We start from the raw sequence: 56,819 nt of genomic DNA, 5'->3' as shown, positions 1-56,819 counted from the left end.
AAATAGTCAGCCACTGCGGGAAGTGGAGGGTAAATCCAATCCACTGCATGCCCTGAATGAAAATCGCCGCCGAGCCGATATCGAAAATCGGTTGCAGTGCACCGCCGATGTTTATCGCCAGCACAAACATCAGGTACATCACCAGCAGGAAAATCGGCACGCCGAGGAAACGGTTGAGGATCACGCGATCCAGCACCTGTGTAAGTTTATTCGGTGCGGTGAGATGCGAGTTACTGATCTCAGCGCACAGTGCGGCGATGCTCTGATAACGTGCATCGGCAATCAGCAGCGCAGGGTCATCCAGCTGTTGCGCGGCCATGCGGGCTTTCACTTCCGGTAATAACTGTTGCGCTTTACCCGCGTGGCTCTGGCTGTAGATATCACCCTCAAGAATTTGCAGTGCCAGCCAGCGGCGCTGTTGCAGCGCCATGTCCTGCGGCATTGCTGCGGCGAGCACGTCTACCTCTTGTTGCAGAACAGGATGATAAGTCACGCGTTCCAGCAACGTGGCCTGCGGCCGCTGATCGATAGCTGTTTTCAGTTCCTGAATACCTGAAGCACGCGTAGATACCAGCGCCACTACCGGACAACCCAGACGGGCGGACAGTGCTGGAATATCGATATTGATGTTCTGGATTTTGGCGATGTCGAGCATGTTCAGCGCGACGATGCACGGAATGCCGAGTTCCAGCAGTTGCAGCGTCAGATACAGATTTCGCTCAAGGTTTGAGGCGTCGATGACGTTGATCATCAGATCGGCATCGCCGCCCAGGATGTAATGACAGGCAATCTGTTCATCGAGTGAGGTTTGTTCTGACATGGTGGTCAGCGAATAGGTACCCGGCAGATCTACCAGCGTAACTTTGTGTTCTCCGGTAGAAAAATGACCTTCTTTACGTTCGACGGTTACGCCAGCCCAGTTGCCCACACGTTGGCGTGAACCGGTCAACTGATTGAAAAGCGTGGTTTTACCTGAATTTGGATTACCAATTAAACCAATGGTCAATGCTTTCATGTGTTTTGTCTGCATGTGAAAAAAGGAGAGGTGCGGACAAAAGAGCGGTCCGCACTAAAAAATTAACAGGTCTGGATTTCAAGTTTCAGCAGATCGAGGTCTTTCCTGCGAACGACCAGGTTGGTGCGGCGAGTTTCTATTTGTACCGGATCGCCCATCGGCGCTACGCGGATAATGTTGAAGAATGACCCTGGCAGCATACCGAGTGACAGCAGTTTCTGGCGGTACGCCGGGCTGATTTCATGAGAAAAGCCGGTGATTTTGTAAGCACGTTGTGATTGAAGTTGCATAGTTCCTCGCGAAGCGTTCGGACATTTTGGGTAGAACAGCGTTGAGAAAATTCTACGCCGCGCTTCCCTGCCCAGTGATCCCACTTAACTACGATTGATGTTGTAAAAAACTGCTCAGAAATTGCCGATGGTGCGAAATTGTCAGCCTCAGCCTCAGCCTCAGCCTCAGCCTCAGCCTGGCGGCGCACTGAATACGACAGGTAGTACAAATTAGAATAGTTATCATAAGCAATACGCATATGGAGACAAAAGAAAAGAGGTGTTCCTCTTCATAAGGCGCTCCACCACGTCGCTATCCTATGCCTGCGCAGTGCCCATTTTATTGATTTACCTCAGTGATTGATTCATTAGGAAAGGCTTTAAAAAGTGTCTAAATAAAGTACATAAAAAAGCCGCTAAAATTCAGCGGCTTTCGGTTGGTGGGGAAAACAGAAAATTTAACGTTTTTTGCCGAGCGCGGCAGCCAGTGCATCGGCCATTGCATTATTGCCTGCCGGAGCCGCATTGCGACTGGCCGGTTTGTTCGGTGCCTGACGTTTTTGTGCATCACGGTGATCGCCAGCGGCAGATGCCGATGGACGGCGTGCCGGTGCTTCTCCCGGTTGCTCGTCTAAACGCATAGTGAGCGCAATACGTTTACGTTGCAGATCGACTTCCATGACTTTGACTTTGACGATGTCGCCGGCTTTCACCACGGTGTGCGGGTCTTCGACGAATTTATTTGCTAAAGACGATATATGCACCAGACCATCCTGATGAACGCCGATATCCACGAATGCACCGAAGTTGGTGACGTTGGTGACTGAGCCTTCGAGGATCATGCCAGGCATTAGGTCATTCATGGTTTCCACGCCATCGGCAAAGGTGGCGGTTTTGAACTCAGGGCGCGGATCGTGTCCTGGTTTTTCCAACTCTTTGATGATGTCGGTGACAGTCGGCATGCCGAACTTATCGTCGATAAACTCGCTGGCTTTCAGACCACGCAGCGCGTTGGAGTCGCCCATCAGCTCTTTCAGTGCGAGATTGGTCGCCGCCAGGATGCGCTGCACCACCGGATAAGTTTCCGGGTGAACGGTCGAGGCATCTAGCGGGTTGTCACCGTTGTTGATACGCAGGAAGCCCGCGCACTGTTCGAAGGCTTTCGGCCCCAGACGGCTGACTTTCAGCAACTGTTCACGGTTGCGGAACTGGCCGTTTTCATCGCGCCAATTAACAATATTCTGCGCCATCATGCGTGTCAGACCGGCGACGCGGGTCAGCAGCGGCACCGATGCGGTGTTGAGATCGACTCCCACGGCGTTCACGCAGTCTTCCACCACGGTGTCGAGTTTCTTCGCCAACTGGCTCTGGCTGACGTCATGCTGGTACTGGCCGACCCCGATGGATTTCGGATCGATTTTCACCAGTTCGGCCAGTGGATCTTGTAAGCGTCGTGCAATGGACACGGCACCACGAATTGATACATCCAGATCCGGGAATTCCAGTGCTGCCAGTTCGGAGGCCGAATAGACTGACGCGCCGGCCTCGCTGACAATGACTTTTTGCGCATTCACCGCCGGGAACTGTTTTTGCAGCTCGATAAAGAAGCGTTCGGTTTCACGCGAAGCCGTGCCGTTGCCTATCGCCACCAGCTCAACATTATGCTTGATACACAGTGCCGCGACCTGCTGTGCGGCTTTCGCAGTCTGACCGGTATGTGGATAAACAGTGTCGATACCCACCAATTTGCCGGTGTTATCCACAACAGCGACTTTTACACCGGTGCGCAAACCAGGATCGAGGCCCATGGTAGCGCGCATTCCGGCCGGAGCAGCCATCAGCAGATCGTGCATGTTACGGGCAAATACGTTGATGGCTTCATCTTCGGCGCGTTCGCGAATGGTGCTCATCAGCTCGGTTTCGAGATGCAGCAGCACTTTGATGCGCCATGTCCAGTTTACTACCGCACGACGCCAAACGTCGGCAGGCGCATTGTTCAGGCGCAGGCCGAGATGATCGATGATCAACTGCTCGGCATAGCTTTCTTTCGGTGGTTCGTCATGTTGCGGGTCGGCATTGAGCGCCAGTTGCAACACGCCCTCGTTGCGACCACGGAACATAGCCAGTGCGCGGTGTGAAGGCACTTGAGAAATCGGCTCGTGGTGATCAAAGTAATCGCGAAATTTTGCGCCTTCCTGCTCTTTGCCCTCGACCATGCGGGACACCAGGTGCGAGTTCTTCCACAAATAGTGGCGAACTTTCGCCAGCAGGGCGGCATCTTCAGCAAAACGCTCCATCAGAATATAGCGTGCGCCGTCGAGGGCGGCTTTGGTATCAGCGACGCTCTTATCGGCATCAACAAATTTAGCTGCGGTTGTTTCCGGATCGTTTTGTGGCTCGTTCCACAGTAACTCAGCCAGCGGTTCCAGCCCGGCTTCAATGGCGATTTGCCCACGGGTGCGGCGTTTGGGTTTATACGGCAGGTATAAATCTTCCAGCTCGGTTTTACTCAGCGTGGTCTTGATGGCTTTAGCCAGTTCATCGCTCAGTTTTCCCTGATCCTCAATGGATTTGAGAATGGTCTGGCGTCGGTCTTCGAGCTCACGCAGATAACTCAGACGGGTGTCCAACTGACGCAGTTGGGTATCATCCAACCCACCGGTGACTTCCTTACGATACCGTGCAATAAACGGTACGGTATTACCTTCATCCAGCAGGCGCACCACGGAAGCAACCTGCTCCGGGCGAACCTGCAATTCAGTTGCGATAATGCGGCTCAGTTGATCATTCATAAGTCTGGTATCTGTTTTCTTTGGTTAAGAGACATAAAAGCAGGGGGACAGTTATACGTTTTGAGGGTCAGAAATGCCAGCGATCCGGACCTTCTGACCGGTTTTTTGAGCGTTATGGAGAGTTTATAGATCCGGGCTCTCTTCACCGTAATGTATTTCATTGATGTACCACACCGCATCGCCTACTGGCGTCTGCACTACGGTACTGTCGCCGACCTCTTTCTTCAGTAATGCGCGCGCCATCGGTGCATCTATGGAGATGTAATCTTTACGGCCAAAAATTTCGTCATAACCGACGACGCGAAAACGTTTAACGTCGCCGTCGTCATTTTCCACTTCCACCCAGGCACCAAAGAACACTTTGCCATCCTGCTGCGGCGAGTGATCGACAATGCGTAACTCTTCCATGCATTTGGTCAGATAACGAATGCGGCGATCTATTTCGCGCAGGCGTTTTTTATTGTACTGATAATCGGCATTCTCACTGCGATCGCCAAGGCTGGCAGCCCAGGTAACTTTTTTTGTCACTTCAGGCCGCTCTTCGCGCCAGAGAAAATCCAGCTCTTGTTTGAGCTTGTTGTAACCTTCGCGGGTAATGAGTTTGGTTTTCATGTTTTTTTCACAGAGTGATCCTGTTCGCCAATGTACGATCTTTCCACAGCTGATGGGATGCTACAACATTACTAACGTGATTTCGTGATAAAGAGGTAAAGTGCGGGGAAGGGTAACTTTAAGGATGGAATCGTATTCACTGGGCGAAAATTGTTGATACATTGGGAAAAAAATAAGCTTTGTAACAATTTCGACTAGAATGTATACCATTAATTGCTGTCTGTTTTAGCACATTTTTTTAACAATACAGGCTTGGGTATTAATGCCTTTGGGAGTAATAAAAAATGCAAGAGAATCACAAGATTCTGGTCGTAGATGACGACATGCGACTACGTGCGCTTCTGGAACGTTATCTGACCGAACAAGGCTTCCAGGTCCGTAGTGTAGCAAATGCTGAACAAATGGATCGCCTGTTGACCCGCGAGTCGTTCCATCTGATGGTGCTTGATTTGATGTTGCCGGGCGAAGACGGTCTGTCTATCTGCCGCCGATTGCGCAGCCAGAGCAACCCAATGCCAATTATCATGGTCACCGCCAAAGGTGAAGAGGTAGACCGTATCGTCGGCCTTGAGATTGGCGCGGATGACTATATTCCTAAGCCATTCAACCCGCGTGAACTGCTGGCCCGTATTCGTGCCGTGCTGCGTCGTCAGGCCAATGAACTGCCAGGTGCACCTTCGCAGGAAGAGGCCATTATCTCCTTCGGCAAGTTCAAGTTGAATCTGGGTACGCGCGAAATGTTCCGTGAAGATGAACCTATGCCTCTGACCAGCGGTGAATTTGCTGTGCTGAAGGCGCTAGTGAGCCACCCACGTGAACCACTGTCTCGCGATAAGCTCATGAATCTGGCGCGTGGCCGTGAATACAGTGCTATGGAGCGTTCCATTGACGTGCAGATTTCACGCCTGCGTCGCATGGTGGAAGAAGATCCGGCACATCCACGTTATATCCAGACCGTCTGGGGTTTGGGTTATGTCTTTGTGCCGGACGGCACTAAGGCATGAGACGAATACGCTTTTCACCGCGTAGCTCGTTTGCACGAACATTGCTGTTGATCGTCACCTTGCTGTTTGTCAGCCTGGTGACGACCTATCTGGTAGTGCTGAACTTTGCCATCCTGCCCAGTCTGCAACAGTTCAATAAGGTGTTGGCTTACGAAGTCCGTATGCTAATGACCGACCAGTTGCAACTTGAGGATGGCACTCTGCTTGCCGTGCCTCCGGCGTTCCGTCGCGAAATTTATCGCGAACTGGGTATCTCTCTGTACACCAATTCTGCGGCGGAAGAGAGCGGCTTACGCTGGGCGCAGCATTACGAATTTCTCAGTGAGCAAATGGCGCAGCAACTCGGTGGTCCCACCGATGTTCGCGTTGAAGTAAATAAAAATACCCCGGTGGTGTGGCTTAAAACCTGGTTGTCGCCAGACATCTGGGTTCGCGTTCCGCTGACTGAAATCCATCAGGGCGATTTCTCCCCATTGTTCCGCTATACGCTGGCGATCATGTTGTTGGCGATCGGCGGCGCGTGGCTATTTATCCGTATTCAGAACCGCCCTCTGGTTGAACTCGAACATGCCGCTTTGCAGGTTGGGAAGGGGATAATTCCGCCACCGCTGCGAGAGTACGGTGCTTCGGAAGTGCGCTCAGTCACGCGGGCATTTAATCAGATGGCTGCGGGTGTCAAACAGCTTGCTGATGACCGAACCCTGCTGATGGCGGGTGTCAGCCACGATTTGCGTACACCGCTGACCCGCATTCGATTAGCGACGGAGATGATGAGTGACGCTGATGGTTACCTCTCGGAGTCCATTAATAAGGACATCGAAGAGTGCAATGCCATCATCGAGCAATTCATCGATTATCTGCGAACGGGTCAGGAATTACAGACAGAAGAGTGTGATCTGAATTCTATCCTCGGCGAAGTCATTGCCGCAGAGAGCGGGTATGAGCGTGAAATTGAAAGTGACCTGACCGACGGCGAGGTGCTGGTTAATGTGCATCCGCTCTCAATCAAACGCGCCGTCGCTAATATGGTGGTGAACGCCGCCCGCTATGGCAATGGCTGGATTAAAGTTAGCAGTGGTAAAGAGTTACAACGCGGCTGGTTCCAGGTGGAAGACGATGGTCCTGGTATAGAACAAAGCCAACTTAAGCACCTGTTCCAACCCTTTGTTCGTGGCGATAGTGCCCGGACAACCAGCGGTACGGGACTGGGTCTGGCGATAGTTCAGCGTATCATTGATGCCCATGCGGGTTCTCTCGATATTGGGGCGAGTCCTCGGGGAGGATTACGAATTCGGGCCTATTTACCCTTACCGGTGGAGAAGGCTGTGGCGTCAGCCCTTCCGCAAAAAACCGTTTGATTTAGGGGGCGTATGCCCCTTTTAATCTTTTAAATTCAACTTCAACTTCAAGGTCGTGGGCGTCGGCCCACACCGACTTGGGGCGGCCAATCGCCGCCGCCCCAAGACCCCGGGCTTTTTTAAAAACAGCAACTGCGCGGGTCACAATGGCCGTGTTTCAGGTGCCATGAAGATAGCCGCAAAATGCCGCTGCTTAGGCAGTACCTTCGCTGCGGGTTCCAACCCGCGTAAAAAGACACGCGGTTTTCCACCTCTGGCTCAGCGCCATTTTTGAATGCGGCCTCGACATTTTTAAAAGATAAAAAGCGGGTCTGGTTTTGAATTTAGAAAGCCACAAGTACATTCAAAAGGCCAATGCCGTGTAGGTTTTGAATTTGAATTTAGAAAAACCTCGGCCGCGTTCAAAATGTCATCGGCAAGTCGGTGGCGAGACAACATCTTTACCGTTGGCTCAAGCCCGCAGCAGGGAATCGCGGAGCGATGACATTTTGCGGCTATAACGGAAGTGCCTGAAACACGACCACCCTAATCTGCGCAGCTGCTGTTTTTAAAAAACGCAGGAGTTCCAAAAGGAGGCACGTTTATGCCTCCTTTTGGGCCGGTTTGGGTGGCAACCCAAGGTTTTGATTTTGATTTTGAATTTAAAGATTTGAAGACTTCAAGCGGAAAGTGGGCCGGAGCCCACGATCTTGAATTTGAAATTAAAAAAATTCACTTAAGCTTTTTAAAGCTTAGGTCCTGCTTTGACCAACTTAGCTCCTGCCTCTGTATCTGTATATTTATCAAAATTAGTCACAAACCGCTGCGCAAGATCATGCGCCTTCTCCTCCCACTGTTCACGACTGGCGTAGGTGTTACGCGGGTCAAGAATATGGGTGTCTACGCCCGGTAACTCAGTCGGTACCGCGAGGTTAAACACCGGCAGGGTAAAGGTTTCTGCCTCATCAATTTTTCCGTTAAGAATGGCGTCGATGATTGCACGGGTGTTCTGAATTGAAATACGCTTGCCGGTACCGTTCCAGCCGGTGTTCACCAGATAAGCTTGTGCACCCGCGGCCTGCATGCGCTTGACCAGCACTTCGGCATACTGGGTTGGGTGCAGCAACAGGAATGCCGCGCCGAAGCAGGCCGAGAAGGTTGGCGTCGGTTCTGTAACGCCGCGCTCTGTGCCTGCCAGTTTGGCGGTGAAGCCGGACAGGAAGTGGTATTGCGTCTGGTCGGCGGTAAGACGGGAGACGGGCGGAAGAACACCAAAGGCATCGGCGGTCAGGAAGATCACTTTGGTGGCGTGGCCCGCCTTCGATACCGGTTTAACGATATTGTGAATGTGATAAATCGGGTAAGAGACGCGGGTGTTTTCGGTTTTGGCGTTGTCGTCAAAGTCGATTTTACCGTCTGCGTTGACCGCAACATTTTCCAGCAGAGCGTCACGGACGATAGCCCCGTAAATGTCCGGTTCGGCTTCTTTACTCAGTTTGATGGTTTTGGCGTAACAGCCGCCTTCGAAATTGAATACACCGTCATCATCCCAGCCATGTTCGTCATCGCCAATCAACTTACGTTTAGGGTCAGTGGAGAGCGTGGTTTTACCGGTGCCGGACAATCCGAAGAAAATAGCCACGTCGCCCTTTTCGCCGACGTTAGCTGAGCAGTGCATTGAGGCAATGCCTTTGAGCGGTAACAGATAGTTCATTACCGAGAACATTCCTTTCTTCATCTCCCCGCCGTACCAGGTGCCGCCGATCAACTGAATGCGTTCAGTAAGATTGAACGCAACAAAATTCTCGGAGTTCAACCCCTGTTGCTGCCAGTTCGGATTGGTGCATTTCGCGCCGTTCATCACGATAAAATCGGGCTCGAAGTTTTCGAGTTCGACCTCGCTTGGACGGATGAACATGTTTTTGACGAAATGGGCCTGCCAGGCAACTTCGGTAATGAATCGGACTTTCAGACGTGAGTCGGGGTTTGCGCCACAAAATGCATCAATGATGAACAATCGTTTGCCGGAGAGTTGCTCGGTAACCAGGGATTTCAGCGCACTCCATACTTCTTGCGTCAGCGGGTGGTTGTCATTTTTCCCTTTGCCCTGATCGGCCCACCAGACGGTGTCGCGGGTGGTATCATCGCGCACGATGTATTTATCTTTCGGCGAGCGGCCGGTGAAAATACCGGTATCTACATTGATCGCACCCAGTTCGGTGATCTGGCCGCGCTCAAAACCCTCAAGGCCCGGTGCTGTTTCCTCTTTGAAAAGTAAACCATAATCCGGGTTGTAGATGATGTCGCTCGTGTCGTTGATACCATAAGTAGCCAGCGTTTTTTTGGTGAGATGGCGTGTTGGCATATCCCTGCTCCTCAATCGAATGTTCAAACCTGAACGGCCAGTTAGCCGCTATGATTAAATTGACTATAATTGTAGGGTTTTATGGGGTTTTATCCGCGATAGCTATCAAAGAATGGCATCAGTGACGGGGTTTTTAGTGATTCTGCGAGACAGTGCACGGGAATGGTGTAACGGAAGAAAACGGCTTTAATGAAGCCGGAGCAATATCAGATATTGCTCCGTTTTATGTGGAGTTAATGGCGCTAGTGTATCGAACCGTCTGCCTCTGGCAGGCTACCGCTGGCTTTGAGTGTCGCCATGTCCATGGCGTCAAAGACATAATCGCTGCCGCAGTAGTCGCAATGCATCTCGATTTTGCCGTCTTCTTCCAGCATTTCTAGCACTTCTTCGCCTGGCAGCGTCATCAGCACATCAGCGCAACGGTCTCGCGAACAGGTGCAGCGGAAACAGACATCCTGCGGTTCATACAGGGTGACTTCCTCCTGATGGTACAGGCGATACAGCACTTCATTGGCCGGCAGGCTGAACAGTTCGTCGGCTTTGATGGTGTGGGTCAGCTGAGACAGATGGCTGAACTCTTCCGGGTCAGTGTCCTGTGCCGGAAGGACCTGCAGCAGCAGTCCACCCGCAGCCGGTTTGCCTTCAGACATGCCGGTACGAATGAAAATGCGCGTTGGCAACTGCTCTGACTGCATGAAATAGTTTTCCAGGCATTCAGCCAGGGTTTCCCCTTCCAGGCCTACTACGCCCTGATAGCGCTCGCCTTCAGTCGGAGAGATGGTGATCACCATGTAGCCGCTGCCGATCATCTGCCGCAATGTGCTATCTGTGGCAATTTCCCCTTGCAGACGCGCGACGCCGCGCATTTCCTGCTGGTTATTACCGTTAATCACCGCCAGTTTCAGCGGGCCATCGCCCTGCAGCTGAACGGTGATATCACCATCGAATTTTAGAGTAGCGGTCAGCAGGCTGGTTGCTACCAGCATCTCTCCGAGCAGGGTACGGACTTCAGCTGGGTAATCATGGCCAGCAACGATCTGTTGGAATGTCTCGCTGAGCGAAACCAGTTCACCGCGTACGGCGTGATGAGTGAACAGGTAGCGGTGTAATTGGTCGTGATTAGACATAAGTTCTCTCTTAAGGCGCAGGTTATTCCATGTCGCCATTTTTAAATTTGATCAGATCGCGGCGTTCTTTTTTATCCGGACGCCGATCCGGGTGAGGCATGGCGTTCATTTTGCGTGCCAGGGCGACTTTCTCCCGTTTGGCGACGCTTGCCTCGGTTTCCTGATAGAGCTTTTGTGCTTCTTCCGCAGTGCGGCGCTGTGTGGTTAAAGCCAGCACCATAACCGTTCTTTCGTCATTTCCCTGACGCAGAGTGATTTCGGCGTTCATTTCCATCAGCTTGCTGGGTTTACTACGCTGACCGTTGTAATGCACTTTGCCGCCATCAACCATCTCCCGCGCCAGCGCGCGGGTTTTGTAAAAACGCGCCGCCCACAACCATTTGTCGAGGCGAACTGCGTTGTCATCTTCTGTTGTTTTACCCTTCATACGTCTTTCCCGAAGTGAGCGATGATCACGCGACCCTGCCTGTTAACGGATGAATCGAAGGTATCAGGCTGCGGTAATCGTTAATCGACGGATGCGCGATAAATGACTTGTCCGCGAGGGTAGAGTCCGGATTTTCTATACCCAGACAATAGCGGATACCAAAGGTTTTTGCCGCATTGAGGATAGGCTCACCGTCATCGACAAACAGGGTATGCTCCGGGTTAAAACCGGTTTGCTGTTGAACTGCTGCCCACAAACGCTGATCTTCCTTTGGATAACCAAATGTATGGGTAGAAAGTAATAAATCAAGGTGTTGATCCAAACCAGTGTGCTGACATTTTACCGCCAGACTGTGCGGATGCGCATTAGTCAGCAAAATAACTTCACGGCCGCTGTCACGTAGTTGCTGCAAAAATGGCAGGGTGTCGTCGCGCAGTCTGGCGTTACTGCCAATATCTGTCGTCATCTGATAGATATCGAGATCCAGCTTCTGGCTCCAGTAATCGAAGCAATACCAATTCATGGTGTGCTGGACTGCAAGATATTCAGCATGGATATACTGCCGCGCTTCCTCAAAGGCGATAGCACGTTGTCGGCTCAGTGCCAGCGGCACGTCTTGCAACCAGAACTGGCTGTCAAAGGCCAAATCTAGCAATGTGCCGTCCATATCAAGCAGCACGGTATCAATAGTGTTCCAGTCGAAATCTGGGGACATGCAGGCTCCATCTCGCCCGCTTGCTGGCAGCAGATAACCACCGCAGGGAGCGAGTGTTCAATAGCAGGGAAGGGCTTCAGAGTAGCACAGGGGCTGATGACACAGAAAGCCATCAGCCAAGATTGCGAACCGGGATAGTGACCAGTATCGAATTGAAGCAGCCATTATAGTAATTCTGAATATTGTTCATGCGGTGCTTATCTTTCAACCTGCGTTTCACCAGCAGAACGCTATTGATCAGCAGACAGCCCGTCAGCAGCAACAGCAGCAGGCTAGTACCAAGATAACGCCACAGCGTAGAGATATCCGGCTCGCTATGCAGCGAAATATGCTGAGTTCCGTTTGCATCGACACTGATGCTGGTGATCACGCCCTGAGCATTGAATGGGGTGTGTAGCAGCGTCGAGGATAAATTCTGTAGCTGTTTCCACTGACCAAGCGGGTTATAGGCATACAACGAAACCGGTGGAATCGGCTGGTTTACCAGCTGTTTACCTTCGTCATTGGTGATGAGGAAGCCGCCCGGTGGTGGGCTGTTCAGTGCTTCTGCCGCACGACGGGTTTCATGGGCGAAGAAGGAAGCAGTAGCAGTGTTGACCAGTTCGCTAAGTGACTGTGCACTGACGGGTCGCAACAGCACATTCATGCCTTTCAGCGTGCCAGATCTTGCGCGTTTTACTAACGTCGTCCAGTTATCAGCATTACCCAGATTAACCAGCGCATTTTTCAGTCTGACGCAGCCATCGCTGGTACTGCAAAGCGCCTGGGTTTTCAGAACAATATCAGAAAAGTCATCCAGCAAAATCATCCCTGACTTCTCAATGGCGGTGGCGAGCTGAGGGTTGATATTTTGTTCGGTGCTGTCTTTCGGATGCAACTGAGTATTCACCGTGGACAGCAGCGACGTGGCGGCATCAATCAATTCCGATTCCGGCATAGGAAGTGGGGGAGCTTCATTCCAGTAGATACCCGAGCAGTCAAATGGCATAAACCCACCTGTTGCCGTTGGCGCATTTTCCGGCGGAACGTAACACATGCCGGCGCCTTGTACTTTCAGCGTATCACCAACGCGTAACGAGATTTTCTCCAGCGCCTGTACGCTGTTGACCTGCGTGCTTTGCGCGCCCTGTAACCAAGCTACGCTGAGTTTCAGCGGAAGCGCAAGAGGGACATAAATCAGTAGCAGTATCAGGAGCAATAATGAACTGGCCACCAGAACCAGATTCTTTCCCCACTGCTGCAACGGGAAGTTTTTAACTTCGTCATGCAGTGAGAGATAAGCTCCCTGACGGATCACGTGGCTGTTCATGTAGAGTTCCACGTCGGTCGGTTGCCCTAAATCCCGCCCGATATAAGGTTGCCAGTGTGGCGGATAAACCAGATCGACAGTGCCTAATGAAATATTGCTGATATCGCCCTGTTTTGATTCACCAAACAGGCCCCAGCGTTTGGGCTGCCCACGCAGGGAGTGGATCTCTTTACGGTTTTTGCCCAGCCATTCAGCCAGTAAACGCCAGCCGACCCACACGAGCAGTAAGGCTGCTATCGCCAAGGTCCATGGAAGAATGACCGGCGGACCCACCAGCGTGATAAATAGCAGAAGCATCACCGCAGATACTGCCAGCGCTTCACGCACACCGTTGGAGCGGGTTAGAGCGTGCTCTTCACTGGTCTCATAACGGACTTTTACCAACTGAATGTGTTCGCTTTCTTCGTGGCGAATCGAAGCATTCTGAGGCGGTGCTGATATGACTGAGGGCGCGGGTGAGGATCGCTCATAAATATGATCGACCAAAGAGTGACCATTGAGCGAAATTACCAGCGGCACGGTCTGGGTTCTGATCAATTCAACGTGGTTTTCATGAGCAATGTGCTGCTCCCAAAATGGGGGAAGATGGATCTCAGTCGTGTCGAGGAAATAGCGCCATTTATTGGGATCTTCACTGGCAACGCCATAGCGGGTGATGGCAAGGGTAATGGTGTAAACATTTTCGCTTTTGCCGGTCAGTGTGAGCTTATCGCGCAGGGCCAGCAGATCACTGCGATGGGTAATGGGTGTTTGGCTCAGTTTTTCATTCTGACGAAGATATTGTTCAACGGCATCGCGCTCTTGCTGCGTCAGCTTGCGTTGATTGGGTTTGGCAAAATGAACGCTGTAAGGGGTTGTGTTACGGCGTCGTACAATAAACCAAAGGAACATCCCTGCGGCAATGACGGTGATACACAATAAAAAAAGTGTAACGACTACTGTGCTCATCCGATCCCCTGTCTAAGATGACTGATGTCGACGCGTTGGAAATACATGTTGATAAACCGTTACTTCCCTTGCAGCTTACTTGTTTTGCCAAAATAGCCATTTTTGATCATAACAATAATCACAGCGCGCCGGATATCGGTAAAATCCTATTTTTTTGCGCCCCGCTTTTTGTTAAAGGTTTTATCCGATTTGGGACGCTGGTGGAGAACCACGTTCAGAAATTCCCTGACTGTTGCTAATGATACTGAATTTATGTCGCACAAATATTGCGATAAAGGTTCGCACTAACGCACAATGTCTTCAAGTGACAATCAACTGAAACCCATTGCGACACCGATATCAGGTGAACAATAAATTGGGGAAACCATGGATAAGCACCTGCAAAAACCTGAGATCCAGAAAGTAGAAACGGTAGCAAGTTCACGCTTGTTCACCATTGAATCCGTTGATCTCACTTTTAGTAACGGTGTACAGCGCGTGTATGAGCGCATGCGCCCGTCTAATCGTGAAGCCGTGCTGATCGTCCCTGTTATTGGGGATGACCTGCTGCTGATCCAAGAATATGCCGTGGGCATTGAGAGCTATGAGCTGGGTTTTCCGAAAGGGCTGATTGATCCGGGCGAAAGCGTACTTCAGGCTGCAAATCGAGAATTAATGGAAGAGGTGGGCTACGGGGCACAGCACTTTGATTTTCTGGCGCAGCTGACTATGGCACCGTCGTACTTCTCCAGCCGCATGAATATTGTCATCGCCAAGGGTCTGTATCCCCAAAGCCTGGAAGGGGATGAGCCTGAACCACTACCGCAAACCCGTTGGCCGATTGCCCGCATGATGGAACTGCTGAACGAGCCGGATTTCAACGAAGCCAGAAATGTCAGCGCATTGTTCCTCGCCCGAGACTTTCTGATGCGCAGTTCGCTGTAGTGGGTGAGGTTGGTTAAAAGCACGGAAATTTTCTCCATAAAAAAGCCGGTCTGCGTAATGCATGACCGGCTTTTTTGCTGTTTTTTAATACATTAGAGCCGCGTTTAACACATTAGAACAGCTCGCGAGCCTGACCGTTATCCATCAGTGTCGTACCCACTTCGTGAACGGCATGTTCAGTCGGTTGAGTGCCATCGATGAAATACTCAGGGTGGCCACCACCATCAGAAAGCTTGCCGGTTTGCTTATCGACATTCACCGTCACAATACCCGGTGGTGGAGTTCGCTTCTGCTCAGGCACGCCATCCAGCACTGCTTTCATGTAGTCATCCCAGGCCGGCTGAGCACTCTTGGCTCCACCTTCGGCACCTGAAATCTGGTCAGGAATAACGCCTGATGCCGTTGAACGGCCGAGATCGCGACGGTGATCGTCAAAACCAATCCATACCGAAGTCACCACATCAGGGCCATAGCCTGAGAACCACGCGTCTTTCGAGCTATTGGTGGTACCGGTTTTGCCGCCGATGTCATGACGCTTCAGGTCGCGGCCTGCGCGCCAGCCTGTACCCATCCAGCCTGGTTGACCAAAGACGTTGGTATTCAGTGCATCGCTGATGAGGAACGACAGCGGAGCGCTGATCACATGCGGTGCGTACTGCTGCTCGCCGACTTGCTGGGTTTGACCCGCAGGAACCTGCTCAAGCTGCGGCATAGGCACGCTGTTGTTGTTATTGCCTTCGCTGGAAACGGCAACGTTCTCAACGTTGTCATCTGAGAGCACCGCTGATTTTTGCGAATCACCATAAATCACTGGAATGTTACAGGTCCGGCAGGCAATTTTCGGTTTAGCTTCAAACTGAACCTCACCTGACTCATTAACAATTTTGGTGATGAAGTAAGGGTCGATCAGATAGCCACCGTTAGTCAGCGCAGCATAGCCACGAACCACCTGTAACGGTGTGAAGGAAGCTGAACCCAACGCCAGCGATTCAGAGTGAACAATGTTGGCTGCTGGGAAGCCAAAGCGCAGTAGATATTCTGCCGCGTAATCGACACCCATCGCACGCATCGCACGCACCATGACAACGTTCTTTGACTCACCGAGACCTTGGCGCAAGCTGATTGGGCCGTCATAGGTTGGTGGTGAGTTTTTCGGACGCCAGTCTTGACCTGCACCGGCATCCCAACGAGTAATTGGCATGTCATTGAGGATCGTCGCGAGCGTCAGGCCTTTGTCCATAGCCGCGGTATACAGGAACGGTTTGATGTTCGAACCGAGCTGACGCAGTGCCTGTGTTGCGCGGTTAAATTTACTTTGGTTGAAGTCAAAGCCACCGACCAGCGCTTCAACGGCACCGTCATTCGGATTGAGGGAAACAATGGCAGAGTTCACATCAGGAACCTGCGCCAGCCACCATACGTCGCCGGATTTGCGTACCCAGATCTGCTGCCCCGGCTGAACCACGTCAGAGACTTTCTTCGGCGTTGGCCCTTGGCTGTTGTCTGAACGATAAGGACGTGCCCAACGCATACCGCTAAACGGTAATGAAATTACCGCACGGTTTGCCATGGTCACCGTGGCCTGATCACCGTCAATTTGTGTCACAACGGCAGGGAAGAGCGGGCCGTAAACCGGCAGAGTTTTCAGTGACTGAACAATCTTGTTCTCATCCCAAGGCGTTTCACCCACTTTCCAAAGCTGATTAGACGGGCCACGGTAGCCGTGGCGCATATCGTAGTTCAGCACGTTGGTGCGCAGGGCTTCCTGAGCCGCTAGCTGGGTTTTCTTGGTAATGGTGGTGTAGACCATGTAACCGTCGTTATAGGCGTTATCGCCATAACGTTTCACCATATCCTGACGCACCATTTCAGTCAGATACGGTGCCGAAAACTCGATATGTGGCGCATGGTAGTTAGCGATCAATGGCTCAGCACGTGCTGCATTGTACTGTTCCTGCGTGATGTATTTTTCATCAAGCATGCGGGACAACACGGTGTTGCGACGCGCCAGTGAGCGGTCGTGAGAGTAGAGCGGGTTGAACGTTGATGGCGCCTTCGGCAATCCTGCAATGACTGCAATTTCGCTGAGTGTAAGCTGGCTGACATCCTTCCCGAAATAAACTTGTGCTGCAGCACCCACGCCATAAGCACGGTAGCCGAGATAGATCTTATTCAGATACAGCTCAAGGATCTCATTTTTGGTCATCATCTGTTCGATGCGGATAGCCAGAAATGCTTCTTTGATCTTACGCGTCAGCGTACGTTCCGGACTAAGGAAAAAGTTACGTGCCAACTGTTGAGTGATGGTACTGGCACCCTGAGAAGCATGTCCGGAAACCAGCGCTACGGAAGCTGCACGAAAAATACCGATCGGGTCAATGCCGTGATGTTCATAAAAACGGCTGTCTTCGGTTGCAATGAATGCATGCACCATCTCCGGCGGAATTTGGCCAAGCTTGAGGGGTATACGGCGTTTTTCACCGTATTGGGCGATCAAATCGCCTTCAGCACTGTAAACCTGCATCGGTGTTTGCAAGCGCACGTCTTTGAGCGTGGCGACATCGGGTAGCTGCGGTTCGATGTATTTGTACAAACCAAATATCGAGGCTGCTCCCAGCAAAATGCAACATAGTGCAAGAATCAAAAAATACTTTACGAACTTCACCTGAGATTTCCCATTTAGTGTCAATTGGGCAGTTTATAAACAACCGCGCGGTAGTATAAAGGCAAGCCTACGACATGGATACGTACTTTTATTAACTTGACGATATGGAGATTGGGCGAAAATGCGACTACAAGCATGGCAGGTAGGCTTGGATATTCAAGCTGGTTTTGCCCGGGCGATTGCGGTTCAGCGGCGCCGTCACGGTTGGCAATTACGGCAATGGTGGCACCACCCTTTACCGTCCCTCACGCTGCGCGGGGGAATATTACATGAGAGCGCGCCGCTTACCGCTATTTTATCGGTTTGGCGCAATACCTTACCAGCCAAGATATCACTGCGAGTTTCTCTTCCCGCTCAGCGCGTCATGCAACACCTGCTTTCCCCGCTGGATGCCAGGCTAAGCGGCTCCGCACGCAGCGCCTTCATTCTAGCCAGCGCCGCCCGACAGTTCCCGCTAAGCGTTGAACAACTGGTGATGGACTACCGGACAGATCCCTGCGGCGACAAAAATATTATTGTTACCGCGGCCAGACAACAAGAGATCCAGCAGTGGCAGCACTTTCTGGCGCAGTCGCGACTCTTTCCCGAGGTGTTTGAGCTTGCGCCCTGTGCGCTGCAGCTTGCGGCGAGTGCCGCCGGTGCCAGTGCTGAAAAACTTCTATTACACCGGTTGGATGATGCCTGGCTGTGGGCTGCCCCCCATGGACTCCCTTTTCAATTCGGCATATTCGATGAGGAGGAAATCCGTGATATTACGCAACTTGCGCTGCGTGCTCGTGAGCAATATCGGGCGGCAAAGCTTTGCGACGAACATTGCCTGTTCAGTAGCGCGAATACCGAGGCATTACCCGCAGGCATGCTCGCCTGGTCCCCTTTAGCGGCGATAGGGCAACTCTCGCCGCCTCTGCCAGCTAACCCGGGTGCTTTTGCTCTTGCTACTGGATTAGCTCTGCGCCCGGAGGACCGCTGATGCTGTACGTTAATCTGCTGCCATGGCGAAGTATCCAACAATGCCACAGACAACGCGTGTGGCTGCGACATCTTGTGTTGTTCCTGACGCTGACGCTGGTGTTGATGTCACTGTGGCTGGGGATCACACAGCACGCAGTGCAAGTACAACAGAACGACGTCAACACGCTAAGCGACGGCCAGACGCGATTAGCCGTACAGCTTAAAAAAGTCAGTGATGCAACGTTGAAATTACAGGCGCTGCAAAAGGCAGCTACAGAGCATGAACAGCGCAGGATAAAAAGTCAGAGTTATCTTGTCATGCTGGTCTCTATCGGTGCGAGTATTCCTGACAGTGTGTGGTTGACGGAGCTTATTGGGCAACCCAACGGGCGTATTCAACTGCGTGGAGAAAGTAGGGTTTATCCTGAGATCATCGCATTCGCGCAGGCCTTGAAAGGTGACCGGCTGTTCAGTGAGGTGCGGTTGCTCGACATTCATCGCCTGCCCGCCCAGAGCTGGCGTTTTGGCGTACAAGTACAACTTGCTGAATCGGCAGATATTTTATAAAGGATATTGTGATGAGAAATGCGCTCGCACGCGCCTTCAATCAAATTACGGAGAGACCAGGTTGGCAGCAATATGCAGTATTACTCGCGGGATATTTTGGTTTTGTTTGGTTGCTCTATTTCCTGATGCTAAAGGCTCCTTTACAAGAGCAGCATCAGGGACAGGAACACGTTGAAACCTTACGGCAGAATGTCTCAGACCAACAGCACCGCTTATTGTTACAGCTACCTCTGGCGGAATTGTTACGTCAACAGGCACTTTTGGCCCCAGTAAAAACGGAAGATACGACGTTGATGGAGAAAATCACCGGGGCATTGCATCAGTCAGCAGGGTCGCTGCTTCAGTGGCAACCCGGCCTGCCCGATGCGCTACCCGCAAGCACGGATAAAAAGGGTGAGCGGGGGAGCCTGACACTACGGACAGATTACAAAGACTTTCTGGAACTGCTGCGCAGATTACTCAACGATCCGGCAGCGCCGGTGTTGAGTAATCTGCGGTTACATGTGGATAAGACGCTCCTCAATATTACGTTCTCTTTAGCCACAGATAGCCGACCGTCACCGATCTCCACAACGCTTCCATCTGCTGACGCGGTGAGCCGGGATCCCTTCTCATCTCAGGCTATTGAGATTTGTACTCATACCCGTGACGCCTTCAAGGACGTGATCCTCGGCGGTGTGATTGGCGATGCCGTACATCAACGAGGCTGGATATTATGGCCGGGCCTTGGCTGGCTACCCGCCTCGGTGGGATGGCGAGATGCCCAATCTGGTTGGCAGGTGGTGGCCGTCGAAGCCAGGCAAGTCAGGTTCGATTTACAGCAACCGCTATGTGCTGCCAAGCAACATACGCTGGCGCTGTTGCGTTAGTCGTCGTTTTACCAATTGCCCTCCATGGAAAGGAAGAAAGATGAAAAGCTCTAAAAGAGCGGTGCGACGCGCAGTAGTGTTCGCCTATCTGTTACTGATGGGTTCAGCTATGGCGGCAGCACCGGATAGCGCGCTCAAGCCCGTCACCCTCGAGTTTCAGGATACACCGCTGACCGTCATTCTCTTGGCTCTGGCCGATCATCAGCAGTTGAATTTGGTCACTGCGCCGGGCGTAGAAGGGAAACTCAGCGTCAGGCTGGCGGATGTACCATGGCAGCAGGCAATGGATATCATCCTAAAAATGGGGAAACTGACGTACCAGCAGCAAGGCAATGTGCTAATGGTCCTTCCACAGGTTGCTCTCGCCGTTCAACAGCAACAGCAGAAAGAAGAGAGGGAACGTGAACGACTACAGCGACCACTCACCAGCCTCACTCTGGCTTTGCAATACGCTGATGCCAGCGAAACGGCAGCCAGCCTGAATGCTCAGAAAGGTTCGCTGTTGTCTGACAAAGGGCACGCTTCTGCCGATGTTCGTACCAATACGCTGTTAATCCGCGATACTCGACAAGCGCTCGATACCATCACACCTTGGCTAAAAGAGATGGACTTACCTTTACAGCAGGTACAATTGGCTGCGCACATTGTCACCATGAACAGTGAAAGCCTGCGCGCGCTTGGTGTGCGTTGGGGGTTTAGTGGCGATAATCCGATCACAAAATCGGTCAGGATGAATAATTTCAGCATGGGGCTACCGGTGGAAAATCCGATAGTGACGGCGGGGTTTAATTTGGCGCACATCAGCGGGCAAATACTGGATCTGGAACTGACGGCTCTGGAGCAGGAAGATCAGGTGGATATCATTGCCAGCCCGCGCCTGCTGACTGCCCACATGCAAACGGCCAGCATCAAACAGGGGACCGAAATTCCCTATCAGGTTTCAAGCGGTGCCAGCGGCAGTACATCGATTGAATTCAAAGAAGCCGTGCTTGGAATGGAGGTCACGCCGAAAATTCAACGTAACGGTGATATCACGCTGGCGCTGCAAATCAGCCAGAACATGCCTGGCCGTATTATTAAGCAGGCTGAAGGTGAGGCACTGGCTATCGACAAACAGGAAATAAAAACGCAGGTGACCGTCAAAGATGGAGAAACCATCGTGCTTGGCGGCATTTTTCAGCGCCATAATCAGAACGCGGAAAACAAAGTGCCGGTGTTAGGTGACATGCCTATAGTAGGATCTTTATTCAAACAGCAGTCAAAAAGCATGAAACGCCGTGAATTGGTGATTTTTATCACTCCGACCTTAATAAGCCGCCGTTAATCGGGGCATTAGCGTGACTAAAATGGCAGAATAGCGTTGAGGTTATGCAACTTTTTGTGTCACGAAAGGCTTCTGAGTTTGACGCTGCGGCCGATTTAGCTTACAAGTGTTACCGAATTGAGCACCGTGATTTTTAATGACTGCTGAAACGCCGATAAAAACGTATGTTTTCCCTCCCGCGGCGCGCGATGCGATTTATTCGGTTGCCAAACTACCAAGAGTGTTGAGATAATTTTTTTCTGATCTCGCACTACCGCTCATGAGGTTTCAGTTTAGGTCCCGCCGCTAATTTGATTGGCGGGGCGGGTTATCATCAACGAATTGTCTTAGTAATACCAAAAAACATGGCAGAGAAACGCAATATCTTTCTGGTTGGGCCTATGGGTGCCGGCAAAAGCACTATTGGTCGACAGTTAGCTCAGCAACTCAATATGGAGTTTTTTGACTCCGATCACGAAATTGAGCGACGCACTGGAGCTGATGTGGGCTGGGTATTTGATTTAGAAGGCGAAGATGGATTCCGCGACCGCGAAGAAAAAGTGATCAACGAACTCACAGAAAAACAAGGCATCGTTCTGGCGACCGGCGGGGGTTCTGTTAAATCACGTGAAACCCGTAACCGTTTGTCAGCGCGCGGCGTTGTCGTCTATCTTGAAACTACCATCGAAAAACAATTGGCGCGTACACAACGCGACAAAAAACGTCCATTATTACAGGTGAGTGCCCCCCCACGCGAAGTGCTTGAAGCACTGGCGAAAGAGCGCAATCCACTGTATGAAGAAATTGCGGATGTTACTATCCGTACTGACGATCAAAGCGCCAAAGTGGTTGCCAACCAAATCATTAACATGTTGGAAAGTAACTGATCTTTGGCATTCTGTTATTGCCTAATGGTGTAAGTTAAGAAGGTCACTGAGCGCGAAATGGAGAGGATTACCGTAACGTTAGGGGAGCGTAGCTACCCCATTACGATTGCTGCCGGATTGTTCCACGATCCGGCTTCTTTTATGCCTGTAAAGGCGGGTGATCAGGTCATGCTGGTAACAAACCAGACTCTGGCACCTCTCTATCTGGACTCAGTTCGCTCAGTCCTTGAGCATGCAGGCGTTCGTGTTGATCAGGTGATACTGCCTGATGGTGAACAATACAAATCCCTGTCTGTTCTTAATGAGGTTTTCTCAGCGTTGCTGGAAAAACCTCATGGTCGTGATACCACGCTTATTGCCCTGGGCGGTGGCGTGGTGGGCGATCTGACCGGCTTTGCTGCTGCGAGTTATCAGCGTGGGGTACGCTTTATTCAGGTACCTACCACGCTGTTATCTCAGGTCGATTCCTCCGTTGGTGGCAAAACTGCCGTCAACCATCCGCTTGGCAAAAATATGATCGGTGCGTTCTATCAACCGGCTTCGGTTGTTGTCGATCTCGATTGCCTGCGCACTCTGCCCGCTCGTGAGATGTCTTCCGGCATGGCGGAGGTTATAAAATACGGCATTATTTTGGATGCCGACTTCTTTGTATGGCTTGAAGACAATATTGATGCATTGCTGTGGCTTGATATGAGCGCATTGGCATATTGTATTCGTCGTTGCTGCGAGCTGAAGGCTGAGGTGGTAGCTGCCGATGAACGCGAAAGCGGCATGCGTGCTTTGCTCAATCTTGGCCATACTTACGGACACGCCATTGAAGCTGAAATGGGGTACGGCAACTGGTTGCACGGTGAAGCCGTTGCTGCCGGAATGGTGATGGCCTGTTACACCGCGCACCGTTTAGGGCAGTTCAGCTTGGACGATGTTGCCCGGGTAAAAAATTTGCTTCTGCGTGCCGGATTACCGGTCACCGGTCCTGAGGAAATGTCTCCTGAGGCTTATTTGCCGCATATGATGCGTGATAAGAAAGTTCTGGCGGGCGAACTGCGCCTGGTATTACCGACAGCGATTGGTCAGTCAGAAGTTCGCTCCGGTGTATCACATGAAATGGTGCTGGCATCGATTGAGGATTGCCGGTAGAGGACTGTTTGTGGGCTATCTCACAAGCCTTGTCTTATCGGTTAACCCTTTGCCAGCAAAGCGTTATATTTATCAGTCAGGATAGTTGCTCCGCATAAAGCCGCTTTTGCAGGTTTTTAGCCGGGTTGGAGGTTTTAGATGGATGATTTAACACCGGAAGACGATCTTAAGCCAGACACCAGCGATCGCCGTCCACCGCGTTCGCGTAAGCCGGCTTCTTCTGCACCGAAACTTGCAGTATCGCGTCAACATCTGATGATCGGTGTTGGCATTTTGGTGCTGCTGTTACTGATCGTCGGTATCGGTTCCGCTCTTAAAACCCCGACACAGCACGAAGTCAATAACCAGCCAAGCAACGGTCCTAAAGATATTAATTTGTCCGGTTCCGGCAATGACGCTGCTGCTCCGGCACAGCCTTCTGCCCAAGCACAGACAAACACTGCACAGGCAAATAATAATGGTCAGCAGGTACAACAAAATGTTGGCATGCCGCCTATTTCATCAACACCAACGGATGCCCAGCCGCAGCCTGACAATACGCAGTCAAAAGAGCGTGTTGATCTGCCTGGAGACATGTCTGATGCGCTTTCCTCGCAGCAAGGGCAGGTTAACGCCGCTGTGCAAGAGGGTGTGAACGCTGGTACGCAGTCTTTGACATCATTACCTACGGCACCGGCCACCGTCGACGGTGCAGCGAAAGGTAAGGCGCCAGTCGCGACACGTACGCCTCAGCAAACGGCGCACACCAAACCGACTAAAACACATGCTGCTGCAACAGCCCATGAGTCTAAAAAATCGGTACAGACAAAGCCTGCGACAGCGGCATCACATCCGGCCAAAGAAACAACAAAACCTGTTGCGACTGCCAGTGCAGCAACCGGTTCTGGTAGTGCTATCAAATCGGCTCCGGGCGGTCATTTTACGCTGCAACTGAGTGGGGCTTCCCAGTCCAACAGCCTGAATGCGTTTGCCAAGCAGCAGGGTCTGAAAAACTATCTGGTTTATCAGACATCGCGTGACGGCAAGCCGTGGTTTGTGTTGGTGAGCGGTAACTATGCTTCATCGGCTGAAGCTAAAAATGCCATCTCCAGCTTACCTGCTGAAGTACAGGCGAAGAAACCGTGGGTTAAACCTGTACATCAGGTACAGCAAGACCTGAAAAAATGAATCTGTTCTCAACGCGATTTGCTGTCTAAAAACAGGGTACAATCCGCGGCTGTTAATTGTATAAGTAGCTAACTGACGGCATGAAGAAAAACCGCGCTTTTTTGAAATGGGCTGGTGGCAAATACCCGTTGGTTGATGACATCAAACGTCATCTTCCAGCAGGAGATTGTCTGATAGAGCCTTTTGTTGGTGCGGGATCGGTATTTCTTAATACTGATTATAAATCGTACATTCTGGCCGATATCAACAGCGATCTGATAAATCTCTATGACATAGTAAAAACGCGCACCGATGAGTTTGTGCGTGATGCCCGCGCGTTCTTTTCCACGGAATTCAATCAGTCAGAGCGTTTTTATGCCCTGAGAGAAGAGTTTAATCAAAGCAGTGACATCTACCGCCGCTCGGTGCTTTTTCTCTATCTCAACCGCCATTGTTACAACGGCCTGTGTCGTTATAATCTCAGTGGGGCATTTAATGTGCCGTTTGGCCGCTACAAAAAACCCTATTTCCCTGAGAATGAACTCTACTGGTTTGCCGAGAAAGCGCAGAAGGCAACGTTTGTTTGCGAGCATTACCAGCAAACGCTGTTGAAAGCGGAGTCTGGCTCGGTGGTGTATTGTGATCCTCCCTATGCGCCGTTGTCGGCGACGGCAAATTTCACGGCCTACCACACCAATAGCTTCAGCATGGACGATCAGCGAAACCTGGCCAGCCTGGCGTATCAGCTCTCGTCAGAGAATGATGTACCGGTTCTGATCTCCAACCATGAAACACCGCTGACGCTTGAGTGGTATGCACAAGCGACGCTGCACCGCGTTACGGCCCGCAGAACTATCAGCAGTAATGTGTCGCAACGCACTAAAGTGAATGAACTTTTAGCGCTCTATCGCTGATCTGCCCGAAATAGCGCGGGCCAGCTCGTAACCCTCTTGTCTGGAGAAGCGGATGAAAAAGTTTTTGATTGCCCCGTCCATTCTGTCGGCTGACTTTGCCCGCTTGGGTGAAGACACGGCTAAAGCATTGGAAGCTGGTGGAGATATCGTACACTTTGACGTAATGGACAACCACTACGTGCCTAATCTGACGATAGGACCGCTGGTGTGTCAGTCGCTGCACAATTATCTGCAAAAAGCCGGGATTAACGCGCCGATTGACGTGCATTTGATGGTCAAACCGGTCGATCGTCTGATCCCAGATTTCGCCGCTGCGGGTGCCAGCTATATCTCTTTCCATCCTGAAGCCTCTGAGCATCTTGATCGTACTATTTCACTTATCAGAGAGCACGGCTGCAAGGCCGGCCTGGTGTTTAATCCGGCAACGTCGCTGAGCTATCTAGATTATGTGATGGATAAACTCGATGTGATCCTGTTGATGTCGGTTAACCCGGGCTTTGGTGGGCAGTCGTTTATTCCCGGTACTCTCGATAAGCTGCGTCAGGTACGCAAACTGATCGATGACAGCGGTTACGACATTCGTCTGGAAATTGACGGTGGCGTCAAAGCTGAAAATATTGGTGAGATTGCTGCAGCGGGCGCCGATATGTTTGTTGCTGGCTCTGCCATCTTTAACCAGCCTGATTACCGCACGGTAATTGACCAAATGCGCAGTGAACTCGCGAAGGTTTCTCATGGCTGAGTCACTGCACCCGCTCGGGGTTGCCTTTGATCTCGATGGAACGCTGGTCGATAGCGCTCCGGGCCTAACGGATGCGGTCGATATGGCGCTGAAATCCTTCGGTTTACCGGCGGCGGGTATCGAACGTGTCAGCACCTGGATTGGCAATGGCGCGGATGTGATGGTTGAACGGGCAGTGCGCTGGGCAGAAGGCGATGTTTCGCCAGAGTTTTGCCAGAAAATACGTGAAAAGTTTGACCACTTTTATGCTGAAACCGCCGAAAGTGGCAGCCGTTTATATCCTCAGGTGAAAGAAACATTGGCCGCGCTGCACGCGCAGCGCATGCCGATGGGATTAATCACCAATAAGCCGACACCTTTTGTCGCACCGCTGCTGAATTCGCTCGATATTGAAGAATATTTTTCAATGGTCATTGGTGGCGATGACGTCGTGCAGAAAAAACCCCATCCGGCACCGATGTACCTAATGCTGGCGAAGCTGGGTTTGCGGGCCAGCGAACTGGTTTTTGTCGGTGATTCACGCAATGATATTCAGGCGGCACAGGCCGCGGGTTGTCGCTGTGTCGGTTTGACGTACGGTTACAATTACGGTGAAAGCATCGCGCTGAGTAAGCCCGATCGTGTCCTTGAACATTTCGCCGACCTCTTGCCCACTTTTGGGCTGTTATCTTTAAAAGATCAGGAAGCATAAAAATGAGTAAACCCATCGTATTTAGTGGTGCACAGCCCTCCGGCGAACTGACCATTGGCAACTACATGGGTGCGCTGCGTCAGTGGGTTAAGTTGCAGGACGATTATGAGTGCATTTACTGCATCGTTGATCTACATGCCATAACCGTACGTCAGGATCCTGCGCAGCTGCGTAAGGCCACCCTCGACACTCTGGCACTGTATCTGGCTTGCGGCATTGACCCGCAAAAAAGTACTATTTTTGTGCAGTCCCACGTTCCTGAACATACTCAGCTGAGCTGGGCGCTGAACTGTTATACCTATTTCGGTGAACTGGGTCGCATGACACAGTTTAAAGACAAATCATCACGTTACGAAAACTCCAACAGTGAGAACTCCAGTATCACTGCTGGCCTGTTTGATTATCCGGTACTGATGGCGGCAGATATCTTGCTTTACCAGACCAACCAGGTGCCGGTCGGTGAAGATCAGAAACAGCATCTTGAGCTGAGCCGCGACATAGCTAATCGTTTTAACGCGCTTTACGGCAATGTATTTACTGTGCCGGAACCGTTCATTCCGAAATCCGGTGCGCGCGTGATGTCATTGCAAGAGCCGACTAAGAAGATGTCCAAGTCAGACGATAACCGTAATAACGTGATTGGCCTGCTGGAAGATCCGAAGTCGGTCACCAAAAAAATCAAACGTGCCATGACCGACTCCGAAGAGCCGCCTGTCGTGCGTTATGACATCGCGACCAAAGCCGGTGTATCAAACCTGCTGGATATCCTTTCCGGTGTGAACGGTAAAACCATTGCCGAGTTGGAAGCCGAGTTTGAAGGCCAGATGTATGGTCATCTGAAAGGTGCGGTAGCGGAAGCCGTTGCCGGTATGCTGACTGAGTTGCAGGAGCGTTACACTCGTTTTCGCAATGATGAGGCATTACTGCAGCAAATCATGCGTGAAGGTGCTGAGAAGGCCAGTGCCCGAGCTAAAATGACGCTGAAGAAAGTCTATGAGGCTATCGGTTTTGTGACGCTGCCATAAGCGTTAAACCTACGTTTTGACACAAAAGGCCAGTTGATTTGCTGGCCTTTTGCTTTTGTATTTATTAAAGACTGGCAAACCAGTTCAGTTTCTCCCGTAGGCTTACCACTGAACCGATGATAATCAGGCTCGGGCTTTGTGCTTTTCCAGCCAGTTCCCCTAGCTGCATTAATTCGCCGGTGATGACCCGCTGCTGCTTCGTGGTGCCATTTTCTACCAATGCTACCGGCGTGGTGGCAGGCAGGCCGTTTTCCAGCAAACGGCGCTGAATTTCTGCGGCCTGCGTCAACCCCATATAAAACACTAATGTCTGCTGGCCTTGGGCCAGACAGGCCCAGTCGAGTTCGCCATCCTGTCTCACATGACCGGTGATCAGCCGCACGCTTTGTGCGTGGTCGCGGTGCGTTAGCGGAATGCCGCTGTAGGCCGAACAGCCTGATGCAGCAGTAATACCCGGCACGACGGAAAACGCGATGCCCGCTGCTTTCAGCGCTTCCAGCTCTTCGCCACCGCGGCCAAAAATAAACGGGTCGCCGCCTTTCAGTCGCACCACGCGTTTGCCCATCTGCGCCTGTTCCAGCAGGAGTTGGTTGATGTGTTCCTGTGGTACGCAGTGATGTCCGGCGCGTTTGCCCACGAAAATCCGTTCAGCGTCGCGGCGTACCAGATTCAGCACCTCTTCAGATACCAGCCGGTCATACACCACCACATCGGCCAACTGCATCTGCTGCAAACCTTTAAGTGTGAGTAAACCGGCATCGCCCGGCCCGGCACCGACCAGAATCACTTCGCCGTGTTTATCCACCGGCTCGCGGAACAGTTCTTCGATATATTGCTCACTTTGCGCGTCGTCATTATTTGCCAGCGACTGCGCCAGACGATGATGATTAAACAGCTTTTCCCACCAGCGGCGGCGTTCGGACATGTCTCTGAAATGCGTTTTGACCCGCGCGCGCAATCCGCCTGCCACCTGCGCCAGTTTACCCAGATGCTGCGGAAGAATGGCCTCAAGACGTTCGCGCAGTAGCCGTGCCAGAACCGGTGCATTACCGCCCGAAGAGACGGCAATCATCAGTGGCGAGCGGTCGATGATCGACGGCATAATGAAGCTGGCGCTTTCCGGCGCGTCAACCACATTGCAAAATACCCGGCGAGATTCGGCGGCTGCGCTAACCTCCAGATTCACCTGCTCAGAATCGGTCGCGGCGATCACTAGCCACTTCTCATCTACCAGCTGCGGTGAAAAAGAACCGGTCAGCAATTGCACTTTCCCTTCTGCCGCCCACACCTCGAACTGGGGTGTGACACTGACGGCGTTAACCGTGAGTTTCGCCCCAGCGTCAAGCAGCAATCGGGCTTTGCGCTCTGCAACTTCACCCGCGCCGACCAGCAGACAGGCTTTATTGTGTAACTGGCAAAACAACGGGAAGTAGTCCATCGCGCTGGCGCTCCTAAAGATGAATTTGTACGTTGCCGTTTTTCACGCGGGTGGCAAAGGCCGCAATAGAGTGAGTCTCGTCTTCCAGGCACAGGCCGTCAGTCAGTCGAAAATGTTGTTTTTTCAACGGGCTGGCAACCCATAGTACGCCCTGATGCTCGCCAATAATGCCACGCGACAAGACGCTGGCCTGTGCATAGGGATCAATATTCGAGAGTGCAAAAATTTGCTCGTCGACGAACGGCCGAAATAATGCCACTTGATGCTCGCCTGCCAGAGCGCATACGCCGCAGCCTGGCACGATTTGGTCGATGGAACAAAGTGTTAGCCACTGGCTCATAATGCTACCTCATCGGTATTTACTACAGTTACCGGAATACGTTCATCCGGACGCGCCGGACGGTGTTGCAGACGTTCATCCACAAACTGCACGTTAGGGTCACGCTGTTGGCTGTTGATGAAATGGGTGAAGCGGGTTTGTGCTGCCGGATCGTTGAGTGTTTCCTGCCATTCGCAGACGGAGGATTCACGCAGGCGCGCCAGTTCGGTTTCCAGTTGATCGTTAAGACCGAGCTTGTCGTCGACAATCACTTTGCGCAGGTAATCAATGCCGCCTTCCAGGCTTTCCAGCCATACAGAGGTACGCTGTAGCTTATCGGCGGTGCGGATGTAGAACATCATGAAACGGTCTAGGTATTGCAGGATCTGGTCGTTATTCAGATCCGCAGCCAGCAGGTCGCCGTGGCGCGGTTTCATGCCGCCGTTACCACAGACGTACAGATTCCAGCCGTTTTCGGTGGCGATGATCCCCACGTCTTTGCCCTGCGCTTCCGAACATTCACGGGTGCAGCCTGAAACGCCAAACTTCATTTTGTGCGGCGTGCGGATGCCCTTGTAGCGGTTTTCCAGGCTGATGCCAAAGCCAAGACTGTCGCCGACGCCGAAGCGGCACCAGGTGCTACCGACGCAGGTTTTCGCCATACGCAGCGCTTTGGCGTAGGCCTGGCCGGTTTCGAACCCGGCGTTAATCAGTTTTTGCCAGATAGCGGGCAAGTCATCTTTTTGCGCGCCGAACATGCCGATGCGCTGTGAACCGGTGATCTTAGTGTAGAGATTATATTCAGCGGCAATTTCGCCAATCGCCTGCAAGCCCTGCGGGGTGATCTCACCGCCAGCTGAGCGTGGAATGACGGAGTAGGTGCCATCTTTTTGTATATTGGCGAGGAAAGCGTCATTGGTTTCCTGCAATGGTGCGTGCTGTGGTTTGAGCACGAAGTCGTTCCAGCACGAAGCCAGCAGAGAGCCCACGGTCGGTTTACACACTTCGCAGCCGTAGCCTTTGCCATATTTCGCCCGCAGTTGGTCGTAGGATTTAATACCTTCGACACGGATCAGGTGGTACAGCTCCTGACGCGAATAGGCGAAGTGTTCGCAAAGGTGATGATTGACCTCAATGCCTTGCTTGCTCAGTTCAGCGTTCAGAACCTGAGTGACCAACGGAATACAGCCGCCGCAGCCGGTACCGGCTTTGGTGACGGATTTCAGTGCTGCTACGGTGTGGCAACCGCCCTGAACCGCTTTGATGATGTCGCCTTTGGTGACGTCAAAACAGGAGCAGATTTGTGCGCTTTCCGGCAGAGCATCGGTGCCGATCACTGCGCCGCCGCTGCCCGCATGCGCAGGAAGGATCAGCGCGTCCGGGTTCTCCGGCAGTTCGATATTATTCAGTACCCGCTGCAGCAAATTGCCGTAGTCGCTGGTGTCGCCGACCAACACGGCACCGAGCAGCGTTTTGTTGTTTTCACTGACAATCAGGCGTTTGTACAGTGCTTTGCTTTCGTCGAGATAGACATAGCTGCGTGCACCCGGTGTGCGGGCGTGGGCATCGCCGATCCCGGCTACGTCAACGCCCAGCAGTTTCAGCTTGGCGCTCATATCCGCGCCGATGAACCGATTTTCACGGCCTAACAGATGGTCTGCGGTGACTTGCGCCATTTTGTAGCCTGGTGCCACCAGGCCGAAAGTGCGCTGGTTCCATGACGCACATTCGCCGATGGCATAAACGTCGGGATCGCTGGTCTGGCATTGGTCGTTGATCACGATGCCGCCGCGCGGGGCGATGTCCAGATCGCACTGGCGCGCCAGTTTGTCCTGCGGACGGATACCGGTGGAGAACACGATAAAGTCTACTTCCAGCGAGCTACCGTCGGCGAATGCCATGGTTTTACGCGCGCGGTCGCCGCCCTGAAGGATCTGTTTGGTATTTTTAGCGGTGTGAACCTGCACGCCCATGCTTTCGATTTTCTGACGTAGCTGGTTGCCGCCCATTACGTCGAGTTGTTCGGTCATCAGGCCCGGTGCAAATTCAATAACGTGGGTTTCAACGCCGAGATTCTTTAGGGCACCGGCGGCTTCAAGGCCAAGCAGGCCACCTCCTACTACCGCTCCACGTTTGCTGCGGCGGGCGCAGGCTTCGATAGCGTGCAAATCTTCGATGGTGCGGTAAACAAAGCAATCCTGGCCGTCAGAGCCGGCGATCGGCGGTACCCACGGATAGGAGCCGGTGGCGATGATCAGTTTGTCATAATAGAGCGTACGGCCGCTGCTGGAGTGAATAACTTTTTCTTCACGGTTTAGCGTGATGGCGCGTTCGCCGATCAACACCTTGACGCCGTGTCTCTCGTAGAAACCTTCGCGGACCAGCGACAGCTCTTCCGCTGTATGGTGCGAGAAATAGGAGGAAAGATGAACGCGGTCATAGGCCACACGCGGCTCTTCACAAAATACGGTGATATCGAACTGACCCGGTTCAGCTTTATCCAGTAAATCTTCGATAAAACGATGGCCGACCATGCCGTTACCAATAATCGCGAGTCTGACTTTGCTCATGTTTGCCTCAATATTGATTTCTATCGGCTCAACATAGCGCGCGTGAAACCAGGCATCTTGATACAAATCAAGATGCCTCCAATATACTCCGAAGGTGGTATTTGGCTGATTTATATGATTTTTTAGCTAAGCTGGCGATTTTAAATGAGTTTGTAGAGGCCTACAGCAAGCCCCGCTGTTTCAGGGTGATTTTAGTCGCCTCATTCAAATCATAGCTCGCAAACTCGTCGGGATGTACCCACGCATAGCTTTCGAATTCGTCGCTGATGACAATGTGGTCGTTTTTTGCCCAACAGTTAAAGAGCAAATAAATCATATAGATTTCCTCTTTTGAGCCGTCCTCATAGGTTTTCACTCTTACGTCATCTCTGAAAGTCCAGGGTTCAATTCTTTCCAGTTCGAGTGTTTCGCCTAACTCTTCGCGTATCTCACGCCGCAGCGCTTCTTCAATGTTTTCACCATTCTCAACGCCGCCTCCAGACAGCGCCCATTGGCCAGGGAATACGCCTTTATGTGCCGCCATTTTGCATAGCAGATAAGTGCCTTGATACTCAATTAATGGACAAACAATGATCCTTTGGCGCATAAAAATCCTTAAATTAGAGATGATATTTTTGCAAGAATAGCGAATGTAGGGTGAGGGGATTGTGTGATGAGTCGACTTGTGAACTGTTTCAGCTATTGTTTGCAAAGGAATTCATTTTATCTGATGAGGTAAACAGTGCCGAAAACCCCTTTGCATACCATTAAGAACGTACGGATGCCTGACCGTAAAGGGTTATGGCAGATCGATATTGAAGATGGCGTCGTCCGTCAAATCATCCTACAGCCGCAAAACATTGAGCGGGGAGAACATATTCTCGACGCCGAAGGTGGGCTGGCAATCCCCCCTTTTATTGAGCCACATATTCACCTTGATACCACCCAAACCGCAGGTCAGCCTACATGGAATCAGTCCGGTACGCTGTTTGAAGGTATAGAGCGCTGGGCTGAACGCAAGGCTCAACTGACTCATGAAGATGTTAAACAGCGCGCCTGGCAGACGCTGAAATGGCAAATTGCCAACGGAATTCAACACGTGCGTACCCACGTGGATGTTTCGGATCCGACGTTCACCGCGCTGAACGCCATGCTGGAAGTCAAAGCCGAAGTCGCGCCGTGGGTGACGCTGCAAATCGTGGCGTTTCCGCAGGAAGGGATCATGTCGTACCCGAACGGAGAAGCCCTGTTGGAGGAGGCGTTAAAACTTGGTGCTGACGTGGTTGGCGCGATCCCTCATTTTGAATTCACCCGCGAATATGGCGTGGAGTCACTGCATAAAACCTTCGCGCTGGCGCAGAAATATAACCGGCTCATCGACGTGCACTGCGATGAAATCGACGATGAACAGTCGCGCTTTGTAGAAACTGTTGCCGCGCTGGCGCTGCGTGAAAACATGGGCGAGCGCGTGACCGCCAGCCATACCACCGCCATGCATTCCTACAATGGTGCATATACCTCGCGGCTGTTCCGTCTGCTGAAGATGTCGGGTATTAACTTTGTCGCGAATCCGTTGGTTAATATTCATCTGCAGGGCCGGTTTGATACCTACCCGAAACGCCGTGGGATCACGCGGGTAAAAGAGATGCTGGAAGCCGGAATTAATGTCTGCTTTGGCCATGACGATGTCTTCGACCCGTGGTATCCGCTTGGCACTGCCAACATGTTGCAGGTGCTGCATATGGGGCTGCACGTCTGTCAATTGATGGGGTATCAGCAAATTGACGACGGTCTGAAGCTCATCACCACCTACAGCGCGCGTACTATGAATCTGCATGGCTATGATCTAAACAGTGGCAATGCAGCCAGTCTGGTTATTTTAGCGGCCGAAAACGGTTTTGATGCGGTGCGCAGGCAGACGCCGGTGCGCTATTCAGTTCGTCGTGGTGTGATCATTGCCGAAACGCAGCCTGCCCGGACGATGATACATCTGGATAAAACTGAATCTGTAGATTTCAACAGCTAGAAGAGCGGCGTTATCCCGGTTGCAGGGGGACAGAATCGCTGTGGACAATTTTTGGCGCAAACTCTGACAGATGCGCTGGCTGGTAATGTATCAGTGGTTCCGACCAGAGGTCATAAAATGCATAATTTCCCCAAGCGTGACCCGGTCTGCAGATAAGCTTGCTCGGCTACGTAAATAAAAGTAAAGCTCTGGCGCTATGGTTAGTAGCTCTTTAGAATCAACGGGTTTATACCCGTCATACTTCAAGTCGCCTAGATGCGCCTGCTTTTGGTGCAGCTTTGTTGGCTGCCTTTATTCACCCCAGTCACATGGTACAGCCATGCATCCTGGGATGCATTCAGTTGCCGCCTCGCTGTAACTCGAATTATTGTGGGTATAGTGGTTGTATTCTGAATAAAGGAACCGTCATGTTTAAACGTACTTTAGTGACCTTCACCGCACTGCTGTCCCTGGCTGCGATTTCGCCAGCTGCCTTGGCTGCGGCACAACAACATGTACTGCTGACTACCTCCGCAGGGAATATCGAAGTAGAACTCGACAGTGCTAAGGCTCCGGTTTCTGTGAAGAATTTCGTCGATTACGCCCAAAGCGGTTATTACAACAACACCATATTCCATCGCGTCATCCCAGGTTTTATGATCCAGGGTGGCGGGTTCACTGCTGATATGCAGCAGAAGAAGACCAATGCGCCGATCGTCAACGAGGCGGACAATGGCCTGCGTAACCTGCGCGGCACCGTCGCCATGGCCCGCACCGCCGAGAAAGACAGCGCCACCGGGCAGTTCTTCTTCAACGTGGCGGACAATGCCTTCCTTGACCACGGTCAGCGCGATTTCGGTTATGCCGTCTTTGGTAAAGTGATCAAAGGCATGGATGTCGTTGATAAAATTGCTCAGGTAAAAACCGATAACGTCGGCCCTTACCAGAACGTGCCAACCACGCCAGTGGTTATCCTGTCAGCGAAAGTTCTGCCTTAAATACCCGTTATATTTCATCGAATTATTTTGGGTATCGTTTTTTCGTGGGCTTATTGGAACCTCCGTTATCTAACGGGGGGTTTTTATTGTCTGTTTTCCTCCGGAAACTTGACGCTTATTGAGCGTGCTAATCGGTTTTAATCAGTGGGTGGCTACACCCTATTTCAAAGGACAATCAAATGAGTGAAGCTCGCCTGATAGCCAAAGCCATACATGAAGGTAAGTCGACGCGCGATCTGGTCATGTTGCCGGCGCTACCGGTATGGGTAAAACTGTCACTTTGCAGAGAATGGCCGAGCATTTTTCATGCATCGGCGTACCGGTGTTTTTGGCTTATGTGAAGCGAGGTTTTTTATGTGCATCACGTACTGAAGTAAGCTGAAGCGCATCAGCATTTCCTTGTTGGTCCTGCGACGCATCACTATTTCCGTGTGATATGACTGTAATGCTTACTAAAAAATGTGAAGCAATACACAAATTACTCCCCTGAAACGCGCCAATACTCTGTGAGTTGAAAGCTGTCACATTTTTACGGCATAGCTGTACTAGGCTTAGGCTGTTTTCGCTTAATCAATTCAGCAAAGGATATAAATAATGAAAAAAATCATTGTAACAGGCGTGGTAATGGGGCTGATGTCATGGCAGGTCGCGGCGCAATCTTTCGTGCTGACCGATGCTGAAGCCGGCATGGACAAGGGTGACTGGCAAATCAGCAGCCAAAAGCTGAAGCTGGCGGGTGCTGATTTCAGCATCGAGCAGAAAGTGCTGCACGGCGGTAAACAGGAAGGCTCCAAAGTCCTGACTATCACCAGTAAAGGGCTGACGATTGCACTTAGTCCGACCCGCGGTATGGATTTACTTCATGTTACCGGTGATAACATCCGACTCGGCTGGGATTCTCCGGTGAATGAAGTGGTCAATCCGGCGTTTATCAATCTGGAAAGCCGCAACGGTGTGGGCTGGCTGGAAGGTTTTAACGAGATGATGGTGCGCTGTGGCTACGAATGGACCGGGCACCCCGTGGTGGCTGACGGCATGATCTATACGCTGCACGGCCGTGCGGGCAATACGCCAGCGTCGAAAGTGGTCGTGGACATTTCAGATACTGCGCCGTATGAAATCACCGTGCGCGGCCTGATTAAAGAACACACGTTCAAGAAAGCCAAACTGGAAACCTGGACCGAGCTGCGTTATGTGCCGGGCAGTCACTCCTGGACTATTCACGACACCCTGACCAACCAGTCTGATTACCCACATGACTACCAGATTATCTATCACAGCAATTTTGGCCAGCCAATCCTTGAGCAGGGCGCGCGTTTCATCGCCCCGGTGAAATCAATTTCACCTTTCAATGATTATGCCAAAAAAGGCATGAACGACTGGCAGACCTACGCCGGTCCGACCAAAAACTTTGATGAAATGGTTTTCAATATGGTGCCTTACGCCGATGCACAGGGTAAAACAGTTGCAGGTGTAGTTAACAAAGCCGGTAACAAAGGTGCGTCGATTGAGTTCAATACTCATCAGTTACCTTTGTTGACCTTGTGGAAAAACACGGACACACTGAAACAAGGATACGTCACTGGCATTGAACCTGGCACTAACTATGCCTATCCAGTGACCATCGAACGTAAGCAGGGCCGTGTGAAACAGCTGCAACCTGGGCAGAGTACAGTTTTTGAACTGACTTACTCGCTGCTGCCAGATGCTGCCGCGGTAAGTAAATTTGAGCAACGGGTTAAAACGATTCAGGGCACTCAGAAAACCGAAACCAGCGATAAGCCTATCGCCGTTGAGTGATCATCCTGAAATATGAGTTTTTTCAAGGCGCCCCGGTGGCGCCTTTTTGTTGGTTTTTTTCGTCGGCCTTTCCCTGTCTATACTTACCCTTGGAAGACCGGTGTCAAAAACCCATGCCAGAGGAGTTGAGATGAGTACTAAACCGACCCTAAAACAGAAAGAACAGTTGTTCCGTGAGCGTCAAAACCACAACTTCATGGCCAGCAGCCAGCTGGATGGATTGCAAATCGACCAGGTCAGGCTAAGTGATGAGCAAATTGCTCAACGGCTTGAAGATTTGAGGGCGCACTATGAACGATAAACTGAACGCAGGCGTCGATACGTATGTCTATCCTGGTATTGATGTGCTGAAAAATAAACTGGAAATCCACGAAGCTAACCGTCTGGCGCAGGCCGAAATGGCCTTTACCGCGCTGCGTGCGGCCACGATTACGCTGGGCCAACCTGCAATGGGTTTGCCGCATCTTTGTGCCATTCATCAGACGCTGTTTCAGGATATCTATACCTGGGCCGGTGAGCTGCGCGAAATGGACATCTACAAAGATGAAACACCTTTCTGCCACTTTGCCTATATCGAAAAAGAGGGTAATGCGCTGATGCAGGCGCTGGAGGACGAAGGCTATCTGGCGGACCTGCCGCTTGATGGACTTTGTAAGAAACTGGCTCACTATTATACCGGTATCAACCTGCTGCACCCGTTTCGTGAAGGGAATGGCCGCGCACAGCGTATCTTCTTCGAGCAACTGATTATTCATGCGGGTTATGATATTCATTGGTCAAAAGTCGGGCAGGAGAGCTGGCTGGAAGCTAATAAAGCGGCGGCGTTCGGTAACGAAAAATTGCTGAAGGATGTCTTCAAGAAAGTTGTCAGTGAAATCGACAGCGGCAACTAGCCACGAAAGTGGGTAGAATCGGCCGGGTACTTTCATCGACTGAAGACCCGGACCGCCATGCTGCTGCTGATCGACAACTACGACTCCTTTACTTATAACCTCTATCAATATTTCTGCGAGCTGGGCGCTGAGGTTTTGGTCAAACGTAACGACCAGCTCAGCCTCGCTGATATTGAACAGTGGGCTCCTTCCCATCTGGTGATCTCCCCTGGCCCTTGTACGCCGGACGACGCCGGAATATCCCTTACGGCAATCACCCATTTTGCCAACCGGTTACCTATCCTCGGTGTCTGCCTTGGGCATCAGGCCATGGCGCAGGCTTTTGGCGGGCAGGTAGTGCGGGCACGTCAGGCGGTTCATGGTAAAACCTCGCCAATTCGTCACACCGGACAGAGTGTTTTCCGTGGTCTTAACAATCCTCTGACCGTGACGCGCTACCATTCGCTGATTGTTGACATCGACAGCCTGCCGGACTGTTTCACGCTCACCGCCTGGACCGAACGCGATGGTCAGCCTGACGAGATCATGGGTATTGCCCACAATCATCTGCCGTTGCACGGTGTGCAGTTCCATCCTGAAAGCATTCTCAGCGAGCAGGGTCACCAGTTGCTGGATAATTTCCTTAAGATTTAGATAGTTAATTCGTGATAATAAATTACTTTTCAAAAAAGCTGGTTTTCGATTGCCTGCGGGTGATTTTTTATGCATATTTTATGACTATATTTTCATATTTAGTTTTGTTTTGAAGATATACTTATAATGGCAATATACTTGTAATGGATTGAAGGGGATGAAGGTAATGGCAGAAAAATCAGCGGTAAGTCGTGACGCTTTTGATCGGGTTATTTTGCCGGTTTATGCACCCGCGCAGTTTATTCCGGTGAAAGGGAAGGGGAGCCGTGTGTGGGACCAGCAGGGCAAAGAGTATGTCGATTTCGCCGGGGGTATTGCGGTGACGGCACTCGGTCATTGCCATCCTGCGCTGGTGAAAGCCTTGCATGAGCAGGGTGAAACTCTGTGGCATGTCAGTAACGTATTTACCAACGAACCCGCACTGCGATTGGCACAGAAGCTTATTGATGCCACCTTTGCCGATCGGGTGTTTTTTGCCAACTCAGGAGCAGAAGCCAACGAAGCCGCTTTCAAGCTGGCGCGCTATTATGCCTCGCACCGCCACAGCCCGTACAAAAGCAAAATCATTGCCTTCCATAATGCATTTCATGGCCGCACGTTGTTTACGGTTTCCGTGGGTGGCCAGCCTAAATATTCAGACGGCTTCGGCCCGAAACCGGCTGACATCGTGCATGTACCGTTCAACGATCTCGACGCGGTGAAAGCTGTCATTGATGATCACACCTGCGCCATTGTGGTTGAACCGGTCCAGGGCGAAGGCGGTGTTACGCCAGCCACTCAGGCATTCTTGCAAGGTTTGCGCGATTTGTGCGATGAGCATCAGGCTTTGCTGGTGTTTGACGAAGTGCAGAGCGGCATGGGACGTAGCGGTAAGCTGTTCAGCTACATGAATTACGGCGTTACCCCGGACATTCTGACCGCGGCCAAAGCGCTCGGCGGCGGTTTCCCGGTCAGCGCCATGTTGGCGACGGAAGACGTGGCCTCGGTGATGGAACCCGGCAAGCATGGCACCACCTACGGCGGAAACCCGTTAGCGTGTGCCGTCGCTGAAGCTGCGCTGGATATCATCAACACGCCAGAGGTTCTGGCTGGCATCGGCGAGCGCCGCGCGGCATTTATTCAGGCATTGGAAGCGATTAATCAGAAATACTGCGTATTCAAAGAATTCCGTGGTCAGGGGTTATTGATTGGTGCTGAGTTATCTGACGCCTATAAAAACCGCGCCAGTGAGTTCCATAAAGCCGCTGCCGACTGCGGCCTGATGATGTTGGTGGCAGGCCCTAACGTCATGCGGTTTGCGCCATCCCTGGTGATTGAGTTCGCAGACATCAGCGAGGGGATGAATCGCTTTGAGGAAGCCATTGGGAAAGTGTTGAGCGCTTGAGGTTTCCCTATTCTCCAATAAAAACGGCGCGACAGTTGCCTGTCGCGCCGTTTTTCAGGGAATCAACGGGTGCCGTAAACGACAATCGTTTTACCGTGAGCGGAGATCAAACTCTGATCTTCCAGCATCTTGAGGATACGGCCAACCGTCTCGCGTGAACAGCCGACGATTTGACCAATTTCCTGACGGGTTATTTTGATCTGCATACCATCCGGGTGGGTCATCGCATCCGGCTGTTTTGCCAGACTCAGCAAAGTTTGCGCGATACGGCCCGTCACGTCGAGGAAGGCGAGGTTACCCACTTTCTCCGAAGTCACTTGCAACCGAGTCGCCATCTGAGCAGAAAGACGCATCAGAATGTCTGGATTAACCTGAATTAACTGGCGGAATTTTTTATAAGAGATTTCAGCCACTTCGCAAGCAGATTTAGCACGAACCCATGCACTACGCTCCTGGCCTTCTTCGAAGAGTCCCAGCTCGCCGATGAAGTCACCTTGGTTCAGGTAGGAAAGTATCATCTCTTTGCCTTCTTCATCTTTAATCAGGACGGCAACCGACCCTTTCACGATGTAGTAGAGCGTTTCGGCTTTTTCACCTTGGTGAATCAGCGTACTTTTGGACGGATATTTATGTATATGACAGTGAGACAGGAACCATTCGAGAGTAGGGTCTGTTTGTGGCTTGCCGAGAACCATTAGTTATTATCCTCTGTTATTATCGCTGCCCAAAATCACAGGGCTCAGAGTTCCCTGTACGGCGTCTTAAAAATGCGCGCCCTTTTAGCATAAGAACTGTCCAGTAATGCTGCAAGCGGGAGTCGGAGTGTAACAGCGTTATAAATGTTGTTAACACCGTGGTTTCATATGAAAACCACAAACCCATCACCGCAATTTACTGAAAAGTATGTATCGGCTCTGTTTGTAGCACAGGTTTGAGCGAGTGTCTTCTGTTGTCTCGCTTCAGCATGATGGCGATCGGGTTACGTTGCTGGTTTTTTCCTAAAAGGGTAGTCTGAGAAGAATTCAGTTTAAATGAAAGCAGCGGGAGTAAGGCATTATGCAGGCACGCGTAAAGTGGGTAGAAGGGCTGACGTTTTTGGGTGAATCTGCGTCAGGTCACCAGGTTTTAATGGACGGTAACGCGGGCGATAAAGCCCCAAGCCCGATGGAGATGTTGCTGATGTCGATGGGCGGTTGCAGCGCCATCGACGTAGTGTCTATCTTGCAAAAGGGCCGCAACGATGTGCAGAACTGCGAAGTCAAACTGACGTCTGAACGCCGTGAGGAAGCACCGAGGCTGTTCACTCATATCAACCTGCACTTTATTGTCACCGGAAAAGAGTTGTCAGATAAAGTGGTTGAGCGCGCGGTGTCCTTGTCGGCTGAAAAATACTGTTCGGTATCTCTGATGCTGGGTAAAGCCGCCTCCATCACTCATAGCTTTGAAGTGGTTGAGCCGGAGTGAGTGACTAAATGCCGCAGTGCTTAGGCGTGCGGCATCTTCCTCACTTAATCTTCTTCCCTTCCATCAGGCGCTGCACCAGTGGTGCCATAATCAGCTCCATCGCCAGCCCCATTTTACCGCCCGGCACCACCAGCGTATTGATGTGCGAGATAAACGAACCTTGCAGCATCGCCAGCAGATAAGGAAAATCTATATCGTCCAGCCCGCGAAAGTGAATCACTACAAAGCTTTCATCCAGTGAAGGGATGGCCTTGGCAGCGAACGGGTTGGAGGTGTCTACCGTCGGTACGCGCTGGAAGTTGATGTGCGTGCGGGAGAACTGTGGGGTGATGTAGTTGATGTAGTCATCCATTGAACGCACCACTGAATCCATGACTGCTTCACGCGAATGGCCCCGTTCACCGGTGTCACGTACCAGTTTCTGGATCCACTCGAGGTTAACAATCGGCACCACGCCGACCAGCAAATCTACCTGAGAGGCGACATCGATTTTGTCGGTCACTACGCCGCCGTGCAGTCCTTCATAGAATAATACGTCGGTCGGTTCTTCCAGTGCCTCCCACGGCGTAAAGGTGCCCGGCACCTGATTATAAGGAACCGCTTCGTCATAAGTATGTAAGTATTTACGGGAACGGCCACTGCCATTTTCACCATACTCTTTGAAGCTTTGTTCCAGTAAACCAAAGTCATTGGCTTCCGGGCCGAAATAGCTGATGTGGCGGCCCAGATCACGAGCTTTACGGATTGCTGCGTCCATTTCCGGGCGGGTAAAGTGGTGAAAACTGTCGCCTTCCAGTTCAGCAGAGCGTAGGCCAAGCTGTTGGAATATCTTACGAAACGCCAGGCTAGTGGTGGTAGTGCCTGCACCGCTCGAACCGGTGACAGCAATCACGGGATGTTTGGCTGACATAGGGCTGATGACTCCATAGTAATGGTGACGCTACTGCGCCCAAAAGTCGTGACAAAATCGAGGCATAATTAATCTATTAACTAACATATTTATTCATTCGATTACAAATCAAACGCGGCTTGTCGCGTTGCTGTTTATCTTTGTTTCAGTTCCAGTCGTTCTGGCGTTCTTCCTCTCCCGCCCGGAATTGGCTGCGGGGCATGATGTTCAGTGTTTCGTGCAGTTCGGACCATACCAGCAGGATATCGCCACTTTTCAGCTGGCGGCGTACATCTTCCACTTTCTGCTCGAGTGAACGCTCCTGCTCGCCGTAGTCAGTACCTTCGCGCAGTACGAAAGCTTCAATCACGCTGGTTAGGATCTCAGTATCCAGTTCTTGCCAGGGAATAATCACAACTCAAATTCCTTTAATTCTTTAAATAGGGTGCTATCCAGGCCGGAATGCGCTGTTCCAGCCACATTTTCGGGTTACGCAGGTTACCGGAGACAAACCCGACATGGCCGCCGTGTTCGGTTAATTGATACTCGATGCCTGGCGGTAAATCAGCGAGAGAGGGGATGACTTCCGGGGTCATAAAGGGATCATCTTTGGCATGAATGATCAGCAGCGGAATGCGCACTTGCGCCAGCATAGGGAGTCCGCTGCAACGGCGGTAGTAATCCAGCGCATCGGCAAAACCGTGGGCCCTGGACGTGATGGCGTCGTCGAATTCACGAATGCGTCGCATCGATTTTAGTTGTTGTAGCGTGACTGGCAGCGTCCCCGGGTACTTCTCCAGTTTCCGCGAGGCATTTAGTTTAAGCTGATCCAACAGGTAGCGCTGATAAATACGCGATACACCGCGCTCCAGCCGGTCAGCGCAAGGTTCCAGCATCAGCGGTGCGGACACCACGACCGCTGCTTTGAGCGTGCAGTTTGTCCCTTCCTGCCCAAGATAGCAGGCTAACATGTTACCTCCGAGCGACACGCCGACCGCACCGGTTGGCACGGCGCCGTGAGTATCATTCAGCCAATTGAGAAAGAACCGTGCGTCTTCGGTTTCACCGGAGTGATAAATGCGTTGCATTTTGTTTGGCTCACCGCTACAACCGCGAAAATGCATCACTACACCGAGCCAACCCTGTTCGCGCCAGGCATGCAGCAGACCGTGAGCATAAGGGCTGTAGAAATTGCCCTCCAGACCATGGAATAGCACCATGCGCGGTTTATGCTCCGCCTGCGCCGGGTCTTCGCTCCAGGCTAAATCGATGAAATCTCCATCTGGGGTATCCAGCCGCTGCCAGTGCGGTTGCAGCATCATGTGCCGGCGTACCAGCCGCGGCAGCAGCGTTTGCAGATGCGGATTACTGGCTCCGCGCAGAGGGCGAAAGGATTCATGCATAAGATGAATAATTTTCTCGTCAGGGGCCTTGTGCGATCAATATCACACTGATAGCTTCAATCCTATCGCACATTCTTCGGGTCGGAGTACCCAAATAAATGGAACTTAGCTTATTTTTATCGATGCTCGGTTTTTTGTGGGTTGCTGCTATCACGCCGGGCCCGAACAATATGTTACTCACCACTTCTGGTGCTAATTTCGGTTTTCTCCGTTCTATCTGGTTGCTCGTCGGTATTATGCTCGGCATGCAAAGCATGGTGTTGCTGGTGGCATTTGGCGTAGGCAGTCTGATTACGGTCTACCCGGCGTTGCACCTATTTCTTAAAATTGCGGGTAGTTTGTACTTGTTGTGGCTCGCGTGGAAGATTGCCACCTCAGCGTATGAAAAGCTGGACGTCGGTGCTGCGCCGCCAAAACCGCTGCGCTGGTATCAGGGCTGGTTATTACAGTTTCTCAACCCCAAAGCCTGGCTGATGGGTCTTGGCGCGGTGGCCAGTTTTAGTCTGGCGGGCACGGGTTATAACCACTCCATCGCCGCCATAAGTTTGGGGGTGTTTATCGTCAATCTGATTTCCGGCATTATCTGGCTGGGATTCGGTACGGTGATTGGCCGCCTGTTGAGCAGTCGCCGTGCCTGGTATACTTTTAATGTGTCCATGGGCTTGTTAACCGCAGCCTGTGTATTACTCATTTGGCACTGATTTTTCAGATAAAAAAGGAGCCTTATGCGGCTCCTTCAGAACATCGATTTAAAAAACATCAACTCTCTACATCAAACGTTTTCGCTAACTCTTCCAGCTGTTCCTGGGCGTCGAGCCACGTCATTTCGGTGTCGTCGAGTGCGCCTCTGACCTTAATCTGCTGTTGCAGGCATTCAGTCAGTTCGGCTTTGCGGCTGATGTCGTAAAGGGCAGAGTCGGCCAGCTTTGCTTCAATGGCGGTCAGCTCTTTGGTCAGCTTCTCCATCCTGGATTCCAGCGTGGTGATCTGCTTACGCAGGGGCTGGGTTTGATTGCGAAAATCGGCCTCGCGGCGTTTCTGATCTTTACGCGACTGGGCACTGTTTATGCCGTCCTTTAACGGCGCTTCCTGCTGACTTTCCTGACGCTGAATATCCACCAGCCATTGCTGGTAATCCTCCAAATCGCCGTCGAATTGCTCCACTTTACCGCCGTGAACCAGATACAGGTCATCGGTGGTGGATCGCAGTAAGTGGCGGTCATGCGAGACGACAACCATGGCACCCTCGAAGTCGATCAGCGCTTCGGTCAGTGCCTGGCGCATATCGAGATCGAGATGGTTGGTCGGTTCATCGAGCAGCAGCAGGTTAGGGCGCTGCCAAACGATCAGCGCCAGCACCAGACGGGCTTTTTCACCGCCGGAGAAGCGTTCGGTTGGGTCGGTGACTTTGTCGCCGTGGAAGCCGAAACCGCCAAGGTAGTCACGCAGTTGCTGTTCGGTCTCTTTACTTGCCAGACGTACCAGATGCTGCAGCGGTGAGTCTTCTGCCCGCAGGAACTCGAGCTGATGCTGAGCGAAGTAACCCAGTTTGACGCCTTTCGCCAAGCCGATGTCACCCTTGAGCGGCGGCATAGTCCCCGCCAGCAATTTGATCAGCGTAGATTTACCCGCACCGTTACGGCCCAGCAAACCAATACGCGATCCTGGCACCAGATTGAGCTTGATCGAGTCGAGAATGGTGTTGTCACCATAACCGGCGCTGACTTTTTCCATTCGCAGCAGCGGGTCGGGCAAGCTTTCCGGCGAGCGGAAGCTAAATTGAAAAGGATTGTCGACGTGTGCCGGAGCAATCAATTCCATACGTTCGAGCGTTTTTATTCGGCTCTGCGCCTGTTTGGCTTTGGTTGCTTGCGCGCGAAAACGATCGATATAACTTTGCAGATGTGCCACTTTTTCTTGCTGGCTTTCAAACAGTGATTGTTGTTGCGACAGCTTGGTCGCACGCTGGCGTTCAAACGACGAATAATTTCCGGTGTACTCGTTCAGCGTCTGCTGTTCGATATGCAGGATTTTATCGATAATCGGGTCAAGGAAGTCACGGTCATGGGAGATAAGCACCAAGGTGCCGGTGTAGCTTTTCAGCCACTTCTCCAGCCAGATAACTGCATCCAAATCAAGGTGGTTGGTCGGTTCATCCAGCAGGAGTAAATCAGAGCGGCAAATCAATGCCTGAGCCAGGTTAAGGCGCATGCGCCAGCCGCCGGAGAAGGATTTTACTGGTTGCTGCAACTGGTTCTGGGTGAAGCCGAGGCCGCTAAGTAGGCTGGCAGCGCGAGCCGGAATGGTCCAGGCCTGAATGGCATCAAGCTTGCCGTGAACGAGCGCGATGGCATGCCCATCGTCACGATCGTTGGCGGACTGTAATTCGGACTCCAACTGACGAAATTCCCGGTCGCCATCGATAACATATTCAATGGCAGGCATGTCTAGCGCAGGCGTTTCCTGATTGACCCAAGCTAAAGCCCAGTTATTCGGAAACGTCAGGTTGCCGGCATCGGCACTCATTTCGTTTTTCAGCAGTGATATTAGCGTGGATTTACCACAGCCGTTTTTGCCGACCAGGCCGACTTTCTGGCCTGGGTTAATCGTCGCTGACGCGTTGTCCAGCAGAACGTTGGTACCGCGTCGGATTTGTAATGAGGAGAAAACAATCATAAAGCGCCGTGTTGAGAGTATGTTAAATTGTCATCTAAATTCGAGATGATTTATGCGGTTTCTGCACCGCTTATTTGAACCGAAATTGTCACAGTATTAAACAGGACGTATTGCGTCCTATTTTTAGTCTTTGCGAAGCATGGTAACGGAAAAACCGCACCCTGACGACGCTTTGGAGGTATTGATGTCGCAGCCACCGAAGGTTTTGCTGCTGTATGCTCACCCGGAATCGCCCGATTCGGTTGCCAACCGTGTCTTATTACAACAAGCGCAAAAATTAGAACATGTCACGGTGCACGATTTGTACGCTCACTATCCCGATTTTTTTATTGATATCCACCGCGAACAACAGCTGTTGCGTGAACACAAAGTCATCGTCTTCCAGCATCCTCTTTATACTTACAGTTGTCCGGCACTGCTGAAAGAGTGGATGGATCGCGTACTTGCGCGTGGGTTCGCCAGCGGGACCGATGGTAATGAACTGCGCGGCAAATACTGGCGTTCAGTGGTCACTACCGGTGAGCCAGAAGGGGCCTATAAGGCGGGCGGATACAACCGCTACCCGATGTCTGACATTATGCGCCCGTTTGAGCTGACATCGGCGATGTGCCATATGCACTGGATGACGCCGATTATCATTTACTGGGCACGCCGCCAGAAGCCGGGCGTATTATACAGCCACGCCGAAGCTTATGGTGAATGGTTGAAATCTCCGCTGCCGCAGGGAGGGATCGCCTAATGGACGGCTCCAATTTACCCGCAGCTATTCTGCTGTTTCTGTTTGCCGCTGTTGTCGCCGTACCCATTGCCCAGCGTCTGGGGATTGGCGCGGTCCTCGGTTATCTGATCGCCGGAATTGCCATCGGCCCTTGGGGGCTGGGCTTTATACGTGATGTCGACGAAATATTACACTTTTCCGAACTGGGCGTAGTGTTCCTGATGTTTATCATTGGGCTTGAGTTGAATCCCGGTAAATTATGGGAGCTGCGGCGGCAGATTTTTGGCGTCGGTGCCGGTCAGGTGATGCTAACCGCGGTGGTGCTTGGCGGTTTGCTCTACCTGACTAAATTTTCATGGCAGGCGGCGCTGATTGGCGGTATCGGTTTGGCGATGTCATCTACCGCTATGGCGTTACAGTTGATGCGCGATAAAAGTATGACTCGCAATGAGGGCGGTCAATTGGGTTTCGCAGTTTTACTGTTTCAGGACATCGCGGTTATCCCTGCGCTAGCTCTGATCCCGTTGCTGGCCAATGGCCCGGAAGGGACCAACAATTGGGCAATGATCGGCATGAAAGTGCTGGCTTTTGCCGGGATGTTAATGGGTGGACGTTATTTGCTGCGGCCTATTTTCCGCCTGATTGTGGCATCGGGCGTCCGCGAAGTGTTCACCGCCGCTGCACTTTTGGTAGTACTGGGTGCGGCGCTGTTTATGGATTCCCTTGGCTTCTCGATGGCGCTGGGAACTTTCATCGCTGGCGTGTTGCTGGCCGAAAGTGAGTATCAGCACGAACTGGAAATTGCCATCGAGCCATTTAAAGGTTTGCTGCTTGGTCTGTTCTTTATCTCCGTCGGTATGGCGCTCAATCTGGGTGTACTTTATACCCACATTTTGTTGGTACTGGCTGGCGTTATTGTTCTGGTCGCGGTAAAAGGCACGGTGCTCTATACCCTGGCGCGGGTGTTTGGTATTCGGACTTCGGTCCGGCTGCAGTTTGCCGCCGTGCTTAGCCAGGGCGGTGAATTCGCCTTTGTGCTATTTTCGGCCGCCGGGGCGCAAAAAGTGATTTCCTCATCGCAACTTTCCTTATTGCTGGTGGTGGTGACGCTATCAATGATGACCACGCCGTTGTTAATGCAGTGGGTGGACAGAATGTTGATGCGCCGTTATAACGATCAGGAAGAGAGTGACGAGAAGCACTATGTGCAGGATGACGACCCGCAGGTGATTATTGTCGGGTTCGGTCGTTTCGGGCAGGTGATTGGCCGCTTGTTGATGGCTAACAAAAAGCGTATTACCGTGCTGGAGCGCGATATCAGCGTGGTGGGTTTGATGCGTACTTATGGCTACAAAGTTTATTACGGTGACGCCACGGAGCTCGAGTTGCTTAGGGCATCGGGGGCGGAGAAGGCCAAATCCATCGTCGTCACCTGTAATGAGCCGGAAGACACGATGGCGATCGTGCATCTTTGCCAGCAACACTTCCCGCACCTGAATATTTTGGCGCGCGCCCGTGGCCGTGTTGAGGCCCATGAGTTGTTGCAGGCCGGCGTGACGTATTTCTCGCGTGAAACCTTCTCCAGCGCATTGGAGTTGGGTAAGAAAACTCTGGTGACGCTGGGGATGCATCCGCACAGCGCCTATCGTGCTCAGCAGCACTTTCGCCGTCTGGATATGCGGATGCTGCGCGAACTGGTACCGCAGAACCGCGGCGATGTAGCGCAAATCTCGCGGGTTAAAGAGGCGCGTCGTGAGCTGGAGGATATCTTCCAGAGTGAAATGCACAACGAGCGCCGTCAACTTGATGGCTGGGACGATGACGAATAGTCGTTTTTTTTCGCACCCGTAAATTTTTTTTTGCAAAACGTTTCCGCCGCCCCAGCTATAGAAACAGGCGTAATAGGCAACGTTCCTGGAGAGTAAGTGATGGCTAAAACCCGCAAGCGTTTCATTGCCGGGGCAGTTTGCCCACAATGTAAATCGCTGGATACGCTGACTTTATGGGCAGAAGATCAGGTCGAAGTGGTCGAGTGCATTAAGTGTGGCCTGCACAAGCGCCAGACGGATGAGCTGGTCAGCAAGGCGTTGCGCCCGGACGAACAAGTTATCGGTATTTTTGATCCGAAGTAGTGTTATTGACCGCGTTTTTTTATGCTGTTCGGTACAGAGGCGCGGATTTCCGCTACACTCTTCGCCAAATTTATTCGGCATCGTTTTTGTATCCGCTCTATTTTCTCAGGATACGGGCAACGTGTCGTGACTGAATTAACCTGAAACGACGTGGCGTACGTTCCCCGAAGCGTTCGCAGACAATAAATTAAGTTTCCAACGGTAGGAGTTATCATGAAAGTATCTAAAGATCTGGTTGTCAGCGTGGCATATCAGGTGCGTACAGAAGACGGTGTATTGGTTGATGAATCTCCGGTGAGCGCACCGTTGGATTATCTGCACGGCCATGGTTCATTGATCTCCGGCCTGGAAACTGCGCTGGAAAATCATGCTATTGGCGACGTATTTGACGTGAATGTTGGCGCAAATGACGCTTATGGCAACTACGACGAAAACTTGGTGCAACGTGTTCCTAAAGACGTGTTCATGGGTGTTGAAGAGCTGGAAGTTGGCATGCGTTTCCTGGCTGATACCGATCAGGGCCCGGTTCCAGTTGAAATCACCGAAGTTGACGGCGACCACGTAGTGGTTGACGGTAACCACATGCTGGCCGGTCAGGATCTGAACTTCCACGTGGAAGTTGTCGCTATCCGTGAAGCCACCGAAGAAGAGCTGGCTCATGGCCACGTTCACGGCGAACACGGCCACGACCATGGTCACGATCACGAACATGGGGACGGTTGCTGCGGCGGCCACGGTCACAGCCATGATCACGATCACGGCCATGACGAAGTGAAAAAAGGCGGTTGTGGTGGTAACGGCGGCTGCGGTTGTCATTAATCGCCAGCCATGAAGAAAAGGCATCCTGCGGGATGCCTTTTTTGTTTTTACTGCACAGCCACACGAATAATCAATAGTGTGGCGGAGGTGTCTCTTCGGACTGATCAGCAATCTGCGACGGTTGCGAAGCGCGCAGTTTGTCAGTCAGCAGACGAAGGTGGTCGTGCAGTCGGTTCATTTCTAACTGATGTGAAGTGACAATGATATTGAGTTCATCAATCGTCACTTCTTGAAATGCCAGGCGGCTTTCCAGCATTTCCAGGCGATGTTCAAGAGTATTCTGGTCCATAGCATTTCCCTCTAAGTACGGCTGACAGGACGGTCAGGAACGCGATTCTACCTGCAATGAATGAGAATTGCCTGACCTTCCCTGTGTAGGATTTATCGTAATATATGGCTTGGCCGAAACTAATTAGATCAAAAAAGGTCGGAATAAGACGCTATTGGTTAGTATAGAGATTGTCTTGTCTGAACAGGGACAGTTATAGTAACCGAGGAATTTTCGTAATTATTACCTGAGGTCATAAGCTTCAGGTCTTGGAGAAATGGATGAAATCACTGTTTAAAGTAACACTGTTAGCGACCACTATGGCCCTGGCACTGAATGCTACGCAGGTTATGGCCGCAGACACAGCGAAAGCCGCAGAAACGCCAGCAGCTGCAGCCGCCGCCGCTCCGGCAGCGACTGATACCACCAAGTTTAAAAGTGATGATGAGCAGGCTGCTTACGCGCTGGGTGCTTCACTTGGCCGCTACATGGACAATTCTCTGAAAGAGCAAGAGAAACTGGGTATCAAACTGGACAAAGACCAGCTGATCTCTGGTGTCCAGGATGCTTTTGCTAACAAGAGCAAGCTGTCCGATCAGGAAATCGAAAAAACTCTGCAAACGTTCGAAGGCCGCGTAAAAGCTTCTGCCCAGGCTAAAATGGAGCAGGATGCGAAAGCTAACGCTGACAAAGGTGATAAATTCCGCTCTGATTTCGCCAAAACCAAAGGCGTGAAGAAGACTGAGTCAGGTTTGTTGTACCAGGTTGAAAAACCAGGTACAGGTGCAACGCCAAAAGACAGCGACACCGTGGTAGTGAATTATAAAGGCACCCTGACTGACGGCACGGAGTTCGATAACTCTTATACCCGCGGCGAGCCACTGTCTTTCCGTCTTGACGGTGTTATTCCTGGCTGGACCGAAGGCCTGAAACACGTTAAGAAAGGCGGCAAAATCAAGCTGGTGATTCCACCAGAACTGGCTTATGGCAAAACCGGCGTTCCGGGAATTCCTGCTAACTCAACGCTGGTCTTTGACGTAGAGTTGCTGGATGTTAAAGCAGCACCGAAAGCGGATCCAAAGACAGCTGAACAGCCTGCTGATGACGCGGCTGCAGCACCTAAAGCAAAATAAGTTTGCGCGGTGTGATGAAAACCGTCGCTTAATGCGGCGGTTTTTTTTTCCCTAATGAATTAATTGCTTGTAGACCCTCATTTTACTGCAGCTACTCTATGATGATCACTTGACGCATTTGCCCGTCGGGCATAACGTCACTATTCCACGTGATCCCAAGCGTGTCTGTCTGTGCAATTGTTACAGTAACGGACCCGGGATATTGATTGATGCGTATTGCTGTTTTCAGGCAAATGCGATGTAGAGGATGGTAGCTTCGATGTCTAATTCGCTTATATCTGGCGAAACCGGCGAACTGGATTTGCTGGACCAACGTCCTTTCAATCAGACCGACCATGACATACTCACCTCCTATGAGGCAGTAGTTGATGGCCTGGCTATGTTGATTGGTGAACATTGCGAAATTGTTCTGCATTCTTTGGAAGATCTGAAATGTTCGGCTATTCGGATCGCTAATGGTGAGCATACCGGACGGAAAATTGGCTCGCCGATCACCGATCTGGCGCTGCGAATGCTGCACGATATGACCGGGGCTGACAGTAACGTCTCTCGGGCCTATTTCACCCGCGCAAAAAGCGGCGTGTTGATGAAATCTGTCACCATTGCTATACGCAATGCTGAACAGCGGGTGGTCGGGTTGCTTTGTATTAACATGAATCTTGATGTGCCTTTCTCGCAAATTATTCAAACTTTTATGCCGCCTGAAACACAGGAAGTGGCGCCATCGGTGAACTTTGCATCATCGGTGGATGATTTGGTCGCACAAACGTTGGAGTTCACCATTGAAGAGGTGAATGCCGACCGTAATGTGTCCAACAATGCTAAAAATCGCCAGGTTGTCTTGAATCTTTATGAGAAAGGTATTTTTGATATTAAAGACGCCATCAATCAGGTTGCTGACCGGTTGAATATTTCGAAACATACGGTCTATCTCTATATCCGTCAGTTTAAGAGCGGTGAACTAGTGGGGAACGAGCGTTGAAACTGCGTTATTGTTTGCTGGTCACTGGCCCTGCTTATGGTACGCAGCAGGCGAGTGCAGCTTATCAATTTGCTTTGGCGCTACTTTCCTGTGGGCATCAGCTCGTAAGCATCTTTTTCTACCGTGATGGCGTGCTTAATGGCAATCAATTATCGACGCCTGCCTCGGATGAGTTTGACCTGGTACGTGCGTGGCAGCGCTTAGCTGCGGATAACCAAATAGCGCTGAATGTTTGCGTGGCCGCAGCTTTACGCCGTGGCATCATTGATACCGCTGAAGCAGGTAATCAGGGGAGCGATTTTGCGAATCTTCAGCCCGGATTTACCCTTACTGGTCTCGGCAGTCTGGCAGAAGCATCGCTGACCTGTGACCGACTGGTGCAGTTTTAAACGCAAGGTGTGAACCCAATATGAAGAAAGTCGCTTTTATTTTTACGCATGGGCCACACGGGACGTCATCAGGTCGGGAAGGGTTGGATGCTTTACTGGCGACCTCTGCTTTAACTGAGGATATCGGATTATTCTTCGTAGCTGACGGCGTGTTTCAGCTATTAGCCAATCAACAACCAGATAAAATCTTAGCGCGTAATTACATTGCGACGTACGGTGTTTTGTCTTTGTATGACATCGACCAATGCTTTGTGTGTTCTGCATCACTTAAAGTGCGCGGGCTGGCCGACGAGCGTAATTGGGTGCTGGGTGCCCAGACGCTGGCGGAAGTTGAATTACGTGAAAAGTTGTCAGAATATGATGTCGTTATGACCTTTTAATTCAGGAAAATACATGCTCTTTACTCTGGCAAATTCACCACAATCGTGTGATTTAAAAGCATTTCTTCGTCTTGTTGGACCTGATGATGCCCTGCTACTGGTACAGGATGGCGTGCTGGCGGCTGCGAAAAATAGTGAAGCTGGAAAATGCCTGGCTGTGTTGGGACTACCGGTTTATGTGCTGAGTGAGGATCTGGCCGCGCGAGGATTGATTGGCCAAATTTTGCACAGCGCGACCTTGATCGACTATACTGGTTTCGTTGCGCTGACTGAGAAACATCCCCAGCATATTGCATGGCGATGATCGCTAATACTGTATATTTCTTGACACCCTCGTAGGTCAGCCCTAAAATTCTGCGTCCCCGTATTAGGTCATGCTTACTGCGGGGCGATTTATCACCCGTTTACAAAGTAGTTTATGAAACAAAATCCAGGAGCTTTTTAATGGCAACAATTAATCAGCTGGTACGCAAACCACGCTCTACGAAGGTTGCTAAAAGCAACGTTCCAGCGCTGGAAGCCTGCCCGCAGAAACGTGGCGTATGTACTCGTGTATATACAACCACTCCTAAAAAACCGAACTCCGCATTGCGTAAAGTATGCCGTGTTCGTTTGACTAACGGTTTTGAAGTTACCTCCTACATCGGTGGTGAAGGTCATAACCTGCAGGAACACTCCGTGATCCTGATCCGTGGCGGTCGTGTAAAAGACTTGCCAGGTGTGCGTTATCACACCGTCCGCGGCGCACTGGACTGTTCAGGCGTTAAAGACCGTAAGCAATCTCGTTCTAAATACGGCGTTAAAAAGCCGAAGTCTTAATGGTTCTCCGTTAAGTAAGGCCAAACATTTTCACATTAATGTCAAAATAAACTCTTAGAGTTTTGGACAATCCTGAATTAACAACGGAGTATTTCCATGCCACGTCGTCGCGTCATTGGTCAACGTAAAATTCTGCCAGATCCTAAGTTCGGATCCGAACTGCTGGCTAAATTCGTAAACATTCTGATGGTAGATGGTAAAAAATCTACTGCAGAAACAATTGTTTATTCTGCTCTTGAGACCCTGGCTCAGCGTAGCGGGAAAAACAGCCTGGAAGCTTTCGAAGTCGCTCTGGACAACGTTCGTCCGACTGTCGAAGTTAAGTCACGCCGCGTAGGTGGTTCAACTTATCAGGTTCCAGTTGAAGTACGTCCGGTTCGTCGTAATGCTTTAGCAATGCGTTGGATCGTTGAAGCTGCTCGTAAACGCGGTGATAAATCCATGGCTCTTCGCCTGGCGAACGAACTTTCTGATGCAGCAGAGAACAAAGGTACTGCTGTTAAGAAACGTGAAGACGTTCACCGTATGGCTGAAGCCAACAAGGCGTTCGCCCACTACCGCTGGTAATCACCTCGCAGTAGTTATGCTAACCAAGCGGGCGCTTCAAGAAGCCAACCCGCTTGGGTTAACCGAACTTGAACGTCCTAGTAATAGAGGAATCAAATGGCTCGTAAAACACCCATTGAGCGCTATCGCAACATTGGTATCAGCGCGCACATCGACGCCGGTAAAACGACGACGACCGAACGTATTTTGTTCTACACCGGTGTAAACCATAAAATCGGCGAAGTCCATGACGGCGCAGCCACCATGGACTGGATGGAACAAGAGCAAGAACGTGGTATTACCATCACTTCTGCGGCGACTACTTGTTTCTGGTCTGGTATGGCTAAGCAATTTGAGCCACACCACATCAACATCATCGACACCCCGGGGCACGTTGACTTCACCATCGAAGTTGAACGCTCCATGCGTGTTCTTGATGGTGCTGTAATGGTCTACTGTGCAGTTGGTGGTGTTCAGCCACAGTCTGAAACCGTATGGCGTCAGGCTAATAAATATAAAGTTCCACGCATCGCGTTCGTTAACAAAATGGACCGCATGGGTGCTAACTTCCTGAAAGTTGTTGGTCAGATTAAATCTCGTCTGGGCGCGAATCCAGTTCCATTGCAACTGGCAATCGGCGCAGAAGAGAAATTTACCGGTGTTGTTGACCTGGTAAAAATGAAAGCCATCAACTGGAACGATACTGACCAAGGCGTGACCTTCGAATACGAAGAGATTCCTGCGGACATGGTCGAGTTGGCTGATGAATGGCGTCAGAACCTGGTTGAATCTGCTGCAGAAGCGACCGAAGAGCTGATGGATAAATACTTGGGCGGCGATGAGCTGACCGAGGAAGAGATCAAAACTGCACTTCGTGCGCGAGTTCTGCGTAACGAAGTTATCCTGGTTACCTGTGGCTCTGCGTTTAAAAACAAAGGCGTACAGGCAATGTTGGATGCGGTTATTGAGTATCTGCCAGCGCCAACTGACGTTGAATCTATCAACGGTATTCTGGATGACGGTAAAGATACCCCGGCGATTCGTCATTCTGACGACAAAGAGCCGTTCTCTGCACTGGCGTTCAAAATTGCGACTGACCCATTCGTGGGTAACCTGACCTTCTTCCGTGTGTACTCGGGCATCGTAAATTCCGGGGACACCGTGTTGAACTCAGTACGTTCACAGCGCGAGCGTCTGGGCCGCATCGTCCAAATGCACGCTAACAAGCGTGAAGAGATCAAAGAAGTTCATGCCGGCGACATCGCTGCGGCAATCGGTCTGAAAGACGTAACTACCGGCGATACTCTGTGTGATCCAAATAATGTGATCATTCTGGAGCGTATGGAGTTCCCTGAGCCGGTGATCTCCGTAGCAGTTGAACCAAAAACCAAAGCCGACCAGGAAAAAATGGGCATGGCTCTGGGTCGTCTGGCAAAAGAAGATCCATCATTCCGCGTTTGGACTGATGAAGAATCTGGTCAGACTATCATCGCAGGTATGGGTGAACTTCACCTGGACATCTTGGTCGACCGTATGCGTCGTGAATTTAACGTTGAAGCGAACGTAGGTAAGCCGCAGGTTGCTTACCGTGAAACGATTCGTGACACGGTTAAAGACGTTGAAGGTAAACACGCCAAGCAGTCCGGTGGTCGTGGTCAGTACGGTCATGTTGTTATTGACATGTCTCCGTTACCATCTGGCGGCGCAGGTTATGAATTTGTCAACGAAATCGTTGGTGGGTCTATTCCTAAAGAGTTTATCCCTGCGGTTGATAAAGGTATTCAGGAACAGCTGAAATCAGGTCCATTGGCAGGTTATCCGGTTGTTGACGTTAAAGTACGTCTGCATTACGGTTCTTACCATGACGTCGACTCCTCAGAATTGGCCTTTAAATTAGCCGGTTCTATCGCCTTTAAAGAAGGCTTCAAACGAGCTAAACCAGTTCTGCTTGAGCCAATCATGAAGGTTGAAGTCGAAACCCCTGAAGATTACATGGGTGACGTAATGGGCGACCTTAACCGTCGTCGCGGTATCATCGAAGGCATGGAAGATACTGCTACCGGTAAAACGGTTCGCGTTAAGGTTCCGTTGTCTGAAATGTTTGGTTATGCAACAGACTTGCGTTCTCAGACTCAGGGCCGTGCTTCTTACTCCATGGAATTCCTGGAGTATGCTGAAGCACCTAGCAACGTTGCTAAAGCCATTATCGAAGCTCGTGGCAAATAAGCCACTGGTTTAAAACAATGATCCAGTGCTCTCTCTATGAAGGGAGAGCACAAGAGTAAGGAATATAGCCGTGTCTAAAGAAAAATTTGAACGTACAAAACCGCACGTTAACGTTGGTACTATCGGCCACGTTGACCACGGTAAAACTACCCTGACTGCTGCAATCACCACCGTTTTGGCTAAAACCTACGGCGGTTCTGCTCGTGCATTCG

At 51.4% G+C, this 56,819-nt stretch carries 56 protein-coding genes and 1 pseudogene (1 of these 57 running past the window's edge); 37 read left to right on the top strand and 20 right to left on the bottom strand.

All coding sequences use genetic code 11. From position 1 onward, the window contains the following. From feoB to greB, 4 genes are all read right to left on the bottom strand, one after another. A protein-coding gene (gene feoB / locus ACMV8I_RS15925) for a Fe(2+) transporter permease subunit FeoB (RefSeq protein WP_498866186.1) crosses the window boundary here: on the bottom strand, window positions 1-1,015 show its 5' portion. It extends 1,304 nt beyond the left edge of the window; only the first 1,015 of its 2,319 coding nucleotides appear in the window; its start codon is at window positions 1,013-1,015; its stop codon lies beyond the left edge, outside the window. A gap of 62 nt (window positions 1,016-1,077) precedes the next feature. Beyond that, window positions 1,078-1,305, bottom strand: coding sequence for a ferrous iron transporter A (gene feoA, locus ACMV8I_RS15920; RefSeq protein WP_498866185.1), 228 nt, complete (start codon window positions 1,303-1,305; stop codon window positions 1,078-1,080). Window positions 1,306-1,742: 437 nt separating this feature from the next. Continuing rightward, window positions 1,743-4,076, bottom strand: coding sequence for a Tex family protein (locus ACMV8I_RS15915; RefSeq protein WP_498866184.1), 2,334 nt, complete (start codon window positions 4,074-4,076; stop codon window positions 1,743-1,745). A 123-nt stretch (window positions 4,077-4,199) separates the two neighbouring features. After that, entirely contained in the window at window positions 4,200-4,688 is a 489-nt protein-coding gene (greB, locus tag ACMV8I_RS15910; RefSeq protein ID WP_498866183.1) for a transcription elongation factor GreB, read from the bottom strand. Window positions 4,689-4,972: 284 nt separating this feature from the next. On the opposite strand from greB, the gene ompR reads away from it, so the two are divergent. Both ompR and envZ read left to right on the top strand, forming a co-directional pair. Continuing rightward, entirely contained in the window at window positions 4,973-5,692 is a 720-nt protein-coding gene (gene ompR / locus ACMV8I_RS15905; RefSeq protein ID WP_188474202.1) for an osmolarity response regulator transcription factor OmpR, read from the top strand. Then, entirely contained in the window at window positions 5,689-7,050 is a 1,362-nt protein-coding gene (gene envZ / locus ACMV8I_RS15900; protein WP_498866182.1) for a two-component system sensor histidine kinase EnvZ, read from the top strand. Before ompR ends, envZ begins: the two co-directional genes overlap by 4 nt. Before the next feature lie 724 nt (window positions 7,051-7,774). Here the strand turns inward: envZ and pckA are convergent. From pckA to ACMV8I_RS15875, 5 genes are all read right to left on the bottom strand, one after another. After that, window positions 7,775-9,394, bottom strand: a complete 1,620-nt coding sequence (gene pckA, locus ACMV8I_RS15895; RefSeq protein ID WP_498866181.1) for a phosphoenolpyruvate carboxykinase (ATP) — start codon at window positions 9,392-9,394, stop codon at window positions 7,775-7,777. A 242-nt stretch (window positions 9,395-9,636) separates the two neighbouring features. Beyond that, a complete protein-coding gene (hslO, locus tag ACMV8I_RS15890) occupies window positions 9,637-10,521 on the bottom strand; it encodes an Hsp33 family molecular chaperone HslO (RefSeq protein WP_498866180.1) in 885 nt (294 codons plus the stop codon). Between the two features lie 22 nt (window positions 10,522-10,543). After that, entirely contained in the window at window positions 10,544-10,948 is a 405-nt protein-coding gene (hslR, locus tag ACMV8I_RS15885) for a ribosome-associated heat shock protein Hsp15 (protein ID WP_498866179.1), read from the bottom strand. Window positions 10,949-10,973: 25 nt separating this feature from the next. Beyond that, window positions 10,974-11,663: a GMP/IMP nucleotidase gene (gene yrfG, locus ACMV8I_RS15880; protein ID WP_498866178.1), complete on the bottom strand. Its 690-nt coding sequence runs from the start codon at window positions 11,661-11,663 to the stop codon at window positions 10,974-10,976. Between the two features lie 112 nt (window positions 11,664-11,775). Next, a complete protein-coding gene (locus tag ACMV8I_RS15875; RefSeq protein ID WP_498866177.1) occupies window positions 11,776-13,920 on the bottom strand; it encodes an IgaA/UmoB family intracellular growth attenuator in 2,145 nt (714 codons plus the stop codon). 366 nt (window positions 13,921-14,286) lie between these two features. On the opposite strand from ACMV8I_RS15875, the gene nudE reads away from it, so the two are divergent. Then, window positions 14,287-14,844, top strand: a complete 558-nt coding sequence (gene nudE, locus ACMV8I_RS15870) for an ADP compounds hydrolase NudE (protein ID WP_498866176.1) — start codon at window positions 14,287-14,289, stop codon at window positions 14,842-14,844. Between the two features lie 112 nt (window positions 14,845-14,956). Here the strand turns inward: nudE and mrcA are convergent, their stop codons facing one another. Next, complete coding sequence (mrcA, locus tag ACMV8I_RS15865; protein WP_498866175.1) at window positions 14,957-17,509, bottom strand: peptidoglycan glycosyltransferase/peptidoglycan DD-transpeptidase MrcA; 2,553 nt, start codon at window positions 17,507-17,509, stop codon at window positions 14,957-14,959. A 121-nt stretch (window positions 17,510-17,630) separates the two neighbouring features. Between mrcA and pilM the strand changes: the two genes are divergently transcribed. The 11 genes from pilM (at window position 17,631) to trpS (ending at window position 27,744) form a co-directional block, all read left to right on the top strand. Continuing rightward, on the top strand, window positions 17,631-18,479 hold the full coding sequence (gene pilM, locus ACMV8I_RS15860; protein WP_498866174.1) for a pilus assembly protein PilM: 849 nt from the start codon (window positions 17,631-17,633) through the stop codon (window positions 18,477-18,479). Continuing rightward, a complete protein-coding gene (locus tag ACMV8I_RS15855) occupies window positions 18,479-19,027 on the top strand; it encodes a PilN domain-containing protein (RefSeq protein ID WP_498866173.1) in 549 nt (182 codons plus the stop codon). Before pilM ends, ACMV8I_RS15855 begins: the two co-directional genes overlap by 1 nt. Before the next feature lie 11 nt (window positions 19,028-19,038). After that, window positions 19,039-19,896 carry a hypothetical protein gene (locus tag ACMV8I_RS15850; protein ID WP_498866172.1) on the top strand — a complete coding sequence of 286 codons (858 nt, stop codon included), beginning with the start codon at window positions 19,039-19,041 and terminating at the stop codon, window positions 19,894-19,896. A 40-nt stretch (window positions 19,897-19,936) separates the two neighbouring features. Then, entirely contained in the window at window positions 19,937-21,220 is a 1,284-nt protein-coding gene (gene hofQ, locus ACMV8I_RS15845) for a DNA uptake porin HofQ (protein WP_498866171.1), read from the top strand. A gap of 344 nt (window positions 21,221-21,564) precedes the next feature. Further along, entirely contained in the window at window positions 21,565-22,086 is a 522-nt protein-coding gene (aroK, locus tag ACMV8I_RS15840; protein WP_104923635.1) for a shikimate kinase AroK, read from the top strand. A 57-nt stretch (window positions 22,087-22,143) separates the two neighbouring features. Then, window positions 22,144-23,226 carry a 3-dehydroquinate synthase gene (gene aroB, locus ACMV8I_RS15835; protein WP_498866170.1) on the top strand — a complete coding sequence of 361 codons (1,083 nt, stop codon included), beginning with the start codon at window positions 22,144-22,146 and terminating at the stop codon, window positions 23,224-23,226. Window positions 23,227-23,364: 138 nt separating this feature from the next. After that, window positions 23,365-24,393 (top strand): SPOR domain-containing protein, encoded by a 1,029-nt coding sequence (locus ACMV8I_RS15830; RefSeq protein WP_498866169.1) that lies wholly within the window; start codon window positions 23,365-23,367, stop codon window positions 24,391-24,393. Window positions 24,394-24,473: 80 nt separating this feature from the next. Further along, on the top strand, window positions 24,474-25,286 hold the full coding sequence (gene dam, locus ACMV8I_RS15825; protein ID WP_498866168.1) for an adenine-specific DNA-methyltransferase: 813 nt from the start codon (window positions 24,474-24,476) through the stop codon (window positions 25,284-25,286). A 52-nt stretch (window positions 25,287-25,338) separates the two neighbouring features. After that, window positions 25,339-26,028, top strand: coding sequence for a ribulose-phosphate 3-epimerase (gene rpe, locus ACMV8I_RS15820; RefSeq protein WP_498866167.1), 690 nt, complete (start codon window positions 25,339-25,341; stop codon window positions 26,026-26,028). After that, window positions 26,021-26,719, top strand: coding sequence for a phosphoglycolate phosphatase (locus ACMV8I_RS15815; protein ID WP_498866166.1), 699 nt, complete (start codon window positions 26,021-26,023; stop codon window positions 26,717-26,719). Before rpe ends, ACMV8I_RS15815 begins: the two co-directional genes overlap by 8 nt. Before the next feature lie 2 nt (window positions 26,720-26,721). After that, on the top strand, window positions 26,722-27,744 hold the full coding sequence (gene trpS, locus ACMV8I_RS15810) for a tryptophan--tRNA ligase (protein WP_498866165.1): 1,023 nt from the start codon (window positions 26,722-26,724) through the stop codon (window positions 27,742-27,744). 64 nt (window positions 27,745-27,808) lie between these two features. Here the strand turns inward: trpS and cysG are convergent, their stop codons facing one another. The 4 genes from cysG to nudI all read right to left on the bottom strand — a co-directional run bounded on the left by cysG (window position 27,809) and on the right by nudI (window position 32,657). Further along, a complete protein-coding gene (cysG, locus tag ACMV8I_RS15805; RefSeq protein ID WP_498866164.1) occupies window positions 27,809-29,182 on the bottom strand; it encodes a siroheme synthase CysG in 1,374 nt (457 codons plus the stop codon). A 13-nt stretch (window positions 29,183-29,195) separates the two neighbouring features. Beyond that, entirely contained in the window at window positions 29,196-29,522 is a 327-nt protein-coding gene (gene nirD, locus ACMV8I_RS15800) for a nitrite reductase small subunit NirD (protein ID WP_498866163.1), read from the bottom strand. Next, a complete protein-coding gene (gene nirB / locus ACMV8I_RS15795) occupies window positions 29,519-32,071 on the bottom strand; it encodes a nitrite reductase large subunit NirB (RefSeq protein WP_498866162.1) in 2,553 nt (850 codons plus the stop codon). The genes nirD and nirB overlap by 4 nt, the downstream gene beginning before the upstream one ends. 160 nt (window positions 32,072-32,231) lie before the next feature. Beyond that, on the bottom strand, window positions 32,232-32,657 hold the full coding sequence (gene nudI / locus ACMV8I_RS15790) for a nucleoside triphosphatase NudI (protein WP_498866161.1): 426 nt from the start codon (window positions 32,655-32,657) through the stop codon (window positions 32,232-32,234). A gap of 135 nt (window positions 32,658-32,792) precedes the next feature. Between nudI and ACMV8I_RS15785 the strand changes: the two genes are divergently transcribed. The 8 genes and pseudogenes from ACMV8I_RS15785 (at window position 32,793) to argD (ending at window position 39,763) form a co-directional block, all read left to right on the top strand. After that, on the top strand, window positions 32,793-34,076 hold the full coding sequence (locus ACMV8I_RS15785) for a cytosine deaminase (RefSeq protein ID WP_498866160.1): 1,284 nt from the start codon (window positions 32,793-32,795) through the stop codon (window positions 34,074-34,076). Between the two features lie 407 nt (window positions 34,077-34,483). Then, the gene (gene ppiA / locus ACMV8I_RS15780) at window positions 34,484-35,053 is read left to right on the top strand and encodes a peptidylprolyl isomerase A (RefSeq protein ID WP_498866159.1); all 570 of its coding nucleotides are present in this window, start codon (window positions 34,484-34,486) and stop codon (window positions 35,051-35,053) included. 179 nt (window positions 35,054-35,232) lie between these two features. Further along, window positions 35,233-35,396 (top strand): annotated as a pseudogene (locus tag ACMV8I_RS15775) (helicase HerA-like domain-containing protein); the annotation flags it as partial. A 251-nt stretch (window positions 35,397-35,647) separates the two neighbouring features. After that, the gene (locus tag ACMV8I_RS15770; protein ID WP_498866158.1) at window positions 35,648-36,853 is read left to right on the top strand and encodes an aldose 1-epimerase family protein; all 1,206 of its coding nucleotides are present in this window, start codon (window positions 35,648-35,650) and stop codon (window positions 36,851-36,853) included. A 130-nt stretch (window positions 36,854-36,983) separates the two neighbouring features. Then, on the top strand, window positions 36,984-37,154 hold the full coding sequence (locus tag ACMV8I_RS15765; RefSeq protein ID WP_498866157.1) for a YhfG family protein: 171 nt from the start codon (window positions 36,984-36,986) through the stop codon (window positions 37,152-37,154). After that, on the top strand, window positions 37,144-37,746 hold the full coding sequence (locus ACMV8I_RS15760) for a putative adenosine monophosphate-protein transferase Fic (protein ID WP_498866156.1): 603 nt from the start codon (window positions 37,144-37,146) through the stop codon (window positions 37,744-37,746). Before ACMV8I_RS15765 ends, ACMV8I_RS15760 begins: the two co-directional genes overlap by 11 nt. 57 nt (window positions 37,747-37,803) lie before the next feature. Next, window positions 37,804-38,379 carry an aminodeoxychorismate synthase component II gene (locus ACMV8I_RS15755; protein WP_498866155.1) on the top strand — a complete coding sequence of 192 codons (576 nt, stop codon included), beginning with the start codon at window positions 37,804-37,806 and terminating at the stop codon, window positions 38,377-38,379. 166 nt (window positions 38,380-38,545) lie between these two features. Further along, a complete protein-coding gene (argD, locus tag ACMV8I_RS15750) occupies window positions 38,546-39,763 on the top strand; it encodes a bifunctional acetylornithine/succinyldiaminopimelate transaminase (protein ID WP_498866154.1) in 1,218 nt (405 codons plus the stop codon). 62 nt (window positions 39,764-39,825) lie between these two features. On the opposite strand, the gene crp is transcribed toward argD, so the two are convergent. Continuing rightward, window positions 39,826-40,458: a cAMP-activated global transcriptional regulator CRP gene (gene crp, locus ACMV8I_RS15745; protein WP_188474229.1), complete on the bottom strand. Its 633-nt coding sequence runs from the start codon at window positions 40,456-40,458 to the stop codon at window positions 39,826-39,828. 361 nt (window positions 40,459-40,819) lie between these two features. Between crp and ACMV8I_RS15740 the strand changes: the two genes are divergently transcribed. Continuing rightward, entirely contained in the window at window positions 40,820-41,227 is a 408-nt protein-coding gene (locus tag ACMV8I_RS15740) for an OsmC family protein (RefSeq protein ID WP_498866153.1), read from the top strand. A gap of 40 nt (window positions 41,228-41,267) precedes the next feature. Here ACMV8I_RS15740 and ACMV8I_RS15735 read toward each other — a convergent pair whose 3' ends face one another. The 3 genes from ACMV8I_RS15735 to ACMV8I_RS15725 form a co-directional block, all read right to left on the bottom strand. Next, window positions 41,268-42,137, bottom strand: a complete 870-nt coding sequence (locus ACMV8I_RS15735; protein ID WP_498866152.1) for a phosphoribulokinase — start codon at window positions 42,135-42,137, stop codon at window positions 41,268-41,270. Window positions 42,138-42,282: 145 nt separating this feature from the next. Beyond that, window positions 42,283-42,531, bottom strand: coding sequence for a YheU family protein (locus ACMV8I_RS15730; RefSeq protein WP_498866151.1), 249 nt, complete (start codon window positions 42,529-42,531; stop codon window positions 42,283-42,285). A gap of 13 nt (window positions 42,532-42,544) precedes the next feature. Next, window positions 42,545-43,519 (bottom strand): hydrolase, encoded by a 975-nt coding sequence (locus tag ACMV8I_RS15725; RefSeq protein ID WP_498866150.1) that lies wholly within the window; start codon window positions 43,517-43,519, stop codon window positions 42,545-42,547. A gap of 98 nt (window positions 43,520-43,617) precedes the next feature. On the opposite strand from ACMV8I_RS15725, the gene ACMV8I_RS15720 reads away from it, so the two are divergent. Beyond that, the gene (locus ACMV8I_RS15720) at window positions 43,618-44,220 is read left to right on the top strand and encodes a LysE family translocator (RefSeq protein ID WP_498866149.1); all 603 of its coding nucleotides are present in this window, start codon (window positions 43,618-43,620) and stop codon (window positions 44,218-44,220) included. Between the two features lie 58 nt (window positions 44,221-44,278). On the opposite strand, the gene ACMV8I_RS15715 is transcribed toward ACMV8I_RS15720, so the two are convergent. Next, window positions 44,279-46,195, bottom strand: coding sequence for an ABC transporter ATP-binding protein (locus tag ACMV8I_RS15715; protein WP_498866148.1), 1,917 nt, complete (start codon window positions 46,193-46,195; stop codon window positions 44,279-44,281). 184 nt (window positions 46,196-46,379) lie between these two features. Between ACMV8I_RS15715 and kefG the strand changes: the two genes are divergently transcribed. The 4 genes from kefG to slyD all read left to right on the top strand — a co-directional run bounded on the left by kefG (window position 46,380) and on the right by slyD (window position 49,864). Next, window positions 46,380-46,934: a glutathione-regulated potassium-efflux system ancillary protein KefG gene (gene kefG / locus ACMV8I_RS15710; protein ID WP_498866147.1), complete on the top strand. Its 555-nt coding sequence runs from the start codon at window positions 46,380-46,382 to the stop codon at window positions 46,932-46,934. Further along, window positions 46,934-48,742, top strand: coding sequence for a glutathione-regulated potassium-efflux system protein KefB (kefB, locus tag ACMV8I_RS15705; RefSeq protein WP_498866146.1), 1,809 nt, complete (start codon window positions 46,934-46,936; stop codon window positions 48,740-48,742). The genes kefG and kefB overlap by 1 nt, the downstream gene beginning before the upstream one ends. A gap of 99 nt (window positions 48,743-48,841) precedes the next feature. Beyond that, entirely contained in the window at window positions 48,842-49,045 is a 204-nt protein-coding gene (locus ACMV8I_RS15700; RefSeq protein WP_498866145.1) for a YheV family putative zinc ribbon protein, read from the top strand. 213 nt (window positions 49,046-49,258) lie between these two features. Next, window positions 49,259-49,864 carry a peptidylprolyl isomerase gene (gene slyD / locus ACMV8I_RS15695; RefSeq protein WP_498866144.1) on the top strand — a complete coding sequence of 202 codons (606 nt, stop codon included), beginning with the start codon at window positions 49,259-49,261 and terminating at the stop codon, window positions 49,862-49,864. Between the two features lie 70 nt (window positions 49,865-49,934). Here the strand turns inward: slyD and ACMV8I_RS15690 are convergent, their stop codons facing one another. Continuing rightward, entirely contained in the window at window positions 49,935-50,153 is a 219-nt protein-coding gene (locus tag ACMV8I_RS15690) for a protein SlyX (RefSeq protein WP_498866143.1), read from the bottom strand. A gap of 260 nt (window positions 50,154-50,413) precedes the next feature. Here ACMV8I_RS15690 and fkpA point away from each other — a divergent pair, with 260 nt between their 5' ends. The 9 genes from fkpA to ACMV8I_RS15645 form a co-directional block, all read left to right on the top strand. After that, entirely contained in the window at window positions 50,414-51,265 is an 852-nt protein-coding gene (fkpA, locus tag ACMV8I_RS15685) for an FKBP-type peptidyl-prolyl cis-trans isomerase (RefSeq protein WP_498866142.1), read from the top strand. Between the two features lie 259 nt (window positions 51,266-51,524). Beyond that, window positions 51,525-52,247, top strand: a complete 723-nt coding sequence (locus ACMV8I_RS15680) for a helix-turn-helix transcriptional regulator (RefSeq protein WP_498866141.1) — start codon at window positions 51,525-51,527, stop codon at window positions 52,245-52,247. Beyond that, window positions 52,244-52,636, top strand: coding sequence for a sulfurtransferase complex subunit TusD (tusD, locus tag ACMV8I_RS15675; protein ID WP_498866140.1), 393 nt, complete (start codon window positions 52,244-52,246; stop codon window positions 52,634-52,636). The genes ACMV8I_RS15680 and tusD overlap by 4 nt, the downstream gene beginning before the upstream one ends. 20 nt (window positions 52,637-52,656) lie before the next feature. Continuing rightward, complete coding sequence (tusC, locus tag ACMV8I_RS15670) at window positions 52,657-53,016, top strand: sulfurtransferase complex subunit TusC (protein ID WP_498866139.1); 360 nt, start codon at window positions 52,657-52,659, stop codon at window positions 53,014-53,016. 13 nt (window positions 53,017-53,029) lie between these two features. Next, entirely contained in the window at window positions 53,030-53,320 is a 291-nt protein-coding gene (gene tusB, locus ACMV8I_RS15665; RefSeq protein WP_498866138.1) for a sulfurtransferase complex subunit TusB, read from the top strand. A gap of 140 nt (window positions 53,321-53,460) precedes the next feature. After that, window positions 53,461-53,835, top strand: a complete 375-nt coding sequence (gene rpsL, locus ACMV8I_RS15660; protein ID WP_013573668.1) for a 30S ribosomal protein S12 — start codon at window positions 53,461-53,463, stop codon at window positions 53,833-53,835. Between the two features lie 96 nt (window positions 53,836-53,931). Then, entirely contained in the window at window positions 53,932-54,402 is a 471-nt protein-coding gene (rpsG, locus tag ACMV8I_RS15655) for a 30S ribosomal protein S7 (protein ID WP_460526340.1), read from the top strand. A 96-nt stretch (window positions 54,403-54,498) separates the two neighbouring features. Then, window positions 54,499-56,607 (top strand): elongation factor G, encoded by a 2,109-nt coding sequence (gene fusA, locus ACMV8I_RS15650; protein ID WP_498866137.1) that lies wholly within the window; start codon window positions 54,499-54,501, stop codon window positions 56,605-56,607. A 70-nt stretch (window positions 56,608-56,677) separates the two neighbouring features. Next, on the top strand, window positions 56,678-56,819 hold a 142-nt coding region (locus ACMV8I_RS15645), incomplete at its 3' end, for a GTP-binding protein (RefSeq protein WP_074437493.1).

The organism is Ewingella sp. S1.OA.A_B6 (assembly GCF_049889095.1).
GTDB lineage: Bacteria > Pseudomonadota > Gammaproteobacteria > Enterobacterales > Enterobacteriaceae > Ewingella.
Note: the sequence above shows the minus strand (reverse complement) of the source record. Positions and strands in the feature narration are given on the sequence as shown.

What these genes read in the sequence shown, in the direction of transcription:
- ACMV8I_RS15815 (WP_498866166.1), top strand. Translation starts at nt 26,021, where the DNA reads ATGGCTGAGTCACTGCACCCGCTCGGGGTTGCCTTTGATCTCGATGGA.
- slyD (WP_498866144.1), top strand. Translation starts at nt 49,259, where the DNA reads ATGAAAGTATCTAAAGATCTGGTTGTCAGCGTGGCATATCAGGTGCGT.
- ACMV8I_RS15765 (WP_498866157.1), top strand. Translation starts at nt 36,984, where the DNA reads ATGAGTACTAAACCGACCCTAAAACAGAAAGAACAGTTGTTCCGTGAG.
- trpS (WP_498866165.1), top strand. Translation starts at nt 26,722, where the DNA reads ATGAGTAAACCCATCGTATTTAGTGGTGCACAGCCCTCCGGCGAACTG.
- ACMV8I_RS15725 (WP_498866150.1), bottom strand. Translation starts at nt 43,519, where the DNA reads ATGCATGAATCCTTTCGCCCTCTGCGCGGAGCCAGTAATCCGCATCTG.
- rpsL (WP_013573668.1), top strand. Translation starts at nt 53,461, where the DNA reads ATGGCAACAATTAATCAGCTGGTACGCAAACCACGCTCTACGAAGGTT.
- rpsG (WP_460526340.1), top strand. Translation starts at nt 53,932, where the DNA reads ATGCCACGTCGTCGCGTCATTGGTCAACGTAAAATTCTGCCAGATCCT.
- greB (WP_498866183.1), bottom strand. Translation starts at nt 4,688, where the DNA reads ATGAAAACCAAACTCATTACCCGCGAAGGTTACAACAAGCTCAAACAA.
- feoA (WP_498866185.1), bottom strand. Translation starts at nt 1,305, where the DNA reads ATGCAACTTCAATCACAACGTGCTTACAAAATCACCGGCTTTTCTCAT.
- aroB (WP_498866170.1), top strand. Translation starts at nt 22,144, where the DNA reads ATGGAGAGGATTACCGTAACGTTAGGGGAGCGTAGCTACCCCATTACG.
- hslO (WP_498866180.1), bottom strand. Translation starts at nt 10,521, where the DNA reads ATGTCTAATCACGACCAATTACACCGCTACCTGTTCACTCATCACGCC.
- ACMV8I_RS15875 (WP_498866177.1), bottom strand. Translation starts at nt 13,920, where the DNA reads ATGAGCACAGTAGTCGTTACACTTTTTTTATTGTGTATCACCGTCATT.
- yrfG (WP_498866178.1), bottom strand. Translation starts at nt 11,663, where the DNA reads ATGTCCCCAGATTTCGACTGGAACACTATTGATACCGTGCTGCTTGAT.
- ACMV8I_RS15770 (WP_498866158.1), top strand. Translation starts at nt 35,648, where the DNA reads ATGAAAAAAATCATTGTAACAGGCGTGGTAATGGGGCTGATGTCATGG.
- hslR (WP_498866179.1), bottom strand. Translation starts at nt 10,948, where the DNA reads ATGAAGGGTAAAACAACAGAAGATGACAACGCAGTTCGCCTCGACAAA.
- ACMV8I_RS15855 (WP_498866173.1), top strand. Translation starts at nt 18,479, where the DNA reads ATGCTGTACGTTAATCTGCTGCCATGGCGAAGTATCCAACAATGCCAC.
- ACMV8I_RS15735 (WP_498866152.1), bottom strand. Translation starts at nt 42,137, where the DNA reads ATGTCAGCCAAACATCCCGTGATTGCTGTCACCGGTTCGAGCGGTGCA.
- argD (WP_498866154.1), top strand. Translation starts at nt 38,546, where the DNA reads ATGGCAGAAAAATCAGCGGTAAGTCGTGACGCTTTTGATCGGGTTATT.
- fusA (WP_498866137.1), top strand. Translation starts at nt 54,499, where the DNA reads ATGGCTCGTAAAACACCCATTGAGCGCTATCGCAACATTGGTATCAGC.
- ppiA (WP_498866159.1), top strand. Translation starts at nt 34,484, where the DNA reads ATGTTTAAACGTACTTTAGTGACCTTCACCGCACTGCTGTCCCTGGCT.
- kefB (WP_498866146.1), top strand. Translation starts at nt 46,934, where the DNA reads ATGGACGGCTCCAATTTACCCGCAGCTATTCTGCTGTTTCTGTTTGCC.
- kefG (WP_498866147.1), top strand. Translation starts at nt 46,380, where the DNA reads ATGTCGCAGCCACCGAAGGTTTTGCTGCTGTATGCTCACCCGGAATCG.
- ACMV8I_RS15715 (WP_498866148.1), bottom strand. Translation starts at nt 46,195, where the DNA reads ATGATTGTTTTCTCCTCATTACAAATCCGACGCGGTACCAACGTTCTG.
- ACMV8I_RS15755 (WP_498866155.1), top strand. Translation starts at nt 37,804, where the DNA reads ATGCTGCTGCTGATCGACAACTACGACTCCTTTACTTATAACCTCTAT.
- ACMV8I_RS15915 (WP_498866184.1), bottom strand. Translation starts at nt 4,076, where the DNA reads ATGAATGATCAACTGAGCCGCATTATCGCAACTGAATTGCAGGTTCGC.
- nudI (WP_498866161.1), bottom strand. Translation starts at nt 32,657, where the DNA reads ATGCGCCAAAGGATCATTGTTTGTCCATTAATTGAGTATCAAGGCACT.
- nirD (WP_498866163.1), bottom strand. Translation starts at nt 29,522, where the DNA reads ATGAGCCAGTGGCTAACACTTTGTTCCATCGACCAAATCGTGCCAGGC.
- envZ (WP_498866182.1), top strand. Translation starts at nt 5,689, where the DNA reads ATGAGACGAATACGCTTTTCACCGCGTAGCTCGTTTGCACGAACATTG.
- nirB (WP_498866162.1), bottom strand. Translation starts at nt 32,071, where the DNA reads ATGAGCAAAGTCAGACTCGCGATTATTGGTAACGGCATGGTCGGCCAT.
- ACMV8I_RS15720 (WP_498866149.1), top strand. Translation starts at nt 43,618, where the DNA reads ATGGAACTTAGCTTATTTTTATCGATGCTCGGTTTTTTGTGGGTTGCT.
- nudE (WP_498866176.1), top strand. Translation starts at nt 14,287, where the DNA reads ATGGATAAGCACCTGCAAAAACCTGAGATCCAGAAAGTAGAAACGGTA.
- ACMV8I_RS15760 (WP_498866156.1), top strand. Translation starts at nt 37,144, where the DNA reads ATGAACGATAAACTGAACGCAGGCGTCGATACGTATGTCTATCCTGGT.
- tusB (WP_498866138.1), top strand. Translation starts at nt 53,030, where the DNA reads ATGCTCTTTACTCTGGCAAATTCACCACAATCGTGTGATTTAAAAGCA.
- pckA (WP_498866181.1), bottom strand. Translation starts at nt 9,394, where the DNA reads ATGCCAACACGCCATCTCACCAAAAAAACGCTGGCTACTTATGGTATC.
- ACMV8I_RS15700 (WP_498866145.1), top strand. Translation starts at nt 48,842, where the DNA reads ATGGCTAAAACCCGCAAGCGTTTCATTGCCGGGGCAGTTTGCCCACAA.
- ompR (WP_188474202.1), top strand. Translation starts at nt 4,973, where the DNA reads ATGCAAGAGAATCACAAGATTCTGGTCGTAGATGACGACATGCGACTA.
- cysG (WP_498866164.1), bottom strand. Translation starts at nt 29,182, where the DNA reads ATGGACTACTTCCCGTTGTTTTGCCAGTTACACAATAAAGCCTGTCTG.
- pilM (WP_498866174.1), top strand. Translation starts at nt 17,631, where the DNA reads ATGCGACTACAAGCATGGCAGGTAGGCTTGGATATTCAAGCTGGTTTT.
- ACMV8I_RS15680 (WP_498866141.1), top strand. Translation starts at nt 51,525, where the DNA reads ATGTCTAATTCGCTTATATCTGGCGAAACCGGCGAACTGGATTTGCTG.
- rpe (WP_498866167.1), top strand. Translation starts at nt 25,339, where the DNA reads ATGAAAAAGTTTTTGATTGCCCCGTCCATTCTGTCGGCTGACTTTGCC.
- ACMV8I_RS15850 (WP_498866172.1), top strand. Translation starts at nt 19,039, where the DNA reads ATGAGAAATGCGCTCGCACGCGCCTTCAATCAAATTACGGAGAGACCA.
- tusC (WP_498866139.1), top strand. Translation starts at nt 52,657, where the DNA reads ATGAAGAAAGTCGCTTTTATTTTTACGCATGGGCCACACGGGACGTCA.
- ACMV8I_RS15690 (WP_498866143.1), bottom strand. Translation starts at nt 50,153, where the DNA reads ATGGACCAGAATACTCTTGAACATCGCCTGGAAATGCTGGAAAGCCGC.
- hofQ (WP_498866171.1), top strand. Translation starts at nt 19,937, where the DNA reads ATGAAAAGCTCTAAAAGAGCGGTGCGACGCGCAGTAGTGTTCGCCTAT.
- aroK (WP_104923635.1), top strand. Translation starts at nt 21,565, where the DNA reads ATGGCAGAGAAACGCAATATCTTTCTGGTTGGGCCTATGGGTGCCGGC.
- dam (WP_498866168.1), top strand. Translation starts at nt 24,474, where the DNA reads ATGAAGAAAAACCGCGCTTTTTTGAAATGGGCTGGTGGCAAATACCCG.
- crp (WP_188474229.1), bottom strand. Translation starts at nt 40,458, where the DNA reads ATGGTTCTCGGCAAGCCACAAACAGACCCTACTCTCGAATGGTTCCTG.
- ACMV8I_RS15830 (WP_498866169.1), top strand. Translation starts at nt 23,365, where the DNA reads ATGGATGATTTAACACCGGAAGACGATCTTAAGCCAGACACCAGCGAT.
- ACMV8I_RS15740 (WP_498866153.1), top strand. Translation starts at nt 40,820, where the DNA reads ATGCAGGCACGCGTAAAGTGGGTAGAAGGGCTGACGTTTTTGGGTGAA.
- fkpA (WP_498866142.1), top strand. Translation starts at nt 50,414, where the DNA reads ATGAAATCACTGTTTAAAGTAACACTGTTAGCGACCACTATGGCCCTG.